A 57,232-nucleotide genomic window follows, 5' to 3' on the forward strand; every position below is an offset into this window, starting at 1 on the left:
CGGTACGAGCAGGGCGGCGATCGAGCCGTAACCGCGCTCGCGGCCCGCCAGCGCGTAGGCGATGCCGAAGACGGCGACGCACAGCAGCACGACGGTCGTCAGGGGGAGCGGGGCACGGGAGAGCAGCACGTGGGAAGCAGCGGACAGCGTCACGCACAGCGCTGTGAACAGCGCCGCGCGTACCGCTCGCAACCGTGCCGCCGATATGTCCATCGCCGGAGAGTGTGCCACGGCCGCGGATAAGTGGCGTGTCAAGATTCGGCATCTCCCCCTCCGGTCCCGCGCCGCCGCCGCTCAGCCCGCCGTGTGTGACTCATGTCACGTACGTGGGCTGTCCGGCCGGCCGCCCCACACGCGCGGCCGGCCGGGCCCGGGGGCGGGGTGGCGGCCGGGGAGGGGCCGCGTCCGGCCCGTGGGCTCAGAGCTGTTCGTCCACCGCCTTGGTGAACTCCGGGGCGGTCGTGGGCCTGTTCACGCCGTCCGTGGTCAGGTCCTGGCCGTTGAGCTTGATGGTCGGCGTCGACGGCACCCCGCTCGCGTCGAAGGCCGCGGACATCTTCTTCGCCCAGGCGTCGAAGGTGCCGGCGCGCACGTGGTCCTGGAACTCGGAGTTCGAGCCCAGCGCGGGGACCTGGCCGGCGACCTTGAGCAGGTAGGCGTCCGACGCGAAGGAGTCCGCGCCCTCCTGGGGGTGGTTGCGCTCGTCGTACAGGGCCCTCTTGTAGTCCAGGAACGCCTGCGGGCTGACGTCCAGCGCGGCGCCCAGCGCGCTGAGGGCGTTGTGGGAGCCGGAGCCGCCCATCGTGTTGTCGAGGAAGGTGCCCATCGTGAACCGCGCCCTGTACTTGCCGGCCTTGATGTCCTTGATGACGGTGTCGCCGATGGTCTGCTCGAACTGCGCGCACGGCGGGCAGCGCAGGTCCTCGTACAGCTCCAGGGTTCCGGTGGCCTTCGGCTCGCCGATCACGACCGTGGTGCCGTCCGGGCCGGCGCTGTGCGCGGGCTTGGTCAGCTCGCCGGTCGGCTGCCGCCCGCCGCCCGTGCCCCCGCTGGCACCCGTCGAGCCGGAGCCGCTGGTTCCACCCGTGGACTCGCCGGTGCCGCCGTCCGTGCCGCCGCTGGTGTCGCCGGCGCCACCGGTGGCGCCGTCCGCGCCCTGTCCGTCGCCGCCCCCGACGAAGCCGTCCTTGGCGACGGGGCCCGCGCCGTCCTTGGCGCCGTCGCCGCCCTTGCCGCCGAGCACGAGGACGCCGGTGACCGCCAGCGCGATCGCGGCCACCGAGGCCACGACCGTCAGCGTCGCGCGCCGCTTCGCGTCACCGACAGCCGGTCGCGGCGCCTCGGGCGGGCCCCACGCGCCGCCGACGGGGCCGGCCGGCGACCCCACGGACGGGAGTCCCGCGGCTGCGCCCGGCCGGTCCGGCTGGCCCGGCTGGGCGTACGGGTCCGGCTGCGGGGGCTGGGCGCCGGGCTGCGGCGGGTACGGGGCGTGGGGCGGCGGGCTGGAGGGCGGGCCCTGTGCGGGCTGCTCGCCCTCGGGCCGCTGCTGACCTGGCTGCATGGCCAGTCACATTAGCCGGGCCGGACAGGCGTTCGGCGGCGTGTGCGGCCCCGCCGCACTCCGGCCGGCGCCGGAGTGGGGGAGGTCACAGTCCGGGGATCGCTCCGTTGCGGAAGAGGTCCACGAAGATCTGGTGGTCGGCCCGCGCCCGGGCGCCGTAGGAGTGCGCGAAGTCCACCAGCAGTTCGGGGAAACCGTCCTCGTCGGCGGCGATGGCCGCGTCGATGGCCCGCTCGGTGGAGAACGGCACCAGCGAGTGGCCGCTCTCGTCGTCGGCCGCCGCGTGCATCGTCGCGGTGGCCCGGCCCAGGTCCGCGACGACCGCGGTGATCTCGTCCAGGTCGTCGATGTCGGACCAGTCCAGGTCCACGGCGTACGGCGAGACCTCGGCGACCAGTTGCCCCGCGCCGTTCAGCTCGGTCCAGCCCAGCCACGGGTCGGCGTGCGCCTGGAGCGCGCGCTGCGAGATGACCGTGCGGTGCCCCTCGTGCTGGAAGTAGTCGCGCACCCGCGCGTCGGTGATGTGCGAGGCGACGGCCGGGGTCTGCGCCTGCTTGAGGTAGATCACGACGTCGTTCTCCAGGGCGTCGCTGTTGCCTTCGAGCAGGATGTTGTACGAGGGCAGGCCAGCGCTGCCGATGCCGATCCCGCGACGGCCCACCACGTCCTTGACCCGGTAGGAGTCGGGCCGGTCCAGGCTGGACTCCGGCAGCGTCTCCAGGTAGCCGTCGAAGGCGGCGAGCACCTTGTAACGGGTCGCCGCGTCCAGCTCGATGGAGCCGCCGCCGGGGGCGAAGCGGCGCTCGAAGTCGCGGATCTCGGTCATCGAGTCGAGCAGCCCGAACCGGGTCAGCGAGCGGGCCACCCGCAGCGCGTCGAGCAGCGGCCCGTCGGCGGTGTCCAGCGTGAAGGGCGGCACCTCCTCGTCCTTGGCGCCGGCGGCCAGGGCCGCGACGCGCTCGCGGTAGGCGCCCGCGTACGTGCGCACCAGGGAGGTGATCGCCTCGTCGCTGAGGGCCTTGGTGTAGCCGATCAGCGCGACGGAGGCCGCGAAGCGCTTGAGGTCCCAGGTGAAGGGGCCCACGTACGCCTCGTCGAAGTCGTTGACGTTGAAGACCAGGCGGCCGTTGGCGTCCATGTAGGTGCCGAAGTTCTCGGCGTGCAGGTCGCCGTGGATCCACACCCGGCTGGTGCGCTCGTCCAGGTAGGGCCCGCCCTCGCGGTCGGCCTCCAGGTCGCCGTAGAACAGCGAGGCCGTGCCCCGGTAGAAGGCGAACGCCGAGGCGGCCATCTTCCGGAACTTGACCCGGAAGGCCGCCGGGTCCGCGGCGAGCAGCTCGCCGAAGGCGGTGTCGAAGACGGCGAGGATCTGCTCGCCGCGCTGTGCGGCCTGGCCGTGCTCGGTCGCCATCGCTGGGTCCTCCTGGGATGCGTCGCGTGGAACAGTCGTTCCGGCCGGTCCAACGCGCGGCGCCCGCCGCGAGTGCCCGCCCGCTGTCAGTAGCCCGAAGTAGACTTCGGAGCCATCTTTCCCTCCTGGCTCACCCCGCGGGGAGGAGGGGACCGCATCCGTCACCCACTGTTCGCCGGAGGTCTTCCACCGTGGCCAAGCCGCCCTTCACGCATCTGCACGTGCACACTCAGTATTCGCTGCTCGATGGTGCGGCGCGGCTCAAGGACATGTTCGAGGCGTGCTCCAAGATGGGCATGTCGCACATCGCCATGACCGACCACGGAAACCTGCACGGCGCCTACGACTTCTACCAGCAGGCGACGAAGGCGGGCATCACGCCGATCATCGGTATCGAGGCGTACGTGGCCCCCGAGTCGCGGCGGAACAAGCGGCGTATCCAGTGGGGCCAGCCGCACCAGAAGCGCGACGACGTCTCGGGTTCCGGTGGTTACACGCACAAGACGATCTGGGCGGCCAGCAAGACGGGTCTGCACAACCTCTTCCGGCTCTCGTCGGACGCGTACAAGGAGGGGTGGCTGACGAAGTGGCCCCGTATGGACAAGGAAGTGATCGCCGAGCACGCGGAGGGGCTGATCGCCTCGACCGGGTGCCCCTCCGGCGAGGTGCAGACCCGGTTGCGGCTCGGCCATTTCGACGAGGCGCTCAAGGCGGCGGCCGAATACCAGGAGATCTTCGGTAAGGGCCGGTATTTCCTGGAGCTGATGGACCACGGCCTCGACATCGAGAAGCGGGTCCGCGACGGTCTTCTGGAGATCGGCAAGAAGCTGGGCATCCCGCCGCTGGTGACCAACGACTCGCACTACACGTACGCGCACGAGGCGTCGGCGCACGACGCACTGCTGTGCATCCAGACCGGAAAGAACATCTCGGACCCGGACCGGTTCCGTTTCGACGGCACCGGCTACTACGTCAAGTCCACCGAGGAGATGTACGCGGTGGACTCCTCCGACGCCTGGCAGCAGGGGTGCGCCAACACCCTTCTGGTGGCGGAGCAGATCGACACGACGGGCTGGTTCGAGAAGCGCGACCTGATGCCCCGGTTCGACGTGCCCGAGGGGTACAGCGAGGTCACCTGGTTCCAGGAGGAAGTCAAGCGCGGCATGGGCCGTCGCTATCCCGGTGGCGTTCCGGAGGACCGGCAGAAGCTCGTCGAGTACGAGATGGACATCATCATCCAGATGGGGTTCCCGGGCTACTTCCTCGTGGTGGCCGACTTCATCATGTGGGCCAAGAACAACGGGATCGCGGTGGGCCCGGGCCGTGGCTCGGCGGCCGGCTCGATCGTGTCGTACGCGCTGGGCATCACCGACCTCGACCCGGTGGAACACGGGCTGATCTTCGAGCGGTTCCTCAACCCCGAGCGCGTGTCCATGCCCGATGTCGACATCGACTTCGACGAGCGTCGGCGCTCCGAGGTGATCCGGTACGTGACGGAGAAGTACGGCGCCGACAAGGTCGCGATGATCGGCACGTACGGCACGATCAAGGCGAAGAACGCCATCAAGGACTCCTCCCGCGTGCTCGGCTACCCGTACGCGATGGGCGACCGCATCACCAAGGCCATGCCGGCCGACGTGCTCGGCAAGGGCATCAACCTCGACGGCATCACCAACCCCAAGCACCCCCGCTACAGCGAGGCGGGCGAGGTGCGGGCGATGTACGAGAACGAGCCCGACGTCAAGAAGGTGATCGACACCGCGAAGGGCGTCGAGGGCCTGGTGCGGCAGATGGGCGTGCACGCCGCCGGCGTGATCATGTCCAGCGAGACGATCACCGACCACGTGCCGGTGTGGGTGCGGCACACCGACGGCGTGACGATCACCCAGTGGGACTACCCCACCTGCGAAGACCTCGGTCTCCTCAAGATGGACTTCCTGGGTCTGCGCAACCTGACGATCATGGATGACGCGGTCAAGCTCATCAAGCGCAACAAGGGCATCGACATCGAGCTGCTCTCGCTGCCGCTGGACGACCCGAAGACCTACGAACTGCTGTGCCGAGGCGACACGCTCGGCGTCTTCCAGTTCGACGGCGGGCCCATGCGCTCCCTGCTGCGCCTGATGAAGCCCGACAACTTCGAGGACATCTCCGCCGTCTCGGCCCTGTACCGGCCGGGCCCGATGGGCATGAACTCGCACACCAACTACGCCCTGCGCAAGAACGGCCAGCAGGAGATCACCCCGATCCACCCGGAGCTGGAGGAGCCCCTCAAGGAGGTCCTCGGCATCACCTACGGCCTCATCGTGTACCAGGAGCAGGTGCAGAAGGCCGCCCAGGTGCTCGCCGGCTACTCGCTCGGCCAGGCCGACCTGCTGCGCCGGGCCATGGGCAAGAAGAAGCAGGAGGTCCTCGACAAGGAGTTCATCCCCTTCCAGAAGGGCATGCGGGAGCGCGACTACTCCGACGAGGCCATCCAGGCCGTGTGGGACGTGCTGGTCCCGTTCGCCGGCTACGCCTTCAACAAGGCGCACTCGTCCGCGTACGGCCTGGTCACCTACTGGACCGCCTACCTCAAGGCCAACTACCCGGCCGAGTACATGTCGGCGCTGCTCACCTCGGTGCGCGACGACAAGGACAAGTCGGCGATCTACCTCAACGAGTGCCGCCGCATGGGCATCCGGGTGCTGCCGCCGAACGTCAACGAGTCGGAGGCGAACTTCGCCGCCCAGGGCGACGACGTGATCCTCTTCGGCCTGACCGCCGTGCGCAACGTCGGCCAGAACGTGGTCGACTCGATCATCCGCAGCCGCAAGGCGAAGGGGAAGTTCGCCTCCTTCCCCGACTACCTCGACAAGGTCGAGGCGGTCTGCTGCAACAAGCGCACCACCGAGTCGCTGATCAAGGCCGGCGCCTTCGACGAGATGGGCCACACCCGCAAGGGCCTGACGGCGCACTACGAGACCATGATCGACAACGTGGTCGCGGTGAAGCGCAAGGAGGCCGAGGGGCAGTTCGACCTCTTCGGCGGCATGGGCGACGACAGCGCCGACGACACCCCGGGCTTCGGGCTCGACGTCGAGTTCTCCGACATCGAGTGGGACAAGGCGTACCTCCTCGCCCAGGAGCGGGAGATGCTCGGCCTCTACGTCTCCGACCACCCGCTGTTCGGCATCGAGCACGTGCTGAACGACAAGGCGGACGCGGCCATCGCGCAGCTCACCGGCGGCGAGCACGCGGACGGCGCGATCGTCACCATCGGCGGCATCATCTCCGGCCTCCAGCGCAAGATGACCAAGCAGGGCAACGCCTGGGCCATCGCGACGGTCGAGGACCTGGCGGGCTCGATCGACTGCATGTTCTTCCCCGCGACCTACCAGCTCGTCTCCACCCAACTGGTCGAGGACACGGTCGTCTTCGTCAAGGGCCGGCTCGACAAGCGCGAGGACGTGCCCCGGCTGGTCGCCATGGAGATGATGGTTCCCGACCTGTCCGAGGCGTCCGTCGACGCGCCGGTCACCATCACCATCCCCACCGTCAAGGTCACCCCGCCGCTGGTGGAGAAGCTCGGCGAGGTGCTCACGCACCACCGCGGCTCCACCGAGGTGCGGATCAAGCTCCAGGGCGCCCGCAAGACCACCGTGCTGCGCCTCGACCGGCACCGCGTCACGGCCGACCCGGCGCTCTTCGGCGACCTGAAGGTGCTGCTCGGCCCGTCCTGCCTGGGCGCGTAGGCGACTCCCGCCTGGGCGCGTAGCGACGCACGCGGCGGGCGGGGCCGCGCGGGACGGCGGAGCGGCGGGCGGAAAGAGCGGCGAGTGCGACGATAAAGGGGCGCGTCCCACGCGGGACGCGCCCCTTTTGTGCGTTCGCCGCTTCTCTGGCGTGAATTCCGCACCGTTGGAGTTCTTTTGGGTCTGCTGTGCTTACCGCGCTTCTTGTGTGCGCTGTGCCTGTATCGGTTTGCTGTGGCTACTGTTTCGGCTGAACGTTCGGATTGCCCAGAGGTGTTCGTACGGCGGCGTGACGGCCGCCGCGGGCGCGGTTCCGCTTCCGGTCGTGGGCCCGGCGCTCGGCGGTGCCAGGTGCCCGGGCGGGCGTACGCCGAGGGGCCGCGGGGCCGGGGCGTCGGTGCCGGTGAGGGGCGCGTCAGTTGTGGCCGAAGCGGCGCTGGTGCTTGCGGGCCACGTCGGTCGGGCTGCCCTGGGCCTGGCCCTGGTGTTGGTTCTGTGCCTGGATGGCGGTCTTCTGCGCCTCCTGCTGGCCGCGCTCCGCGTCGCTGGCCTTCTGCCGCTGATTCCGGTCGCGCTTGTGCTTGCCCATCGTCGTGCCTCCAGTGCGAGGGTTTCCCCCGGAAAACACCCTGGCACGACTATGGGGAGCCTGCATGTCGGGCAATTACCCCGCGTAAAGGGCGGGATGGGCTGGGCCGTTCCGTATCCGCCACGCCGATGATCGAGTTCCGGCTGATAACCCTCGTACGGTCGGGCAGACTCAATGGAAAGCCAAAGCAAAAAGCCGGGGCAGTACCGCGTCGGGCTGCCGCGCATGGACCATGAGGAAAGAGGGTGGAACGTGGACCGCTGCGTCGTCCTGGTGGACGCCGGGTACCTGCTGGGCGCCGCCGCGAGCCTGCTCGCCGGCGAGCCCGCCCGCTCCCGCATCACCGTCGACCACACCGCCCTCATCAAGGGGTTGCGCGACCGCGCCGAGGCCGACACGCAACAGCCGCTGTTGCGCATCTACTGGTTCGACGGCGCCCCCGACCGAGTGCCGCAGCCCGAGCACCGCAGGCTGCGGGTGATGCCCCGGGTCACCGTCCGGCTCGGTGCCCTGACCCGCAGCGACGGGCGCTGGGCACAGAAGGGCGTGGACGCCGCGATGCACGCGGAGCTCACCGAACTCGCCCGCAACCGGGCCTGCTCCGACATCGTCCTCGTCACCGGGGACGGCGACCTGCTGCCCGGGCTGATGTCCGCCAAGGAGCACGGGGTCGCGGTCCACCTGTGGGCCGTCCAGGCCGCCGACGGCGACTACAACCAGTCCGAGGACCTGGTGGCCGAGGCCGACGAGCGGCGGGTACTGGACCGGGCCTGGATCACCCAGGCGGTACGGGCCAAGGAACTGTCGGGACCCTGCGTGCCCAGCTCCGTGCCCCGCCCCGAGATCGCCGCCATCCTCTCCGCGCCGCTGCCCGAGACGGCCGCCGCCGCGGCTGCCGCCGGCGCCCAACCCAGCCGCCCCGCCGCGCACAACGGCACGGCGCGCACCGCGCCCGCCGCCGAGGAGCCGGCCGCCCAACGGGAGGCCGATGAGCGCCCCGCGGCGGCCACCGGCGAGGGCGGCGCGGGCAACGGCACCAGGACCGTCCCCACGCCCAAGGACCTGGCCGGCCTCGGACGGCCCGGCGTCGTGGCGGCCCAGGCGTCGGTGGCCCCGGCGGCCGTGGCCACCGCGACGCTGCGCTGGTCGTCCGACAAGGGCTGGGTGGAGCGGGGCCCGGCCCCCGCCACCGGCGAACCCCCTGAAACCGCGTCGCTGCCCATGCTGGCCCAGCTCACGACGGCGGAGCAGCGCTGGGCCGACCGCGAGGAGGACATCACCGCCGTCAGCGGCGACCCCTTCGAGGTGGGCCAGGTCTTCGCCCGGCGCTGGATCGCGCGCCTGTCCGACCCCGCGCACGTGCAGCAGCTCTCCACGGAGTACCCGCGCATCCCGCACCGCATCGACGGCGAGCTGCTGCGGTACGCGGCCCGCTTCGGCCTCCTCGCGCACAAGGACGACCAGATCGACGAGCACGACCGGTACGCCATCCGCGCCGGCTTCTGGCGCGAAATCGACACCCGGATGGCGGCCGACCACGCCCCCGCGCGGGACTAGTGGCCCATTCGTCCGACCTGGCGCCCGCCGCGCGGAGCCGACCACGGCCGATTCGGGCCACCGCACGGGCGTCCCGCGAGGCCGGGGAAGCCGCCCCGGAGCAGGGCGGCGGGGGCGGGGCGCGTACCCTCGTAGCTCGTGAGGACGGGCGCGAAGCAGCCGGAGCGCGACTCCGGGACCAAGGGGGCGGGCGGCGGCGCGGTGTGCGTGGTCCGCGGCCTCGTCAAGACGTACCCCGGCGCCCGGGCCCGACGCGGTGCCCCGCAGGGGCCCGCGATCCGCGCCAGTGACGGCATCGACCTGGACGTGCGGCGCGGCGAGATCTTCGGACTGCTCGGGCCCAACGGCGCCGGCAAGTCCACCCTGGTCCGCCAGCTCACCGGGCTGCTGCGGCCCGACGAGGGCAGCGTCGACCTGCTCGGCCACGACTTGGTGCGCCACCCCGACCGGGCCTCGCGCCTCGTCGGCTACCTGGGGCAGGAGTCCACCGCCCTGGACGATCTGACCGTCGCGCTCGCCGCCGAGACCACGGGGCGGCTGCGCGGCCTGGACGCGCGCCGGGCGCGCGCCGAGCGGGACGCGGTACTGGACGAACTCGGCCTGGCCCCCATCGCGGGCCGGGCCATCACGAAGCTCTCCGGCGGCCAGCGCCGGCTGGCGTGCGTGGCCGCCGCGCTGGTCGGCGAGCGCCCCATGCTGGTGCTCGACGAGCCGACCACCGGCATGGACCCCATCGCGCGGCGCGCCGTGTGGGCGGCCATCGACCGCCGGCGGGCCGCGAGCGGCACCACCGTGCTGCTGGTCACGCACAACGTCATCGAGGCCGAGACGGTCCTGGACCGGGTGGCGGTGATGGACAACGGCCGGGTCATCGCCTGCGACACGCCGTCGGGCCTCAAGGCGCTCGTCGCCGGCGACGTGCGGGTCGACCTGGTGTGGCGCGACCAGCCGCCGTTGGACGTGCCCGAGGTCGCGGCCCTCAAGGACGTGGCCCGCCCGACCGGGCGGCGCTGGACGCTGCGGCTGGCGCCCGACGAGGCGCGCGCGGTGATCGCCGCGGTGACCGGTGGCCCGGCCTTCGCCGCCCTCGACGACTTCACCCTGGCCACGCCCAGCCTGGAGGACGTGTACCTGGCCCTGGGCGGGCGGGCCGAGGGCCCCGACGGGCTGGTGAAGGCGTGAGCCGCGCACCGAGCTTCCGGCGCCCGGCGGGCCCGCGCGCCCGCCCGGGCCGCGCCGGCGCCGGCCGGCCCCGGCGCGGCGGCGACGCGCGGGCGGTTACCCGGCCCGCGCGGGCGCCTCGTACGCTGGTGGGCCGGGCGGCCGGAACCGACGCGGACGCCGGCCCTTCGGTCGGAGGCCGCGACCGCGCGCCGGGCGCCGGTGCCGGCTCGGGTCCGCGCCGGCGGAGCGCGGGCGCGCGACCGGGAGCGCGGCCCACCCGCCGCGGGGCACGACCCGCCGGGGCACGGCACGGCGGGACAGGGAACGAACGGGGCCGGGCGGCGGACCGGGAGGCAGGTCGCATGACATGTTGCGGGGGACGCCGCAGCGATCGGGGCCGCGGGGCCGCGCGTGGCGCCGTGGCAGGTCAGCTCGTACGGAAGAGGAGCAGCACAACGTGAGTGCCGTGTCCGCGGCGGCCGTGCCCGCCCGTGCCGCCGCCGTGCCGAGCGAGGGTGCGCGCGACGGCCAGAACGCCCAGAACATCGAGGACGCGGTCGGCGTCCGGGAGCCGGCCCCGCTCGCGGCGCGGGCGCGGCTGCTGCCCTCGCTGGCCGCCGTGTACCGGGCCCAGCTCTCGCGGGCCCGGGTGGCGCGCATTCCGCTGCTGTTCGTGGCCACCTTCCAGTCCATCGGCATCATGATCCTGATGCGCGGCGTCGTGGACGGCGGGAGCGAGGCGCGCGCCGTGGTCTCCGGGGCCAGCGTCCTGGTCGTCGCCTTCGTCGCGCTCAACCTGCTCGCCCAGTACTTCGGAGCGCTGCGCGCCAGCGGCGGCCTCGACCACTACGCGACGCTGCCGGTGCCACCGGCGGCCGTGGTGCTCGGCGCGGCCGGCGCGTACGCCTCCTTCACCGTGCCCGGCACCATCGTCACGGCCGTCGCCGGCAGCGTGCTGTTCGGGCTGCCGATGACCCATTTGTGGGTGCTGCTCGCGGTGATCCCGCTGGCCGGCGCCGCGCTCGCCGGCCTCGGCGCGGTCCTCGGGCTGCTCGCGCCGCGCCCCGAGCTGGCCACGCTGTGCGGACAGCTCGGCATGTCCGCGGCCCTGCTGCTCGGCGTGCTGCCGGCCGAGCGGATGCCCGCGCTGGTGGCGTACGCGCGCGACCTCCTGCCCTCCACCTACGGCGTGGAGGCGCTGACCCGCTCCTTCGACGCGCACCCCGACTGGCTGGCCGTCGGGGTGAACCTCGGCGTGTGCGCGGCGGTCGGGGTCATCTCGCTGGCCGCCGCCACCTGGGCCTACCGCAGGGCCGCGGTGCGGTGACACGGGCCCAGCACGCCGCCTGCCGCCGCACACCCCCCGCCCACCTGGCACGATGACGGAGTGACCGCACCGTTGACACCCTCAGACCAACCATCTGAACCCCCCGCGTCGGGCTCCGGCGCACAGCCCCACCCGGCGTACCCGACCCCCGCCCCCACCGCGCACGGTGCCGGGCGGCACGGCGCGGGGCCCGGACTGCGCGCGGAGCTGCGGGACGCGGCCGTGATCACCGGTGCCCTCACCGCCGCCGGGGCGCTGCTCGGGGTGTTGTGGGTGTGGCTGGCGCCGCGCGTGCAGATGGTCCTCATCGGCAACGCGGTCTACCCGAAGAACTCCGAGAGCGAGGAGGCGATCGGCGCCGACGGCACCTTCGTGCTGATCGGCCTGGGCGCGGGCCTGGTGACGGCGGCGGTCGTCTTCTGCTTCCGCCGCGCGGCCGGCGTGCCGGTGGTGCTCGCCCTCGCCCTCGGCGGCCTGCTCGGCTCGTGGCTCGGCTGGCGGTTCGGGGTCTTCCTCGGCCCCGACACGGACATCGCCGCCAGCGCGCGCGAGGCCGGCGAGCGGGTGACCTTCGACGGCCCGCTGGAACTGGGCGCCAAGGGCGCGCTGTTGGCCTGGCCGGTGGCCGCGATGGTCACGCAGCTCATCCTCACCGGCCTGTTCGGCCCCCGCGACCCCGAGCCCGACGACCTGCCGTACGCCACGAGCCAGCCCGCCGCCGCCCCGCACCAGGCCGACGAGAACCCGCCAGGACCGGCCGCGGGCCGGGGGCTCGACAAGGGGCAGGGACAGCCGCAGGGACAGCCCGAGCCCGGCCACGGCGCGTCCACCCGGCAACCGCCCGGCACGTCGGGCCCGCCCGCGGAGGGCCGGTAGCCGACCGGCGCGCGGGTCACGTCGTACGACCCCGTGCGAGGACCCCGTACGGGCACGCGTGCGAGGGCGGCGTACGGGCGGGGGCCGCGTGGCCGCAACGTTGAGCGGACTGAGAGGGCGGGGCGGAACCGGCGGGCCGGTCCCGCCCTCGTGCGTGGTGCGGTCGGGCCGGGCGGCGGCCGTGGTTCGCCCTGGTCTTCCGTAGCCGCCAGCGGCGCTTGCGGGTGCGCTTGGACATGAGCGACTCCCGGGCGCGGGGCGCGCGAACGGCGGCCCGCACCGCCTGTCGTAGCGCGGGGACCGGCCGCCGTCCAGAGGTCGGCCGCCGCCGGGGCTCAGGCGCGGGCGATCGGGGCCAGCACCGCGTCGGTGAGGGTCGCGAGGTCGGTGGGGGACAGCTCGACCTCAAGGCCGCGTCGGCCCGCCGACACGCACACCGTGGCGTGCTCGGCGGCCGAGGCGTCGATGACCGTCCGAAGCCGCCTGCGCTGGCCCAGCGGCGAGATGCCGCCCCGCACGTACCCGGTGGCCCGCTCGGCGGCGGCCGGGTCGGCCATCGCGGCCCGCTTGCCGCCCACCGCGGCGGCCAGCGCCTTGAGGTCAAGCGAGCCCGAGACCGGCACGACGGCCACGGTCAGCGCCCCGTCCACGTCCGCCACCAGCGTCTTGAAGACCTGTTCCGGCGCGACTCCGAGGGCCCGGGCCGCCTCTTCGCCGTACGAGGTGTAGGCGGGGTCGTTCGGGTCGTGTACGTACGAGTGCAGCGTGAACTCGACACCGGCGTCGGCGAGGGCGACGGTGGCCGGGGTGCCACCGGACGGCTGCTTCCCGGCCTTCGCCGCCTTCGTGCCGGTTTGCGACTTCTTTCCCACGAGGGCGCTCTCCCGCTGGGTCGGGGCGTTCGGTCGCCCTACGGGCCCCCCGGCGGCCCGTGCTACCGCGTGGGTCAGTTGGGGCTGGTGGGGCGCCGGGTCAGGTCGACCATGGGCAGGGAGGGGAGCTTACCGATCACCGCGGCCTCGGCGCGCAGCAGTTTCAGCTCCTCCGCCAGCCGGCTGGCCGTGTCCGGGGCCTGCAGCAGCCGCTGCTTGGCCGGCACGTCGAGCACCGCGGCGGCGGCCACCAGGTAGGAGAGCACCGACGGCTCGTCCGGCAGGTCCTGGGAGGTGGCGACCGAGCGCTCACGCGCCCCGGCGAGCCGCTTCTGGTACGTGCGGAACGCCCGGATGACCCCGGAGGCCAGCGCGCCGGCGCCGTCGCCCGCGCTCTCCTCCAGCGGCTCGACCTCGGCCGTCAGGTAGGGGCCCGAGGCGTCGACGGACAGCAGCTTGAAGCGGGTGGTGCCGGTGGCGACCGCCTCGTACGTGCCGTCCTCCTGCTCGCGGATGGTGGCCGCGTCCGCGATACAGCCCACCGTGTGCAGGGCGCGCATCGGGTCGTCACCGAACCCGGCCGCGGCCCCCAGCTCCGGCTCGGCGGTCGGGTCGGGCAGGCCGGGGGCCGTCGGCGCGACCTCGCGACCGTCGCGGATGGCGACGACGGCGAAGTTGCGCGGCTCGTCCGACGGCAGGGCCGCGAGGTCGCGCATCAGGGCGCGGTAGCGCTGCTCGAAGATGTTGAGCGGCAGCACGAGCCCGGGAAACAACACGGTGTTCAGCGGGAAGAGCGGCAGGCGGGCGGCAGTCACGACGGGTAAGCCTAATGGCCCGCCCCGGCTGTGCCGATCGCGGCGTGACACGGCGGGCCCGAACGCCGCCGGGCGGGGACCACCACAGGGGGCGCGCACCGCCCCGCGCCGGGCCGCCGGGACCCGGTCGCGCGGCCGGTCAGTTGCGGCGCAGCAGGCGCGAGGCGCCGGCCGCGACCGTCGTGGCCAGCACCCAGCCGAGGAGGACGAGCACGGCCGTCACCCACTGGGCCGTCCCGTTCGGCGTCCAGAAGTTGGCCTGGCCGAGGTCGATCACGGGTAACAACACGTCCAGCGTGTACAGCGCCGCGTTCCACTCCGGGCCCTCGCCCTCCTTGATCGGCTCGGGCCGGTGGCGGGTGAAGAAGACCGCGCCGACCGCCCACAGCAGCGCGATCCACACCGCCGCCCGGCCCGGCCGGTAGCCGTAGGCCACCATCCAGTCCTGCAGAAAGCCCCACGCCTTGCCGGCCAGCGGCAGCGTCTCGCGGCGGCGGCGCTGCTTGGCGAGCAGCACCTCGCGGGCGGACTCCTCCTCGCCGCTGCCCCGCAACGCGGTGGCCAGCATCTCGTACGGCTCCGGCGCGTACTCCGGGGTGGCCGCCGCCACCCATTCGAGGCGCCGGGCGAGCGGGAAGTGGCCGCGCGGGATCAGCGAGTCGTAACCGAACCCCGCCATCGCCAGGCCGCCGGGCCCCGGCCAGCTCGTGGACTTGTCGACCAGGTTGACCACCTTCGCGCCGGACAGCACGACCCGCCCGCTCTGCTGCCGCTCGCACAGGAACCGCAGCTCCGGCGTCTGCACCCGGCGCATCGACAGCTCCTGGTCGCTGGCCATGACGAAACGCGCCTGGTCGAGGTCGACCGCGTCACCGAACCGGCCGTCGTCCAGGCGCACCCCGCCCTCGCACTCGAAGCGCTGCGTGCGCGGGCCCCCGGCCGGCAGCGTCGTGCCGTACGGCGGGGTGGTGCCGGTCGAGAACGGGGAGCCGGTGTCCCCCGCGGGCGTCAGGTACAGCGTGCGCTCCACGCTGAGCTGCGGGGCGTTGAGCGCGCGGCGGCCGTACGGGTTGCGCAGCTTGCTGCCGCGCAGGCTGAGCGAGACGCCGATGTGCGCTCCGCGCATGGTCAACTCGCCGTAGGACTCGATCAGTTCGGCCTGGAAGTCCTGGGCGACGCTGAGCCCGTCCGCGGTGATCGACCTGCCGAACCGGTCCTTGCGCACCACGAGCTGGTTGAGCAGCAGGTCCGTGCCTATCTGCGCGTCGGTCAGCCGGATGCCGCGGTCCACCGTGCAGCGCGGCAGGTGCAGGTCGCCCTCGGTGTGCAGCCGGGCGGCCTCGATGCGCGGGATGGCGCAGCCGACCAGGCGGAGCGTGGTGAACCGGCTCTCCGGCAGCAGGATCTCCTGCTCGAAGCGGCAGTTGCTCAGTTCGACGAAGGGGGCGATGGTGCCGCCGGCCAGCCCCAGGGTGCCGGTGACGTACGCGCCGTCGAGCTTGAGCGCGGCGACCCGGCCCGGCTGCGCCGGGGGCGGCTCGAGCAGCAGCATCGCCAGCACCCGGGCCCGCACGCTGCGCTCGGGGCCCCAGGCGTGCGGGCCGGTCGGGTCGTTGCGGTGCTGGTTGGGGGAGCGCAGGTCGAAGGTGCTGCCGGTGCGGAACGCCTGCCACATGCCCCACTCGGCGGGAGTCAGGTCCAGCCCGTCGGGCGGGTCCCCCTCATGTGGTTCCGTCACCGCTGCCGCTCCTTCCGCGCCCGTACGTCTGTACGGGTCCCATGCCCGTTCCGTGACCGGTTGAACACCACAGGTCAGGGCCAACCTGGGAGGCGTGTATCAGCGTTTGGTACGCCGCGACGGCGCTCGGGACACGTCTGAGACAATTGACCGCGTGATCTCCCGAATCGATCTGCGCGGCGCCGCCCTCCCCGAGGGCGCCGCCCTGCGCGCGTTGCTGCCCCGAGCCGACTTCGACGTGTCGGCCGCCCTGGAGAAGGTGCGGCCCCTGTGCGAAGACGTGCGTCATCGCGGTGACGCGGCGCTGATCGAGCTGGCCCAGCGCTTCGACGGCGTGCGCCTTGAGCGGGTGCGGGTGCCCGACGAGGCGCTCGACCAGGCCCTGGCCGACCTCGACCCTCAGGTGCGCGCGGCCCTGGAGGAGTCCATCCGGCGGGCCCGCCTCGTCCACCGCGAACAGCGTCGCGACCCGCACCGCGTCCAGGTCGTGCCCGGCGGCAGCGTCACCGAGAAGTGGGTGCCGGTCGAGCGGGTCGGGCTGTACGCGCCCGGTGGCCGCTCCGTCTACCCGTCCTCCGTGATCATGAACGCGGTCCCGGCGCAGGAGGCCGGCGTCGCCTCCATCGCGCTGGCCTCGCCGCCCCAGGCGGAGTTCGGCGGCCTGCCGCACCCGACGATCCTCGCCGCCTGCGCGCTGCTCGGCGTGCGCGAGGTGTACGCGGCCGGCGGTGCCCAGGCCGTCGCCATGTTCGCCTACGGCACGCGGTCCTGCGCCCCCGCGAACATGGTCACCGGGCCCGGCAACATCTGGGTCGCCGCCGCCAAGCGCTACTTCACCGGCCGGATCGGCATCGACACCGAGGCCGGCCCGACCGAGATCGCCATCCTCGCGGACGACAGCGCCGACGCCGAGCACGTCGCCGCCGACCTGATCAGCCAGGCCGAGCACGACCCGCTCGCCGCCGCCGTGCTGGTCACCGACTCCGCCCGGCTGGCCGACGCGGTCGAGAAGGAACTGGCCACCCAGGTCGCGGCCAGCAAGCACGTCGAGGACCGGATCGCGCCCGCGCTGGCCGGCCGGCAGTCCGCGCTCGTCCTGGTGGACGGCGTCGAGGAGGGGCTGCGGGTCGTCGACGCGTACGGCGCCGAGCACCTGGAGATCCAGACCCGGGACGCCGCCGCCCTCGCCGAGCGGGTGCGCAACGCCGGGGCGATCTTCGTCGGCCCGTACGCGCCCGTCTCGCTCGGCGACTACTGCGCCGGCTCCAACCACGTGCTGCCCACCGGCGGCTGCGCCTGCCACTCGTCGGGCCTGTCCGTCCAGTCCTTCCTGCGCGGCATCCACATCGTGGACTACACGCGGGACGCGCTCGCCGACGTCGCCCGCCACGTGGTGACCCTCGCCGAGGCGGAGGACCTGCCGGCGCACGGCGCGGCGATCAAGGCCAGGTTCGGCTGGAAGGTACCGGAGACCACCACGTGAGCGGCATCGACGACCTGCCCGTCCGGGACGAACTGCGCGGCAAGAGCCCCTACGGGGCGCCGCAGCTCGACGTCCCGGTGCGGCTGAACACCAACGAGAACCCCTACCCGCTGCCCGACGAGCTGGTGGCCGACATCGCCCGGCGCGTCGCCGAGGCCGCCCGGAACCTCAACCGCTACCCCGACCGGGACGCGGTCGAGCTGCGCACCGCCCTCGCCGCCTACCTGACCCGCACCGCGGGCCACCGGGTGGAGACGGCCGGCGTGTGGGCGGCCAACGGCTCCAACGAGATCCTCCAGCAGCTCCTGCAGACCTTCGGCGGCCCGGGCCGCACCGCGATCGGCTTCGACCCCTCGTACTCGATGCACGCCCTGATCGCCCGCGGCACCGGCACCGGCTGGGTCTCCGGGCCCCGGCGCGCGGACTTCACCATCGACGTGGCCGCCGCCACCGCCGAGATCGCCCGGCTGCGCCCGCACGTGGTCTTCGTCTGCTCGCCGAACAACCCGACCGGCACCGCCGTGGCCGCGGACACCGTGCTCGCCCTGTACGAGGCGGCGCAGGCCGCGCGCGAGCGGGGCGCCCTGGTGGTGATCGACGAGGCGTACGGCGAGTTCAGCCATCAGCCCTCGCTGCTGCCGCTGATCGCCGGCCGGCCACGGCTGGTGCTCAGCCGCACCATGTCGAAGGCGTTCGGCGCGGCCGGGCTGCGCCTGGGCTACCTGGCCGCCGACCCGGCCGTGGTGGACGCCGTGCAGTTGGTGCGGCTGCCCTACCACCTGTCCGCCGTCACCCAGGCCACCGCGCTGGCCGCCCTCGACCACACCGATACGCTGCTCGGGTACGTCGAGCAGCTCAAGGCCGAGCGGGACCGGCTGGTGACCGAGCTGCGCGCCATCGGCTGCCCGGTCACGGACTCGGACGCCAACTTCGTGCAGTTCGGCATCCCCACGGCCCTCACCGGCCGCTGGGGCGACCCGGCCGCCGACTCGCACGGCATGTGGCGGGCGATCCTCGACCACGGCGTGCTGGTCCGCGACAACGGCGTGCCGGGCTGGCTGCGGGTGAGCGCCGGGACACCGGCGGAGAACGACGCGTTCCTGGACGCGGTCCGGGCGGTACTGAAGGAGAACGAGTGATGACCCGCGTAGGACGCGTGGAGCGCGCCACCAAGGAGACCTCCGTCCTGGTCGAGATCGACCTCGACGGCACCGGGCGGACCGAGATCTCCACCGGCGTCGGCTTCTACGACCACATGCTCGACCAGCTCGGCCGGCACGGCCTCTTCGACCTCACCGTCAGGACCGAGGGCGACCTGCACATCGACACGCACCACACGATCGAGGACACCGCCCTCGCGCTGGGTGCCGCGTTCCGGCAGGCGCTCGGCGACAAGGTCGGCATCTACCGGTTCGGCAACTGCACGGTCCCGCTGGACGAGTCGCTGGCCCAGGTCACCGTGGACCTGTCGGGCCGCCCGTACCTGGTGCACACCGAGCCCGAGAACATCGCCCCGATGATCGGCAGCTACGACACGACGATGACCCGGCACATCCTGGAGTCCTTCGTCGCGCAGGCCCAGATCGCGCTGCACGTGCACGTGCCGTACGGGCGCAACGCGCACCACATCGTCGAGTGCCAGTTCAAGGCGCTGGCCCGGGCGCTGCGGTACGCGAGCGAGCGCGACCCGCGCGCGGCCGGCATCCTGCCCTCCACCAAGGGCGCGCTGTGAGGCGCCGCACGGCCGCCCCGTACCCGGCGACGCCCGCCGCGCGCCCCGCGGCCCGGCCCGCGCCGACCATCCCCGGAAGGAACCTGTGAACGGCCTCTCCACCGTCCTCATCGTCGTCGGGCTCTTCCTGCTCGGCGGCGTCATCTCCTTCGCCAAGCAGGGGATGCCCAGGGGCGTGATCGTGCTGCTCGGCATCAGCGCCGCGTTGTGCCTGGTCGCCGGCGTCCTGCGGATTGATGGGTTGTACTGATGAGTGGACGCAAGCCCTCGGTGGTCGTCTTCGACTACGGCTTCGGCAACGTGCGCTCCGCCGAGCGCGCGCTGGCCCACGTCGGGGCCGACGTGGAGATCACCAGCGACTACGAGCGGGCCATGACGGCCGACGGCCTGCTGGTCCCCGGCGTCGGCGCGTTCGCCGCCTGCATGCGGGGACTGCGGGCCGCGCGCGGCGACTGGATCGTCGGCCGCCGGCTCGCCGGCTCCCGGCCCGTGCTCGGCATCTGCGTCGGCATGCAGATCCTCTTCGAGCGCGGCATCGAGCACGGCGTGGAGACGGAGGGCCTGGACGAGTGGCCGGGCACGGTGGAGCCGCTGAAGGCGCCCGTCGTACCGCACATGGGCTGGAACACGGTCACCCCCGCCGAGGACTCCGCGCTCTTCGCCGGCCTGGACGCGGACGCCCGGTTCTACTTCGTGCACTCCTACGCGGTACGCGAGTGGTCGCTCGAGGTCGCCAACCCGGCGATGCGCGCGCCCCAGGTCACCTGGACCACGCACGGCGAACCGTTCGTCGCCGCGGTCGAGAACGGCCCGCTGCGCGCCACCCAGTTCCACCCCGAGAAGTCCGGCGACGCCGGAGCACACCTGCTGACCAACTGGCTCGACACCCTCTAGGCACCGCCCGGCGGCCCCCTCGGGGAGCCGCCGGCGGACGCCTCCCACGACCTTGTCTGTGCACGTCCCTGACCCGAAAGACTGACACCAGATGAGCAAGCTCGAACTCCTCCCCGCCGTCGACGTACGCGACGGTCAGGCCGTCCGCCTCGTGCACGGGGAGTCCGGCTCCGAGACCTCCTACGGCGACCCGCTGGCCGCCGCGCTGACCTGGCAGCGGGCGGGGGCCGAGTGGCTGCATCTGGTCGACCTCGACGCGGCGTTCGGCACCGGCGACAACCGGGAGCAGATCGCCGAGGTCGCCCGGGCCATGGAGCTGAAGGTCGAACTGTCCGGCGGCATCCGTGACGACGCCTCGCTGGCCGCCGCGCTGGCCACCGGCTGCACCCGGGTCAACCTCGGCACCGCGGCCCTGGAGTCTCCCGAGTGGGTCGCCAAGGTCATCGCCGAGCACGGCGACCGCGTCGCCGTCGGCCTCGATGTCCGCGGCACCACGCTGCGCGGCCGGGGCTGGACCCGCGACGGCGGCGACCTGTTCACCACCCTGGCCCGGCTGGACGCCGAGGGCTGCGCCCGCTACGTCGTCACCGACATCGCCAAGGACGGCACGCTCCAGGGCCCGAACCTGCAACTCCTGCGGGACGTGTGCGCCGCCACCGACCGGCCCGTCGTCGCCTCCGGCGGCGTCTCCTCCCTTGACGACCTGCGCGCGCTGGCCAGTCTGGTACCGGAGGGCGTCGAGGGTGCCATCGTCGGCAAGGCGCTCTACGCCAAGGCGTTCACCTTGGAAGAAGCGTTGGAGGCCGTATCCGTATGACCACTCCCGAGCCCGCCCGGCACCAGGGCACGATCGAACGGCGCCAGAGCGAGAGCCCCTGGGAAGAGACGATCGGCTTCGCGCGTGCCGTGGCGGCCGGGGACCGGGTCCTCGTCGCCGGGACGATGCCGCTGGTGGACGGCGTGCTCCAGGGCGAGGGCGACCCGTACGAGCAGACCCGGGCGGCCCTGCGGCACGCGCTGGCCGCGCTGGCCGACTTCGGCCTGGACGCCACGTCCGTCGTACGCACCCGCCTCTACCTCACCCACGCCCGCGACGTGGACGCCGTCAGCCGCGCCCACAAGGAGTTCTTCGACGCCGCGCGCCCGGCCACCACCCTGGTCGTGGTCTCGGGCTTCGTGGACTCGCGGGTGCTGGTCGAGGTGGAACTCGAGGCGTTCCGCCCCACCGCGACGCCCCCGGTCGGCCCCGAAGGCCCGGCCAGCACCACGCGAGCCAGCACCACGCACGCCAGCACCACCGAAGGACGAACCCCATGACCCTCGCGGTCCGAGTCATCCCCTGCCTCGACGTGGACAACGGCCGCGTCGTCAAGGGCGTCAACTTCCAGAACCTGCGGGACGCGGGCGACCCGGTCGAACTGGCCAGGCTCTACGGCGAGCAGGGCGCCGACGAACTCACGTTCCTGGACATCACGGCGTCCTCCGGCAACCGCGAGACCACCTACGACGTGGTCCGCCGCACCGCCGAACAGGTCTTCATCCCGCTCACCGTCGGCGGCGGCGTCCGCGCCCCCGACGACGTGGACAAGCTGCTGCGCGCGGGCGCCGACAAGGTCGGCGTCAACACCGCGGCCATCGCCCGCCCGGAGCTGATCCGCGAGATCGCCGAGCGGTTCGGGCGCCAGGTCCTGGTCCTGTCCGTGGACGCGCGCCGCTGCCCGGAGGGCACCGAGACCGACTCCGGCTACGAGGTCACCACCCACGGCGGACGCCGCGGCACCGGCCTGGACGCCGTCGCCTGGGCCCACCAGGCGGCCGAACTCGGCGCCGGCGAGATCCTGTTGAACTCGATGGACGCCGACGGCACGAAGGACGGCTACGACACGGCGATGATCAAGGCCGTCCGCGCGGCGGTCAGTGTCCCCGTCATCGCGAGCGGCGGCGCCGGCAAGCTCGCCGACTTCCCCCCGGCCATCACGGCCGGCGCGGACGCGGTCCTGGCCGCCTCCGTCTTCCACTTCGGCGACCTGTCCATCGGCGAGGTGAAGGGGACGCTGCGCGAGGCGGGCCACCCGGTGCGGTAGCGCGCCGGGGGCGCGCGGGCGGGCCCGACCTCGCGAGGTCGGGCAGCTCGCGTACGCGGTCAGGCGTCGAAGTCGTACTCGAGGATGTACGAACTCGCGTCCAGTGTCATCTCGTTGACCTCCACGGCCCGGCCCTCGGCGGTGAAGGCGGTGCGGCAGACGAGGACGACGGGCGTGCCGCTGGAGAGCTGGAGCTGCTTGGCCTCGGCCGTCGTCGGCATGCGGCAGCGGATCTCCTCCCGGAAGTGGGCAGGCGCCTGTCCGAGTTCGGCGAGCCGCGCGTAGATCCCACCGGGTCCGCTGTCCTCCTCGGCGATGGCCGTTCCGGCGACCAGGGACGCCGGGAGGTGGGAGACGGAGAGCAGGACGGGTTTGCCGTCCAGTACGAAGCGCCGGCCGCGCACGCAGACCGGGTCGCCGGGCTCCAGGCCGAGCACGCTCGCCACACCCTCCGTCGTCGGTTCCTGGCGCACCACGACGCTGTCCACGACCAGTTCTCGCCCTGCGCCCACGTCGGCTTCCCACACGGACTGGCCCGTGCCCCACCCGTCGCGCGCCAGGCGCTGGATGCCGTGCCGCCGAATGGGGCGGAAGGTCCGGACGAACACGCCGGCGCCCTTCCGGGCTTCCGCGATGCCCTCGCTGCGCAGTACGCCGAGTGCTTGGCGCGCAGTCATGCGGGCGACCTGGTACGTGGCCATCAGCTCGTTCTCGCCGGGAAGGCGGTCGCCCGGCCCGTACTCGCCTGACGCGATCGCCGCTCTGAGTGCATCGGCGATGCGCTGGTACTTGAGCTGTCCGTCACCCTGGGCTGCTGTCAACGCTCGTCCTCCGTCCTCTCTAGAGACACCCTAGGCCGCTTCGTGCTGCGGTGATCGGTTGGGGTGATCCCGCGCCCGATTGACTTCTCTAGAGAGATTCCGCTTCACTGGCTGCGCCTAGATCTCTCTAGAGAAGTCTCTTGTGGGGGTTGCTCGATGGAGCCTGAACGGCGAGTGCGGCAGAGCGACGGTGATCTGCGATGGATCGGCGCCATAGTGCTGCGCCCGGAGCCCGCGTCTGTCGGGCGGGCTCGGCGCTGGTTCCGTACGCTCGCCGCGCACGAGCGGTTGCGGTGCCGGCTGCCTGACTGCGAACTGATGCTCTCGGAACTGGTCACCAACGCCGTCAAGTACGGCAGCGCGGAAGGCGAGTGGCGCATCCGGGTGGACTGGTACCGAGTGGGCGGGACCCTGCGCGTCGCGGTGCGCAATCCAGGGGCTTCCGCCGCGCCCCTGCCCGGCAAGGCCAGCCCCGAAGACGTAGGCGGTCGCGGGCTGATGATCGTGCGTGCGCTCGCCGATGACTGGTGGTCCGAGCCTGACGGACACGATGGCGTGCTTGTTGTCTTCGACGTGGACAAGGCATGGGTGTCGTCGGATGAAACGTGAGATGCGCACGGGTGAGGCCGCGCCCGAGGAATCGCTCGATGCCGGGCAAGAAGCGGCGACCTCTCCGCGGCCTCGGCGGTTCGTCGGCAGGGCTGACTTCGTGGCGGCGCCGGCAAGCTCGCCGACTTTCCCCCGGCCATCACGGCCGGCGCGGACGCGGTCCTGGCCGCCTCCGTCTTCCACTTCGGCGACCTGTCCATCGGCGAGGTGAAGGGGACGCTGCGCGAGGCGGGCCACCCGGTGCGGTAGGCGCGCCGGGGGCGCGGGGCGGGACGCGGACGCCTCGACGGTACAGGGGTGCTACCGCGTAGCACCGGGTGCTGCGCCTTACGCTGGTTGACATGACAGCGCGACCGGAGATCACGTAACGCGACCTGCGGAACCGGTCCAAAGAGATCATGGACGCTGTTCAGCACGGCCAGTCCTTCACTGTTACCCGGGACGGGCACCAGGTCGGAGAGCTGGTGCCCCTGCGGCGGCGCAGGAGGTGCGTTCCTCGGGAGAAGTTCGCGGGCATGTCCCGCACCGCGTCGCGGATCTCGCTGGACGCGTTCCGAGCGGACCAGGAAGTCGCGGTGGAGCAGGAGACGGACGATCCGTATGCCCGCTGAGTTTCCACAGGAGCTGCTCGACACGAACGTCGTCAGTCTGCGTGACTGGATCGATCCCGAGGAACTGCCGGCGGAAGTGGCGATCAGTGCCGTCACGTTGGCCGAACTGTCCGCGGGGCCGCACGAGGTGCGACGCGACGGAGAGCAGGACGCCTACAACGAGCACATGGAGCGCGCCCGCCGCCTCGGCATTCTGCAACGCACTGAGAACGAGTTCGACCCGCTTCCGTTCGATGCGGAAGCCGCTCGTTTGTACGGCATCGTGTGCGCGGCCGTCGTCAGCGTTGGTCGAAAGCCGAGGCGACGACTGGCGGACCTCATGATCGCTGCCACGGCCATGGCCCATGACCTGCCGTTGTTCACCACCAACCCGGACGACTACCGGGGGCTGGGCGGCCTCCTCGACATCGTCCCCGTCACCCGGCCCGTGGTTCCGCGCGACCGGTAGACCGCGTGCCCTTCGTGCGTACGCCTGGGAACGGCGCACGGCGCCTTGGCTCAACCCGCCATCTGATCATCGACGCCCGAGCGCTGCGCCGCGCGGCGTACGGGGCGGCTGCCTGCCAGGTCACAGCCCCAGCGACGCCTCCCGGGCGCGGGCCACCGCGTCCGCGTCGCCCTCCGTGGTCACGCGGGCCACCTGCTGGCGGCCGTAGAGGAAGAGCAGCGCCTCGCCGGGGTCGGCGGTGACGGTGACGACCGGGGTGCCCTTGCGGGCGACGACCGTGCGGCCGTCGGGGGTGCGCACGACGAGGCCGACCGGGCTCTTGCGGGCCAGCGCCCGCGCCGAGCGCTCGACGCGGCTCCACAGGGCGTCGGAGAAGACCGGGTCGAGCGAGCGCGGGGTCCAGTCGGGCTGGGCCCGGCGGACGTCCTCGGCGTGCACGTAGAACTCGACGACGTTGGCGGCCTCGTCCACCTGCTTGAGGGCGAACGGCGAGAGTCGGGGCGGGCCGGTGCGGATGAGCTGGAGCAACTCCTCGTACGGCTTCGCCGCGAACTCGTCCTGCACCCGTGCGAGCCGGGCCGCCAGGGGCTTGAGCACGATGCCCGCCGCGGCGTCACCGCGTCGCTCGCGCACCACCAGGTGGGCCGCCAGGTCGCGGGTGGTCCAGCCCTCGCAGAGGGTGGGGGCCTGCGGACCCGCCGCCTCCAACAGGTCGGCGAGCAGCAGTCGTTCACGCTTCGCGTACGTAGACATACCGCCAGCCTACGGCCGGTGGCCACACCCTGCCACGACTGGCGGGCCGAGTGGCGTGGCCGCGCCGCCGCTCGCGCGCGGCGCGGCCGTGCCACCGTCGGTCACTGCGGCGCGGGCCCCTCCGCCGGCCCGCGGTGTGCTACTTCGGCAGCTTCTCCGTCAGCTTCGGGCCGTCCGGAGTAGAGCTGAGCGTCAGGGAGCAGGAGACCTGGTCCTGGCCGCGAATGCTGTACGTCGGCTGCGACGGGTACAGCGCGTAGTAGTAGTACGTCTTGGTGGCCGGGATGGTCTTCATCCGGCTCTTGGCGGCGCTCTCGCACAGCGACAGGGCCTTGGTCTGGATCTCCTTCTCGGTGCTGAAGGTGCCCGTGAGCGTCGCGTTGGAGATCACCTCGCCGTCGTGCGGGCCGCTGCACGAGCGCTTCTCGACCTTCTTCACGCTGGTGTCGAGCCCCGGGTGGTCGAAGCAGGTTCCCGGGCTGAGCACGACGTAGGGGACCAGGTCGGAGGGGGTTTCCGAGGCGTCGGCTGACGGGCTGCTGCTGGGCGTGTCGGTGCCGCCCCCGACCGGGGCGCCCTGGCCCGGAGAGCCGGACGGCTTCGGGATCTCGATCGACGGCATGCCGCTCGGGACCCGCGGGGCGGAGGCGCTCGGCTGCCCCTCGGTTGGCTTGTTCTTGGCCTTGTCGTCCTTGCTGTCGTCACCGCCGGTCGCGGCGACCACGATGCCCGCGACGACGGCGACCGCGAGCACCGAGACCACGGCTATGACCGCGGTCTTCGTGTTGTTGCGCCGAGGCGGCGGGGGCGGGGGCGGTGGGTACGCGCCGTACCCACCGGGCGGCATCTGCCCGCCGGGCGGCATGGGGGGCCCGCCCATGTGCGGCGGGCCTCCGTGCTGGGCGGGTGGCCCGAAACCCTGCTGCGGCGGGCCGAAGCCGCCGTGGTTTCCTGGCTGATGAGGGTCGTTCGGCGGCGGAAACGTCATAGCGAAAGCATGCCGCATGCGCCACCGCGCATCGCCATCGGGCCGGCCCGAGCGGCAGGCGGGGCCCAGGCTACGCCCAGAGTGGCACGCAGCGGGGCAACTCACCCCGGGGGCGGCGGGGGAGGGGAGGACGCTGCGGGGCAACTGGGGCACAGGTGGCCGGAAGTCGACCGTCCGGTGGGGGCGCGGCCGGGGCTGATGTGGCTGAAATGTGGCCGTCTGCGGAGGGAAGTGTGTGTGCCGGGGCGCGGGTGCGAGGAGGCGGCGACGCGGGGGGTTCGCGCGCGGGGGTTGACGGGGATCGGGGAGCCCGGGCCGCGCGGCTGTCCACGATGTGAGCGGTCGCGCGACCCCACGGGGCCCTGCGGCCCCGCGCGCGCCCCGGGCCGGTGAAACGGGCCCGTCCGGGCCCCGTCCGCTGGGCATAATGGGCCCATGCCCAGCCCCGATTCCCCTCCCGGCGCCCCGGCCGACCGTGCCGGCGGCAGCGCCCCGGCCGACCGTGCCGGCGGCAGCGCCCCGGCCGACCGTGCCGGCGGCAGCGCCCCGGCCGACCGTGCCGGCGACGGCGCCCCGGCCGACCGTGCCGGCGACGGCGCCCCGGCCGACCGTGCCGGCGACGGCGCCCCGGCCGACCGTGCCGGCGGCCTCGATCCCGCCATCGCGGGCCGGCTCAAGCGCAGTGCCGACGGCCTCGTGCCCGCCATCGCCCAGCAGTACGACACCGGCGAGGTGTTGATGCTCGGCTGGATGGACGACGAGGCCCTCCACCGCACGTTGACCACGGGCCGCTGCACCTACTGGAGCCGTAGCCGTCGGGAGTACTGGGTCAAGGGCGACACCTCGGGGCACGTCCAGCACGTCAAGTCCGTGGCCCTGGACTGTGATGCCGACACCCTGCTGGTCAAGGTGGACCAGGTCGGCGCGGCCTGCCACACCGGCGACCGCACCTGCTTCGACGCGGGCGGCCTGCCGCTCGGGCAGTAGGCTCCGCTGCCGAAGCGACCACCGGCTTCCCGCGCGGACGCCGAACGCCGGAGGCCGAACGGGGCGCGGCCATCGACCGGGGCCTCGGCCGCGGCGCCGGGGGCGAGGCCCGGTGGCGGCCCCACCCCCATGCGAGAGCGAGGCCGGCTCGGGCCAGACCCGGGGCCGGCCGCTGACCACCACGACAGTTGATGCGTACGACACGACGGGCGATGCGGGTATGACGGACGCGACGGGCACCATGGACCGCGAGACCTTCCGGAAGCTGGCGGCGGACCGCCGCGTCATCCCCGTCAGCCGCAGGCTGCTGGCGGACGGCGACACTCCGGTCGGCCTCTACCGCAAGCTGGCGGGCTCCCCCGACGAGGCCACCAGCGGCCCCGCCGGCGGGGCGGGCGGCGCCGACGAGGCGAGCTGGGTCGGCCGGCCCGGCACCTTCCTCCTGGAGTCCGCGGAGAACGGCCGCTCCTGGTCCCGCTACTCCTTCATCGGCGTGCGCAGCGCCGCCACCCTCACCGAGCGCGACGGCCAAGCGCACTGGCTCGGCGCCCCGCCGGTCGGCGTCCCCGTCGACGGCGACCCGCTCACCGCCCTGCGCGCCACCGTCGAGGCCCTGCACACCCCCCGCGACCTGGGCGGGCTCATCCACCTCCCGCCGTTCACCGGCGGCATGGTCGGCTACCTCGGCTACGACATCGTGCGCCGGTTGGAGAAGATCGGCGACACCGGCCGGGACGACCTGCGCCTGCCCGAGCTGACGATGCTGCTCACCTCGGACCTCGCCGTGCTCGACCACTGGGACGGCACGGTCCTCCTGATCGCCAACGCGATCAACCACAACGACCTGGCCACCGGCGTCGACGAGGCGTACGACGACGCCATCGCCCGGCTCGACGCGATGACCGCCGACCTGGCCCGCTCGGTGCCCACCAGCCCCACCGTGCTGCCGGCCGCCGAACTGCCGGAGTTCACCGCGCTGTGGGGTGGCGAGGCGTACATGGACGTGGTGCGCGACATCAAGGAGCGCATCCACGCCGGCGAGGCGTTCCAGGTGGTGCCCTCGCAGCGGTTCGAGACGCCCTGCCAGGCCAGCGCGCTCGACGTGTACCGGGTGCTGCGGGCCACCAACCCGAGCCCGTACATGTACCTCTTCCGCTTCCCCGACGCGAACGGCACCGGTGCCTTCGACGTCGTGGGCTCCAGCCCGGAGGCGCTGGTCAAGGTCGAGGACGGGTACGCGATGCTGCACCCGATCGCCGGCACCCGGCCGCGCGGGGCGACGCCGCAGGAGGACGCCGCGCTCGCCGAGGAACTGCTGGCCGACCCCAAGGAGCGGGCCGAGCACCTGATGCTCGTCGACCTCGGGCGCAACGACCTGGGCCGGGTGTGCGAGCCGGGCAGCGTGGAGGTCGTGGACTTCATGTCGATCGAGCGCTACAGCCACGTCATGCACATCGTCTCCACCGTCACCGGAACCCTGGCCCCCGGCCGCACCGCCTTCGACGTGCTCACCGCCTGCTTCCCCGCCGGCACCCTCTCCGGCGCGCCCAAGCCACGGGCCATGCAGATCATCGAGGAACTCGAACCCACCCGGCGCGGCCTGTACGGCGGGTGCGTCGGCTACCTCGACTTCGCCGGCGACTCGGACACCGCCATCGCCATCCGGACCGCCCTGCTCCGCGACGGCCGGGCGTACGTGCAGGCGGGCGCGGGCGTCGTCGCCGACTCCGATCCGGCGGCCGAGAACACCGAGTGCCGCAACAAGGCGGCGGCCGTGCTGCGCGCCGTCAGCACGGCGGGCCGGCTGCGGCGGGCGTAGATCGGGCCGGCCACCCCGTCGCCCGCGCGGCCGACGCGGCGGCGCCGGCCCAGGTGAGCGGGCCGGCCACCCCCGCGCGACCTGCCGCACCACCCGGTGAGGGATAGTGGTAGGCGTGAGTACAGCCGCCGTACCCCAGCCCCGTAGCCAGGCCGAGGCCGCCGCACGCGCCGGACGCGGCGCCGCCGCGGGCAGGCTAACCAAGCTCAGCCTCGCCGCCGGGCTGCTGTTCGCCGCGCTCGGCGCCGCCCTGGTGCTCCTCGCGTCCGGCCGCACCTGGGCCGAGGGGAACGCCGCCTTCGCCCAGGGCGACCTGCGCCGCACGGTCGACGGACAGGACATCACCGGCCTGCCCGGGGCGCTGGCGATCGTGGGCCTGGCCGCCCTGGTCGCGGTGTTCGCGGTGCGCGGGCTCGGCCGGTACGCGGTCGCCGGCATCCTCGCCCTGTGCGGCGTCGGCACCGCCGTCGGCTCGCTGCTGGCCCTGGACGACACCGCCGCCCTGGAGGCCAAGGCCGCCGAGACCACCGGCATCACCGACACCGCCATCCACGGCGTCACCTACACGCCCTGGCCCTGGGCGGCGTTCGCCGGCGGCGTGCTGATCTTCCTGGCCGGCCTCCTCGCGCTGGGCTACGGCCGCGCCTGGCCCGCCATGTCGGGCCGGTACGAGCGCGCCGGCGGCGACCGCCCGCGCCCGCGCCGCGGCCGGCCCGCGCCCGACCCCGACCGGCCCGAGGAACTGTGGAAGGCCCTGGACCGGGGCGAGGACCCCACCGGCCGCGAGAGCTGAGCCCGCGCCGGCGACGCCGGCCCGCACCCGGGCCGAGCCGCCCCGGCATCCCGCCGCGTCGGACGCCGGCGACCCTGCGTAGCCCCGGCCGCCGCCAGGGTGAGCGGGGCCGCGGGCCCCGGCCCGTACGCCGGCCTCCCACTCGGCCCACCCCAGGCTGATCTCGCGGCGACGCGTCAGCGACAATGGACGCACGAGCCCCATGCCCCGATCCCGGGGGCATCTCCCCGTCAACCCCGCTCAGGCGGCCTCTGGTCGCCCGGCGCGGTCGGGGGGAGCGACACAACGAACGAGGAGAACTCATGGCGGGTACCAGTCACGGACACACCCCGGCCGCCTGGACCGGCGTCACCATCGCCTTCATCGGCTTCTGCATCTCCGGTGCGTTCACCGTGATGGCCAAGCCGGTGGGCTTCTGGGCGGGGCTCGGTGTGGTCGTGCTCGGCGGCATCGTGGGCATGGGCATGTCGGCCGCCGGCATGGGACAGCCGAAGCGGAAGCAGCCGCACGTGGTGCAGCACGGCTCGCAGTCGTAACCGGTACCGCACCCGAGCGCGCCGCGCGCGCCGGCGTGCGGCCCACGGGCCCGGGGCGCCGCCCCGGGCCCGACCCGTTCCCAACGCGCCTGTTCCCGGCGTTCCCAGCGCCTTCCAGGAGACCCCGTCATGCCCGCGCGCACCGTCCTGATCCTCCAGCACGTCGAGGTCGAGAAGCCCGGCCTGATCCTCGACGCCCTGCGCGGGAGCGATCTCGACGTGGACGTACGGAACCTGGTCGAGACGCCCGGCGCCGCGGCGGACGACCTGCCCCCGGTGGCGGAGCTGGCCGGGCTCGTCGTCATGGGCGGCCCCATGAACGCCGACGACCTGGCGGGCCACCCGGCGTTGAAGCTGGAGCGGGGCCTGCTGGCGGACGCGCTGCGCGCCGGCGTGCCGACGCTGGGCGTGTGCCTGGGCGCCCAGCTTCTGGCCCGCGCCCAGGGCATCCCCGTACGGACCGGTGCCGAACTCGGCCGGGAGAGCGAGATCGGCTGGGCTCCGCTGCGCGACGTGGACCGCGCGGACCCGGTCGTCGGCCCGCTGGTGGAGGCGCCCGCGGTGCTGCACTGGCACGGCGACCGCATCGAGCCCGGCCCGGGGACCCGCGTCCTGGCCAGCACCGACAGCACCCCGTGCCAGGCGTTCCGGGCCGGCCCGGCCGCCTGGGGCCTCCAGTTCCACCTGGAGGTCACCCCCGAGCTGCTCGACGACTGGCTCGCCGAGCCCTCCTTCGCCGCCGAGGCGGCGGGCGCCCTCGGCCCGGACGCCCCGGACCGGCTGCGCCGCGACGCCCGCGCCACGGCGTCGGCTCTGCGCCCGCTGGCCGAGCGGAGCCTGGCCCACCTGCGCGGCCTGTTCGAGGCCCGCGCCGCCGGCTGACCCGACGGGGCGCCCCCTGCGTAGGGCTGGCACCCCTCCGTTCGGCCGCGGCCGGCGCCGGCGGGGCTGCGCGCGGGCCCGCCCGGGCACAGACTCGAACCGTGTCCGAGCAACTCCGCCCCGTCAGCCACCGCGACCTCCGCGGCGCCGCGCCGCGCCGCCTGCTGGCCCCGCTCGCCGTGCTGGCGGGCGTGGTGACCGCCTTCGCGGGGGTGGCCACGGTCGACCCGTACGAGCCGGGGCACTACCCCGCCTGCCCGATGCTCCAGTACACCGGCCTGCTCTGCCCGGGCTGCGGCGGGCTGCGCAGCGCCCACTCCGTCGCCCACGGCGACCTCGCGGCGGCGCTCGGCGCCAACGCGCTCGCGGTGGCCGGATACGTCGCCTTCGCCACCGTGTGGACCTGCTGGTTCGTCCGCCGCGCGGCCCGGCCCCGGGCGGTCGGGCCGGGGCGCGGTGCGCGAGGCGCGCTCGGGGGGTTCCGGGGCGGGGCCGCGCGCCCCCGTGGGCGGCGGTACCTGTGGTGGGCGGTGGGGCTTGTGGTGCTCGCGTTCACCCTCGTCCGCAACCTGCCATTCGGGACGTCGCTGGCCCCCTGACCGCCCGTCCCGGGCCCGTCGGAGGGTCCGGATGGTGGCGCTGTCGTCAACCGGATGCGCGACCTCCCTCGCTCGGCAGATACCATCGCCCATGTCTGGTGATGCGATCGTCCGCCGCACCGGCGCCGACCACCAAGCTCCATCGGAAGGGGGCCGCTCGCGTGAGTGTGCTCGATGAGATCATCGACGGAGTCCGTGCCGACCTCGCCGAACGGCAGGCGCGAGTCAGCCTCGACGAGCTCAAGGAGCGCGCCGCGAAGGCACCGCGGGCCAAGGACGGCGTGGCCGCGCTCAAGGGCGACAGCGTCAAGGTGATCTGCGAGGTCAAGCGCTCCAGCCCCTCCAAGGGCGCGCTCGCCGCCATCGCGGACCCGGCCGGCCTCGCCGCCGACTACGAGGCGGGCGGCGCGGCGCTGATCAGCGTGCTGACCGAGCAGCGGCGCTTCGGCGGCTCGCTGGCCGACCTGGAGGCCGTGCGGGCCCGGGTGGACATCCCCGTGCTGCGCAAGGACTTCATCGTCACCTCGTACCAACTGTGGGAGGCGCGGGCGTACGGCGCCGACGTCGTCCTGCTGATCGTCGCCGCCCTCGACCAGGAGGCGCTGGTCTCGCTGATCGAGCGCGCCCAGTCGATCGGGCTCACCCCGCTCGTGGAGGTGCACGACGAGGACGAGACCGAGCGGGCCGTGGCCGCCGGCGCGAAGATCATCGGAGTCAACGCGCGCGACCTGAAGACGCTTGAGGTGGACCGGGGCAACTTCGCCCGGATCGCCCCCGAGATCCCCTCGCACATCGTGAAGGTCGCCGAGTCGGGCGTGCGCGGGCCGCACGACCTGATCGCCTACGCGAACGACGGCGCGGACGCCGTGCTCGTCGGCGAGTCGCTGGTCACCGGCCGCGACCCGAAGACCGCCGTGGCCGACCTGGTGGCCGCGGGCGCCCACCCCGCGCTGCGGCACGGCCGGAGCTGATCCCCGCCGTGTCCGTCGCCCCCGCCGAGCCCGACCGCCGCGCGTTGCCCCCCTGGCACCGCGGCTGCCGGGCGCCCGCGCGCCGGGTGCGGGGCCGTCGGGTGCGCTACCACATCGGCAGCGAGCCGGGCCAGATCAACGGCCGTCGATGGCCGGGGGCGCGCACCGGCCGCTGAGCCGCACCGCGCCCCGCCACCGCACGCACACGCCACCTACGCCCCGCCCTCCGGCGGCCACCGGCCCCGGGCGGCGCGCCCGTGGGCCGTGTCGCGCGCTGGCGCCACCGGTCGGCGCGGCGCCGGCGGGCCGTACGCCCCGGCACGCTCTCCCGCGCGCCACGGCACCGGCGTGCGACCCCCGCGACCTTTCGTGTCCCCACCCTTCCCGCCCCGCCGCCCGGCGAGCGGCGCGCCGCCCTCCCGCGATCCCGCGGCGAGGGTGGGCCGCCCGCGTGCCGTGCCGGCCGTGGCGTGACATCCACGGGGTGCCAGCCCCGTTCGAGGAGCACACCGAAATGACTTCCGAGTTCTTCATCCCCGCCCCCGAGGGTCAGATCCCGAGCGCCGACGGCTACTTCGGCGCCTACGGCGGCACGTTCATCCCCGAGGCGCTGGTCGCCGCGGTGGACGAGGTCGCCGCCGAGTACGAGAAGGCCAAGGGCGACCCCGCGTTCGCCGCCGAGCTGGGCGAGCTGATGGTCAACTACACGGGGCGGCCCAGCGCGCTGACCGAGGTGCCCCGCTTCGCCGAGCACGCGGGTGGGGCGCGGATCTTCCTCAAGCGGGAGGACCTCAACCACACCGGCTCGCACAAGATCAACAACGTGCTGGGGCAGGCGCTGCTCACCAGGCGCATGGGCAAGACCCGGGTCATCGCCGAGACCGGCGCCGGCCAGCACGGCGTGGCCACCGCCACCGCGTGCGCCCTCTTCGGCCTCGAGTGCACCATCTACATGGGCGAGGTCGACACCGAGCGCCAGGCGCTGAACGTGGCCCGGATGCGGATGCTCGGCGCCGACGTCGTCGCCGTGAAGTCCGGCAGCCGCACCCTCAAGGACGCCATCAACGAGGCGTTCCGCGACTGGGTGGCCAACGTGGACCGCACCCACTACCTGTTCGGCACCGTCGCCGGGCCGCACCCCTTCCCGGCGCTGGTCCGCGACTTCCACCGGGTCATCGGCGTCGAGGCCCGGCGCCAGCTCCTGGAGCGCACCGGGCGGCTGCCGGACGCCGCCGTGGCCTGCGTCGGCGGGGGCTCGAACGCGATCGGCCTCTTCCACGCGTTCCTCCCGGACGAGGGCGTGCGCCTGGTGGGCGTGGAGCCCGCGGGGCACGGCATCGACAGCGGCGAGCACGCCGCCACGCTGAGCGTCGGCGACCCCGGCATCCTGCACGGCTCCCGCTCCTACGTCCTCCAGGACGACGACGGGCAGATCACCGAGCCGTACTCGATCTCCGCCGGGCTCGACTACCCGGGCGTCGGGCCCGAGCACGCCTACCTCAAGGACGCGGGGCGGGCCGAGTACCGCTCCGCCACCGACGACGCGGCGATGCAGGCGCTGCGGCTGCTGTCGCAGACCGAGGGCATCATCCCCGCCATCGAGAGTGCCCACGCGCTGGCCGGCGCGCTGGACCTGGGCCGCGAACTCGGCACCGAGGGGCTGCTGTTGGTCAACCTCTCCGGGCGCGGCGACAAGGACATGGACACCGCGGCCCGCTACTTCGGGCTGTACGACGAGCAGGCCGACCAGCGGTCCGACGCGGCCACCCACGAGGGGGACAAGTGAGCGGCAACATCACCCTGCTGAGCGACGTGCTCGCGCGGGCCAAGGCCGAGAACCGGGCCGCGCTGGTCGGCTACCTGCCGGCCGGCTTCCCCACCGTGGACGACGGCGTGCGCGCCATCTCCGCGATGGTCGAGGGCGGCTGCGACCTGGTGGAGGTGGGCCTGCCGCACAGCGATCCGGTCCTGGACGGCCCGGTCATCCAGACCGCCGACGACATCGCGCTGCGCGCCGGCGTCAGAATCGTCGACGTGATCCGCACGGTCCGCGAGGTGCACGCGGCCACCGGCGCGCCGGTGCTGTGCATGACGTACTGGAACCCGGTGGACCGCTACGGCGTCGAGCGGTTCGCCGCCGAGCTCGCCGAGGCGGGCGGCGCCGGCTGCATCCTGCCCGACCTGCCGGTGCAGGAGTCCGGGGTGTGGCGGGAGGCGGCCGAGCGGCACGGTCTTGCCACCGTCTTCGTCGTCGCGCCCAGCAGCCGGGACGAGCGGCTGGCCAAGATCACGGCGGCCGGCAGCGGCTTCGTGTACGCGGCCTCGCTCATGGGCGTCACCGGAACCCGCGAGTCGGTCGGCCGCGAGGCGCAGGAGCTGGTGGAGCGCACTCGGGCCAGCACCGAGCTGCCGGTGTGCGTGGGCCTCGGCGTCTCCAACGCGGAACAGGCCGCCGAGGTGGCCCAGTTCGCGGACGGCGTGATCGTCGGGTCGGCGTTCGTCAAGGAGCTGCTCCAGGCGCCCGATGTCGAGACGGGCCTGGCCGGCGTGCGCGCGCTCGCGGCCGACCTGGCCAAGGGCGTGCGCCAGCGCGCCTGACGCCACCGGCGCACGGCCGATCCCACCCGCACCCCGGGCAGCCCCGCTGCCCGGGGTGCGGTCGTTCCGGAGCGGGTCGGGGCGGGGCCCGGTCGCCGCCCGGCGGTGTGGTGCGCGCGCCCGCCGTGTCAACCATGGTTGACATGCGTCGAGTGTCAACGTAGGTTGACGTCATGACTGAGGCAACCGATCTCGCCCAGCAGGCGGGCGACCGTGACCCGCGGGTCGGGCTGCGCGCGGTGGCCGCGCTGCGACGGCTGGTGGAGCAGTTGGAGGCCGTCCAGGTGCGCAGTGCCCGGGCCCGGGGCTGGTCGTGGCAGGAGATCGCCAACGAACTCGGGGTCAGCCGGCAGGCCGTGCACAAGAAACACGGGAGGCATTGACGATGTTCGAGAAGTTCAGCCAGGACGCCCGCGCCGCGGTGGAGGGCGCCGTCGGCCACGCGGAGCGCGCCGACGCGCGCACCATCACCGAGGAGCACTTACTGCTCGCCCTGCTCGACCTCCTCGACCCGGGCGAGGCCCCCGGCGCCCGCGCCCTGCTCGCGCTCGGCGTCGACCAGCGGCGTACGGAGCTGACCACGGCGCTGCGCGAGGCCCGGCGGGCGGGTGGGCTCTCGCGCGCCGACATCGCGGCCCTCGCCCGGCTCGGCATCGACGTCGGCGAGGTCGTCGCCCGGGTCGAGGAGGCGCACGGGCCCGACGCGCTGGCCGCCGAGCGCGGCCCGCGACGGTGGTGGCCGCGCGGGCACCGACCGTTCTCGCGCGAGGCCAGGTCCGTGCTCGTCCGCGCGCTGCGCATCGCCCAGGGCCGCGGCGACCGCGCGATCGGCGACGAGCACCTGTTGCTCGGGCTCGCGTCGGGGCCCGGCGTGGTGGCGGACGTGATGGCCGAGCACGGGGCGTCGTGGGCCGACATCGAGCGCGCGCTCGCCGTGCCGTGGCCGGGACGCGCGGCGAGCTGACCCGGCCGCGCCACCGGGCGGGCGGCCCCCGTCGTGGGGCCGATCCCGCCGTGGCCCACGCCGTGAGATTCGCCCGCCCATCGCTCGATCGGGCGAATACCGGGCGCCGGAGCGCAGCCCCGCCCGGTCGTCTCGTTGTGCACGGGCGTGAGTCACAACCGTAAGGACAAGCGCAGCGCTCGCGAGCGACTGCAGGAACAGCGCGCGAAGGACGAGGCGCGACAGAAGCGGAAGCGCACCTACATCGCGGCCGGGGTCATCGTCGTGGTGCTCGGCGCGGTGGGCGGCATCGGCGCCCTGATCGCCAGCCAGAGCGACGACGACGAAGCGGACGCGCGGGGACCGGTGGTCGACCCCAAGGGCGCCACGGGCGAGAAGCGGGTGGCCATCCCGGCCGGCGCGGCCGACGCGCCCGCGACCCTCACCGTGTTCGAGGACTTCCGCTGCCCCGGCTGCGCCGGCTTCGAGAACGGCTTCCGCAAGACGATCACCGAACTGCGCGAGGCGGGCCAGCTCAGGATCGAGTACCACCTGGTCCGCCTGATCGACGGGAACCTGGGCGGCAGCGGCTCGCTGCGCGCGGCCAACGCCGCCGCCTGCGCCCAGGACGCCGGCAAGTTCTCCGCGTACCACGACCTGCTCTACCAGAACCAGCCACGCGAGCAGGACGACGCGTTCGCCGACCGGGGCTACCTGATCGAGCTGGCGGGGAAGGTGTCGGGCCTCGACACCCCGGCCTTCCGGGCCTGCGTGAACAAGGGGACCCACGACAGCTGGGTGCAGAAGGTGGACAAGGCGTTCGAGAAGTCGGGCCACGGGGCCACGCCGACGGTCCTGCTCAACGGTGAGAACGTCTACGGGGACCAGGACGACCCGCTGACCCCGGAGAAGCTGAAGAAGGAGGTGGCGGAGGCGGCCAAGGAGAAGGGCCGCTGACCGAGGTCGGACCGGGCCCCGCCCGTGGCCCGTTATGCAGCCGTTGTGCCGGGTGGGTTGCCGCGCTTCCCGCCCGGCAGGGTAGCGTCACCCCTGTCATGGACCTCGCTTACATCCCCAGCCCCTCATCCGGCGTGATCGACCTCGGGCCGATCCCGCTGCGCGGCTACGCGTTCTGCATCATCATCGGCGTCTTCGTCGCCGTCTGGTACGGCGGGCGGCGCTGGGTCGCCCGTGGTGGCCAGGTCGGCACGGTGGCCGACATCGCCGTCTGGGCCGTGCCCTTCGGCCTGGTCGGCGGCCGGTTGTACCACGTCATCACCGACTACCAGTTGTACTTCGGTGAGGGCGAGGACTGGGTCGACGCCTTCAAGATCTGGCAGGGCGGCCTCGGTATCTGGGGCGCCATCGCGCTCGGCGCGCTCGGCGCGTGGATCGGCTGTCGCCGCCGGGGCATCCCGATGCCGGCGTACGCGGACGCGCTCGCCCCGGGCATCGCCTTCGCCCAGGCGATCGGCCGCTGGGGCAACTGGTTCAACCAGGAACTCTTCGGCAAGGCGACCGACCTCCCGTGGGCGCTGAAGATCGACGCGGACACCGACACCGGCACCGTGGCGGGCACCTACCACCCGACGTTCCTGTACGAGTCGCTGTGGTGCGTGGGCGTGGCGCTGCTGGTGATCTGGGCGGACCGGCGCTTCACCCTCGGCCACGGCCGGGCCTTCGCGCTGTACGTCGCGGCGTACACGGTGGGCCGGTTCTGGATCGAGTACCTGCGCGTGGACGACGCGCACGAGGTGCTCGGCCTACGGCTGAACAACTGGACCTCGATCGTCGTCTTCCTGGCGGCGGTGGCCTACATGGTGCTCTCGGCGCGGCACAGCCCGGGCCGCGAGGCGGTGGTCGAGCCGGCCGCGGTCGGCGACGGCGGCGCGTCGGACGGCGAGCCCGCCGCCGCGAAGGCGGCACCGGCCGCGTCGTCTCCGGTCAGCACGGTGAAGGAGCCGCGGGGGGCGCGGGCGACGTCGGCGGACGAGGACGGGGCGACCGGCGGGGCCGGGGACGCCGCGCCGTCGAAGAAGGGCTGAGCCCCGGGCGGGAGCGCCCGCGGCGAGCGACACGGAGGCCGTCGGACCGAGGGGTCCGGCGGCCTCGCGCGTGTGCCGTGCCCCCGCGACGGGCTCCCCGCGCCGCTCACCCCCGCGTGACGGGGCGCGCATCCGTGCAGGTCAGCGAGGTAAGTTCGGCCTTCCTTGCTGGCGGCGGCGGGGAATTCGAGCGTACCTTCGAGGCGTTGGCGGCGGATGAGTCCTCCGTCGCCGTGTGAAGGGAGAGCTCTACCCCATGTCCGTCATCGCCGCCGCGGAACCGCCCCACGTCGCCCACCGTGACAACCACACCCACCGCGACGTCAACGGCGGCTGGCTGCGGCCAGCGGTCTTCGGCGCCATGGACGGCCTCGTCTCCAACCTGGCCCTGATGACCGGTGTCGCGGGCGGCGCCGTCACCCAGCAGACGATCGTGATCACCGGTCTCGCCGGGCTCGCGGCCGGCGCGTTCTCGATGGCCGCGGGGGAGTACACGTCGGTGGCCTCGCAGCGCGAACTCGTGCTGGCCGAGTTGGAGGTCGAGCGCCGCGAGCTGCGCAAGCACCCGGGCGACGAGATGCTGGAGCTGGCGGCCCTGTACGAGTCGCGCGGGGTCGAGCCGGTGCTCGCCCGCGAGGTGGCCAGGCAGCTCTCGGCGGACCCGGAGCGGGCGCTTGAGGTGCACGCCCGCGAGGAGCTGGGCGTGGACCCGGACGACCTGCCCTCGCCGCTGACGGCGGCGCTCTCCTCGTTCGGCGCCTTCGCGCTGGGCGCCCTGCTGCCCCTGCTGCCCTACCTACTCGGCGCTTCGTCCCTGTGGCCCGCCGTCCTGCTGGCGCTGGTCGGGCTGTTCGGGTGCGGCGCCGTCGTGGCGCGGGTGACGGCCCGGACGTGGTGGTTCAGTGGCCTGCGGCAACTGGCGCTCGGCGGGGCCGCGGCCGGCGTGACGTACGCCCTCGGCGCCCTGTTCGGGACGGCCGTCGGGTGATCTCGGAGGCGGCCTCTGCCGGTGAATCATGCAGGCTTGCGCATAATATGCGGATTACCGCGCGGTTTCGGCTCGCTCGCGAACGGGCATACAGCCCGAGCGTCGCGGGCAACGTCGCTCGCTCCGCGAACCCAGCGGGCGCGCCCCGTTCAGCCCCTCGCCCCGCTCCACCACGCTCTTGCGGTGTCCGCATGCTGGAATGAAGTATCCGCTTCTTGGGCAGCGGGCCATCATGTAGCCTGCACCAAATTCACAGAGGGCCAACGTCGTCCCTCGGTATCAGCACTTGCCACCGACGACGACGGGAGAGCCGATGCGTTCCGCGCACCCCCGGCCCGTGCCTTCCGTGACCGGCAGCGGCGCCACTGCCGCCTGGTCACCGCTGCAGGGGCGCCCCGCCCGCCAGGGCCTGTACGACCCCCGTAACGAGCACGACGCCTGTGGCGTCGGCTTCGTCGCAACCCTCACCGGCGAGCCCAGCCACGAGCTGGTCGAACAAGCCCTCACCGTCCTGCGCAACCTGGAGCACCGCGGCGCCACCGGCTCCGACCCGGACTCGGGCGACGGCGCCGGCATCCTGCTCCAGGTGCCGGACGCCTTCCTGCGCGAGAGCGTCGCCTTCCCGCTGCCCGAGCCCGGCGCGTACGCCGTCGGCATCGCCTTCCTGCCCGGCGACGGTTCGGAGGCCGCGGCGGCCGTCACCCGGACCGAGGCCATCGCCGCCGAGGAGGGGCTCGCCGTCCTCGGCTGGCGAGTCGTGCCCGTCGCCCCCGAACTGCTCGGCAGCACCGCCCGGGCCACCATGCCCGCGTTCTCACAACTCTTCGTCGCCGACGCCGAGGGCTCCCTCAGCGGCATCGAGCTGGACCGCAGGGCGTTCGTGCTGCGCAAGCGCGCCGAGCGGGAGGCCGGGGTCTACTTCCCCTCCCTGTCCGCGCGCACCCTGGTCTACAAGGGCATGCTCACCACCGGGCAGTTGGAGCCGTTCTTCCCCGACCTGTCCGACCGCAGGTTCGCCACCGCCATCGCGCTGGTGCACTCGCGCTTCTCCACCAACACCTTCCCGTCCTGGCCGCTGGCGCACCCGTACCGGTTCGTCGCGCACAACGGCGAGATCAACACCGTGCAGGGCAACCGGAACTGGATGCGGGCGCGCGAGTCGCAGTTGGCCAGCGAGCTGCTGGCCGGCGACGGCCGCTCGATCGACCGCCTCTTCCCCGTCTGCACCCCCGGCGCCTCCGACTCCGCCTCCTTCGACGAGGTCCTCGAACTGCTGCACCTGGGCGGGCGGTCGCTGCCGCACAGCGTGCTGATGATGATCCCCGAGGCGTGGGAGAACAGCGCCTCGATGGACGCCCAGCGGCGCGCGTTCTACCAGTACCACTCCACGATGATGGAGCCCTGGGACGGCCCGGCCTGCGTCACCTTCACCGACGGCACCCAGGTCGGCGCCGTCCTGGACCGCAACGGGCTGCGCCCGGGCCGCTACTGGGTCACCGACGAGGGCCTGGTCGTGCTCTCCTCGGAGGTCGGCGTCCTGGAGATCGACCCGGCCCGCGTCGTACGCAAGGGCCGGCTCCAGCCCGGCAGGATGTTCCTGGTCGACACCGCCGAGCACCGCATCGTCGAGGACGACGAGATCAAGAGCGCGCTCGCCGCCGAAGCGCCCTACCAGGAGTGGCTGGAGGCCGGCGAGATCGAGCTGGAGGACCTGCCCGAGCGCGAGCACATCGTGCACACCCACGCCTCGGTCACCCGCCGCCAGCAGACCTTCGGCTACACCGAGGAGGAGCTGCGGCTCATCCTCGCGCCGATGGCGGCCAACGGCGCGGAGCCGATCGGCTCGATGGGCACCGACTCGCCCATCGCCGCCCTCTCCGACCGGCCCCGCCTCCTCTTCGACTACTTCACCCAGCTCTTCGCACAGGTCACCAACCCGCCGCTGGACGCCATCCGCGAGGAGTTGGTCACCTCGCTGATCTCCTCGCTCGGCCCGCAGGGCAATCTCCTGGAGCCGACCGCGGCCTCCTGCCGCAGCGTCACCCTGCCCTTCCCGGTGATCGACAACGACGAGCTGGCCAAGCTCATCCACATCAACGCCGACGGCGACCGGGACGGGCTCGGCGCCGCCACCCTCTCCGGCCTGTACCGGGTCGGCGGCGGGGGACCGGCGCTGGCCGCGCGGATCGCCGAGATCTGCGCCGAGGCCGACTCGGCCATCGCCGACGGGGCCCGCCTCATCGTCCTCTCCGACCGGCACTCCGACGCCGAGCACGCCCCCATCCCCTCGCTGCTGCTCACCTCGGCCGTCCACCACCACCTCATCCGCACCAAGCAGCGCACCCAGGTGGGGCTGCTCGTGGAGGCCGGCGACGTGCGCGAGGTGCACCACGTCGCGCTGCTCATCGGCTACGGCGCGGCGGCCGTCAACCCGTACCTGGCCATGGAGTCCGTCGAGGACCTGGTGCGCGCGGGGACCTTCCTGTCCGACGTCGAGCCCGAGGCGGCGATCCGCAACCTCATCAGGGCGCTCGGCAAGGGCGTGCTCAAGGTGATGTCCAAGATGGGCATCTCCACCGTCGCCTCCTACCGCGGCGCGCAGGTCTTCGAGGCCGTCGGGCTCGACCAGGCGTTCGTGGACACGTACTTCCACGGCACCGCCACCAAGATCGGCGGCGCGGGCCTGGACGTGGTGGCCACCGAGGTCGCGGCCCGGCACGCCAAGGCGTACCCGGCCAGCGGCGTGCCCTCCGCGCACCGCGCCCTGGACATCGGCGGCGAGTACCAGTGGCGCCGCGAGGGCGAGCCGCACCTGTTCGACCCGGACACCGTCTTCCGGCTCCAGCACTCCACCCGCGCCCGCCGGTACGACATCTTCAAGCAGTACACGGAGCGGGTGAACGAGCAGTCCGAGCGGCTGATGACGCTGCGCGGTCTGTTCGGCCTCAGGTCCGAGCGGCCGTCGATCCCGCTGGAGGAGGTCGAGCCCGTCTCCGAGATCGTCAAGCGCTTCTCGACCGGCGCCATGTCGTACGGCTCCATCTCGCGCGAGGCGCACGAGACGCTGGCCATCGCCATGAACCAGCTCGGGGCCAAGTCCAACACCGGCGAGGGCGGCGAGGACCCGGAGCGGTTGTACGACCCGCAGCGGCGCTCGGCCATCAAGCAGGTGGCCTCCGGCCGGTTCGGCGTCACCAGCGAGTACCTGGTCAACTCCGACGACATCCAGATCAAGATGGCCCAGGGCGCCAAGCCCGGCGAGGGCGGCCAGCTGCCCGGCCACAAGGTCTACCCGTGGGTGGCCAGGACCCGGCACTCCACGCCCGGCGTCGGCCTCATCTCGCCGCCGCCGCACCACGACATCTACTCCATCGAGGACCTCGCCCAGCTCATCCACGACCTGAAGAACGCCAACCCGCGGGCCCGCATCCACGTCAAGCTGGTCAGCGAGGTCGGCGTCGGCACGGTCGCGGCGGGCGTCTCCAAGGCGCACGCGGACGTCGTGCTGATCTCAGGCCACGACGGCGGCACCGGCGCCTCCCCGCTGACCTCGCTCAAGCACGCCGGCGGTCCCTGGGAGCTGGGCCTGGCCGAGACGCAGCAGACGCTGCTGCTCAACGGGTTGCGCGACCGCATCGTCGTGCAGACCGACGGCCAGCTCAAGACCGGCCGCGACGTGGTCATCGCGGCGCTGCTCGGCGCCGAGGAGTTCGGGTTCGCGACCGCGCCGCTGGTGGTCTCGGGCTGCGTGATGATGCGCGTGTGCCACCTGGACACCTGCCCGGTCGGCATCGCCACCCAGAACCCGGTGCTGCGCGAGCGGTTCACCGGCAAGGCCGAGCACATCGTCAACTTCTTCCAGTTCATCGCCGAGGAGGTCCGCGAACTCCTGGCCGAGCTGGGGTTCCGCACCCTGGAGGAGGCAGTCGGGCACGCCGAACTCCTGGACACCTCGCGGGCCGTGGAGCACTGGAAGGCCAGCGGCCTGGACCTGGCGCCGCTGCTGCACGTACCGGACCTGCCGGCCGGCGCCGTCCGCCACCAGATCGCCGAGCAGGACCACGGCCTGGCGAAGGCGCTGGACAACGAGCTGATCAAGCTGGCCGCTGACGCGCTGGCCGCGCCGGACGCCGCCGCCGCGCAGCCGGTGCGCGCCCAGGTCGCCATCCGCAACATCAACCGGACCGTGGGCACCATGCTCGGTCACGAGGTGACGAAGAAGTTCGGCGGCGCGGGCCTGCCCGACGACACCATCGACATCACCTTCACCGGCTCGGCCGGCCAGTCCTTCGGCGCCTTCGTGCCGCGCGGCATCACGCTGCGCCTGGAGGGCGACGCCAACGACTACGTCGGCAAGGGCCTGTCCGGCGGCCGGATCGTCGTCCGCCCCGACCGCGGGGCCGACCACCTGGCCGAGTTCTCCACCATCGCGGGCAACACCCTCGCGTACGGGGCCACCGGCGGCGAGATGTTCCTGCGCGGCCGGGTCGGCGAGCGGTTCTGCGTGCGCAACTCGGGCGCGACCGTCGTCTCCGAGGGCGTGGGCGACCACGGCTGCGAGTACATGACCGGCGGCCGGGCCGTGGTGCTCGGCGAGACCGGGCGCAACTTCGCCGCCGGCATGTCCGGTGGCGTCGCGTACGTCATCGACCTCGACCCGGCCCAGGTCAACCGCGAGCTGGCCGCGGCTGTCGAGCCGCTGGACGAGGCCGACACGCGGTGGCTGCACGACGTGGTGCGCCGCCATCAGGAGGAGACCGGCTCGACCGTGGCCGCGGCCCTCCTCGCCGACTGGGAAGCCGCGGCACGCCGCTTCAGCAAGGTCTTCCCGCCCACCTACAAGGCCGTGCTCGCCGCCAAGGACGCCGCCGAGCGAGCCGGACTCTCCGAGTCCGAGACCACCGAGAAGATGATGGAGGCGGCGACGCATGGCTGACCCCAAGGGCTTTCTGACCACGGACCGCGAGGTCGCCGCGACCCGCCCCGTCGGCGAGCGCGTCAAGGACTGGAACGAGGTCTACGTCCCCGGCTCGCTGCTGCCGATCATCAGCAAGCAGGCGAGCCGCTGCATGGACTGCGGCATCCCGTTCTGCCACAACGGCTGCCCGCTCGGGAACCTCATCCCCGAGTGGAACGACTACGCCTACCGCGAGGACTGGAGCGAGGCCAGCGAGCGGCTGCACGCGACGAACAACTTCCCGGAGTTCACCGGGCGGCTGTGCCCGGCGCCGTGCGAGGCCGCCTGCGTGCTCGGCATCAACCAGGCGCCGGTGACCATCAAGAACGTCGAGGTCACCATCATCGACAAGGCGTGGGAGTCGGGCGACGTCACCCCGCAGCCGCCCGAGCGGCTGTCCGGCAAGACCGTCGCCGTCATCGGCTCGGGCCCGGCCGGCCTCGCCGCGGCCCAGCAGCTCACCCGCGCCGGCCACACCGTCGCCGTCTTCGAGCGGGCCGACCGCATCGGCGGGCTGCTGCGCTACGGCATCCCCGAGTTCAAGATGGAGAAGCGGCACATCAACCGCCGCATCGAGCAGATGCGCGCGGAGGGCACCAAGTTCCGTACCGAGGTGGAGATCGGCCGCGACATCGACGCCGCCGACCTGCGTCGCCGCTACGACGCGGTGGTCATCGCCGCGGGCGCCACCGTCTCCCGCGACCTGCCGGTGCCCGGCCGCGAGCTGAACGGCATCCACGCCGCGATGGAGTACCTGCCGCTGGCCAACAAGGTCCAGGAGGGCGACTTCGTGGCGCCGCCCATCACCGCCGAGGGCAAGCACGTGGTCGTCATCGGCGGCGGCGACACCGGCGCCGACTGCGTGGGCACCGCCCACCGCCAGGGCGCGGCCTCCGTCACCCAGCTTGAGATCATGCCGCGGCCGAGCGAGGAGCGCCCGGGCCACCAGCCCTGGCCCACCTTCCCGATGCTCTACAAGGTCACCTCGGCCCACGAGGAGGGCGGCGAGCGGGTCTACTCCGTCTCCACCACCCACTTCGAGGGCGACGCGGACGGGAACGTGAAGTACCTGCACCTGGTCGAGGTCGAGTTCAGGGACGGCGGGTTCGAGCAGAAGCCGGGCACCGAGCGCAGGATCCCGGCCGAGCTGGTCACCCTCGCGATGGGCTTCACCGGCATCGACCAGAGCAACGGTCTGGTCGAGCAGTTTGGCCTGGACCTGGATGGACGGGGTAACGTCGCCCGGGACGCGAACTTCGCCACGAACGTGGACGGGGTCTACGTCGCCGGTGACGCGGGCCGAGGCCAGTCGCTCATCGTCTGGGCCATCGCCGAGGGCCGCTCGGCGGCCCGCGCGGTGGACGCCTACCTGACCGGCGCCAGCGCCCTGCCCGCACCGATCCGCCCCACGGACCGGGCCCTGACCGTCTGACCCACGGCCCGCCCGGCCCCCGCACTACCGGCCTGTGCCGGAGGTGTCCCGTACAGCGCCGTGCGGAACACGCGGCGCCTGCCCGTCCCCGACCGGATGGCAGGCGCCGCTTTTTCGTCTCCGCGACGCGGTGAGCACGGCCTGCGCCCGCGGCGTCCTCGCGCGGGGTGACCGGGCGGCCACGGGTGGCGGTACGGTGGTCGCGGCATCGTGCCGTGCCCGAACATCGCCTGCGGAGCGAGGAGTTGAGGACGGGTGGCCGAACGGAGTCCGCACACGCGCCGAGACACGGTGGGCCAGCTCACCGACCTCGGGACCGAGGACACGAACCCCGCCCGGCGCCGGCTCCTCGCCGCCAGCCTGTACTCCGCGACGCTCGCCGTGCCGGCGTTCGCCGGTCCCGCCCGGGCCGAGGGGGGCGAGGGGCGGGCGCGCTCCGCCGGGCGGATCGGGCCGGGCGAGGTGGCCACGGTGCGCACGATGACGGACCGGATCGCGGCCATCCTGGACGAGCTGGGCGGCGGTCACGCCCGCCCGATGGCGGCGGCCTTCCTGGTCAACACGGTGGCGCCGTACCTGCGGGCCCAGGCCAGCGAACCGGTCCGCCAGGGCATGCTCTCCGCCGCCTCCGACCTCACCTACCTGACCGGCTGGATGGCGATGTACGAACGCCGGCAGGGCCTCGGCCAGCGGTACTACGTCACCGCCCTGGACCTGGCCCGGGAGGCCGGCGACCACCTCACCTACTGCCGGACGCTGCGCGGCATGAGCCTCCAGGCGTCCCACCTCGGCCACGGGCGGCGGGCCCGGGACCTGGCGGACGCGGCGGCCGAGGCCGCGCCGCGGGCCGGGCCGCGCCTCGTCGCGTTCCTGCGCGGCCAGCAGGCACACGCCGCCGCCATGGTCGGCGACCGGCGGCGGGCGCGGGCCCGGCTGCGGGAGGCGGAGTCGGCGCTGTCCAGGGCGGACGCGCGGCGCGACGCGGTGGGCGGTTACGACCGGGCCGCGTACGAGTTCCACGTGGCCCACGTCCTCGCCGAGGGCGGCGACCTGCCGGGCTCCGTCGCCGCGCTCCAGGCGTCCCTGCGGGCCCAGCCGGAGCGGCAGCGGCAGGGCCGGCTGCACGCGCACGCCGTGCTGGCCAAGCGGCAGTTCGCCCTGGGGCACCTGGACGCCGGCTGCGCCACCTGGTCGGCGTTCCTCGATGACTACCAGACGCTGTCCACGGCGCGCGGCGACGAGCACTTCGCCACCCTGCGCGGCCATCTGCGCGCCCACTCGCGGGTGCGCGCGGTGCGCCAGTTGGCGGGCCGGGCCCGTGAGGTCGCGGCGCTCAAGGGGTCGACGGTGCGCTGACCCAGCCCCCAGTCGCACGTCGTGGGCTGCGTGGAGCCGTCACTCCTGCCCCACGTGCGTGATCCGGTCGTCGCCGAGCCGCCGCTGCACATCGCTGAGCAGCAGGCGCAGCAGTTCCGTCAGCTCCCGCTGTTGCGCGTCGGTCAGGCCCGTCAGCAGGTCGGCCTCCCGGGTCAGGACCTGGTCCACCGTGGATTCGACCAGCGCGTGGCCGGCCTCGGTCAGGGTGACCTGGACCGTGCGGGGGCGGCCGGCGCCGGGGGCGCGGGTGACCAGGCCCTCGCGCTCGGCCCGGGCCACCCGCTGGGAGACGGCGCCGGCCGTGACCAGGGAGCGTTGGCCGAGTTCGCGGGTGCTCAGGGTGTACGGCGGGCCCTGCCGGCGCAGCACGCTCAGCAGGTCCAGCGTCGCGGCGTCGATCCCCGCCCGGGCCAGGACCCGCCGGCGGTCGTCGCCGAGCAGCTTCGCCAGCCGCCAGATCGGGGTGACGATCCCGATCGAGGAGACCGGCGTGCCGGGCCGCTCGCGCTCCCAGGCGGCGGCGATGGCGGCGACCGGGTCGGCGGGGGCCGCCTGTGGCGCGGGGTCCACGGGGCGGGCGGAACGGTCCGGTGGCTGGTCGGCCGCGGTCATGGTTGTCCTCCGGCGTCGAATGCGTTTAGATCTAAACGTAGTCTGCGTTTAGAGCTTAACGAAAGCTTGTGGAGGTCACTCTATGCCCCGCACCATCCTGGTCACCGGCGCCGGCACGGGCATCGGCCGGGCCGTCGCCCGGCACTTCGCCGCCGCGGGTGGCGCCGTCTTCCTCACCGGCCGCCGGCGCGACCCGCTGGCCGCCACCGCCGACGCGGTCGGCGGCACGCCACTGGTGTGCGACCACACCGACCCGGCCCAACTCGCCGCGCTGCTCGACGCGTTGCCGGACCGCGTCGACGTGCTGGTCAACAACGCGGGCGGGAACACCGACTTCGGCGCCGACGGGGAGCCCGGCGGCGCCGACCCGTCCGCCGCGCTGCGCGCCTTCGCCGCCCGCTTCCGGGCCAACCTCGACGCCAACCTGGTCAGCGCCGCGCTGACCACCCACGCCGTCTCCGACCGGCTGGCCGGCGGCGGGGCCGTGGTGCACATCGGCTCGATCGCGGCCGACCAGGGCGCCGGCTCGTACGGCGCCGCCAAGGCCGGCCTGGCCGCCTGGAACCTCGACCTCGCGGCGGAGCTGGGCGCCCGGGACATCACGGCCAACGTCGTCTCGCCCGGCTATATCGCCGAGACCGAGTTCTTCGGCGACGTGCTGACCGCCGAGCGGCGGGCCCAGCTCGTGGCCGCCACCGCCGTGGGTCGCGCCGGGGTGCCGGACGACGTGGCGGGCGCGGTGGCCTACCTGTGCTCGCCGGCCGCCCGGCACGTCACGGGCCAGGTCCTGAACGTCAACGGCGGTGCGCGGATGACGCGTTGAGGTCGCCCCGCGCGGGGACGCCCGACCGGTAGGACGCCGTCGGCCGACGGCGCGCGACGCCCGCCCCACCCGGGGCCGGCGTCGCGCGCCGTCGGCGTTTCTTGACAGGGTGCCGTTCGCACTCCACCATCATTCCACTAACGGATTAGTGAAAGGGTGATGCGGGTGATCGAGTACCGCATCGACCGGCGTGCCGGCGTCGCCACGTATCTGCAGATCGTCCAGCAGACGAAGCAGGCGCTGCGCCTTGGTCTGTTGCAGCCGGGGGACCGGTTGCCCACGGCCAAGGAGGTCGTCGCGGCCACCGCGATCAACCCGAACACCGTCCTCAAGGCGTACCGCGAGCTGGAACGGGAGGGCCTGGTCGAACCCCGGCCGGGCCTCGGCACCTTCGTGCGGCGCTCCCTCGCCCGGCCCGAGTCCGCCGCCGGGTCGCCGCTGCGCGCGGAGTTGGCGGCGTGGATGGACCGGGCGCGCGAGGCCGGGCTCGACCGGGAGGACGTGGCGGCGCTGTTCGCCTCGGTCCTCGACGAACGCCTCGGCGACGCGCCGCCGACGCCGAACTGACCAGGGGAACGAAGATGACGAGTGGGGGCAACGGGTGACCAGCGAGTACGCGGGGGACCCGGGCGCGGCCATCGTGGCGCGCGGACTGGGCAAGAGGTACCGGCAGACCTGGGCGCTGCGCGAGGTCACGCTACGGCTCCCCGCCGGGCGGATCTGCGCCGTGATCGGCCCGAACGGCTCGGGCAAGAGCACGTTGCTGGCCATGGCCGCCGGGCTGCTGGCGCCGACGACCGGCAGCCTGAGCCTGTTCGGCGAGGCGCGCTCGACGTCCGCCACCCGGCGCCGGGTGGCCTACGTGGCACAGGACAAGCCGTTGTTTCCCCGGCTGACCGTCGCGGAGACGCTGCGGTTCGGCCGCGAGCTGAACCCCGGCTGGGACCAGGCCGTGGCGGAGCGGGTCCTGCGGGATGTCGACATACCGACGGGGGCGCGGATATCGACCCTCTCCGGCGGCCAGCGCACCTGTGTCGCGCTGGCCCTGGCGCTCGGCAAGCGCGCCGACCTGTTGCTGTTGGACGAGCCGATGGCCGATCAGGACCCGCTGCGGCGCAGCCGCATGATGGGCGCCCTGATGGCCGAGGCCGCCGAGCACGGCACCACCGTGGTCATCGCCACGCACGTGCTCGCCGAGTTGGACGGCGTCAGCGACCACCTCTGGCTCTTCGGCGCGGGTCGACTCCGACTCGCGGGCGACACGGAGGCCATCCAGTCCGCGCACGCCCTGGTGACCGGGGCGCGCCGGGACGGCGAACGGGCCGGGGATCGGGCGAGCAACCCCGGGCTGCCGCCCGAACTCGCCGCCCACGCCGTCGTCGAGGCCCGCGCCACCGGCCGCCAACTCACCGTGCTGGTACGGCCCGGCGGCACCGAGCTGGAGGGCGAGTGGATCACCCGCGAGCCCTCCGTCGAGGAGATCCTGCTCGGCTACCTCCGCAACCCCACCGCGCCGCCGCTGCTGCTCGACGGCGGCCCCACCGATGCCCCGGAGGTCGCCGCGTGAAGGGCCTGACCTGGGTGGTCTGGCGCCAGCACCGAGCCACGGCCTGGACGGTGCTGGCACTGACCGCGATGGCCGCCTGCTGCGTCGGCTACTGGTTCCACCAGCAGTACGCCTTCCAGCAGGATCACGGCATCGCGGGTTGCGACATCCTGCTCCCCACTTGTCACGGCCAGCGGCTCACGGACGGCTCCCTGGCTGACGTGGTCAGAGTGCTCGACACCGACTACCGCGACGTGCTCGTTCGCGCGGGCTACGCGATGCTGGCCCTCCCCCCGCTGCTCGCCGTGTTCCTCGGCGCACCCCTGTTCGCACGGGACTTCGAGAGCGGCAGCCACCGGTTGGCGCTGACCCAGTCGGTCAGCCCGCGCCGTTGGATGGCCGCCAAGCTCGCCTTCGCCGTGTCCCTCACCCTGGTGGTCAGCCTCGTCCTCACGGCGCTGTACGGCTGGTGGTGGCACTCGACCTGGCGCGACTTCGGCGACCTGGTCTGGGACACCCCCACACCGTTCCTGACCGCGGGACCGGCCGGGGTGGCTCTGGCCATGTTGGCGGTGGTGGTCGCCGCCGCCGTCGGCCTGGTCCTCCGCAGGACCCTTCCCGCCATGGTCATCTCCCTCGCGATCAGCGGCGGAATGCTGTACCTGCTGCGAGCGTGGCGCCCGGCCGAGCACTTGTGGCCGCTGAGCACCGCGCGGTCCACTCCCACGCACTATCCCGACCTACCCCGCTACACGCTGCACGAGCGTCTGCGCTACGAGACGTCCTCGGGCGAGCGCATCTCCGACCGGGTCTGCCCGGACCTGAGCGTGGAGGCGAACCTGGCTCGCTGTCTGCGCGAGCACGACGTGGTCAGTTCCCTCGTCGAGTACCACCCCGCCAGCGCCTACTGGCCCACGCAGTGGGTGCTGGCCGGCATCTGCCTGACCGTCGCCGCCGCCCTCGTCGCCGGCTGCCTGTGGTGGGTCGGTCGCCGGACGGCCTGACCGTCGACGCCCCCGTGGCCCCTTCGACAACGGAGTTCCGCCGACCCATGGCCCTGACCCCGCCGCGCGCCCGCGCCGCCGTCCCGACCACCGCCGCTACCACCACGACCACGGCAGCCGAGCCCGCCGAGCCGCGCCCAACCGACACCCGAACCGCCCGCCCCGCCGGCGCCTTCGCCAGGCGGCTGCGGACACGACTGCCGCGCCGGGCCCGCCCGTACGCGCTCGTCCTCCTCCCGGCCGTGCTCACGCTCGCCACCGGGTTATGGGGGCTCGAACGCGAGCACAGCATGTGGCGCGACGAGTCCACCACGTACCAGGTGGCCCACCGCGACCTCGGCGCGATGCTGCGGACGCTCGGCACCGTCGACGTCGTGCACGGCCTCTACTACCTGCTCATGTACGCCGTGTTCGCCTGCTGGGACGGCGGCCTCTGGGCGCTGCGGCTGCCGTCGGTCCTCGCGATGGCCGGCGCCGCCGCCGGCGTGGCGCTCATCGGCCGCCGACTGGCCGGCCCCGGCGCCGGGTTGGCGGCCGGGCTGGTCTTCGCGCTGCTGCCGCCGGTGCAGCGGTACGCGCAGGAGGGCCGCTCCTACGCGCTGGTCTGCGCCTGCGTCGTGTGGGGCACGTACCTGCTGCTGCGGGCGGTCGCCGGGCGCACCCGGCGGGCGTGGTGGGGGTACGCGGCGACGATGGCGCTGGCCTGTCTGCTGCACGAGTTCGCGGTGCTCGCGCTCCTCGCGCACGGCCTCACGCTGCGCTGCGCGCGGGTGCGCGGCGACACGTTCTGGTCCTGGGCGCGGGCCGCGGCGGGCGCCGCCGTGCCGCTCGCGCCGCTGGTCGTGGTCAGCCAGCAGCAGGCGCAGCAGGTCGCGTGGATCTCCGCGCCGGACGTCGGTCAGGTCGCCGCCTTCCTCGGGCTCGCGCTCGCCGCCGGCGCGCTGGCCCGGGTGGTCGGGGAGCGGCACGGGCGGATCGGGCTGCCGGCGCTGGCGCTGCCGTTGTTCGTCGTGCCCACGGCGCTGCTGATGGCCGCCTCCGCCCTGCACCCGATCTACGTCGACCGGTACGTGCTCTACGGCTGGCTCGGGTTCGCCCTGCTGCTCGGTGCCGCGCTCGACCGAGGGGTGCGCGCCGCCCGGGCCCGTGGTCCGGCCACCGTCGGCGTGCTGTGCGGCGTGGTCGCGGCGCTGCTCGTCGCGCAGGTGCCGTACGCGCTGACGCTGCGCACGCCGGACAGCCGGCTCGACGACACCGTGGCCGCCGCGCGCGCAGTCGGCGAACTCTCCGAGCCCGGGGACGGGCTGCTGTTCCTGCCGTTCCACCGCCGCGAGCCGCTGATGTCCGCCCCGGGCGAGTTCCACGGGCTGCGTGACCTGGCGCTGGCCCAGGACGCGTCCTCCACGGGCACGCTGTGGGGCACGGAGTTGCCGCCTTCGGCCATCCGGGCGGGCATGCTGCGCGTGGACCGCGTCACCGTCATCACCGACCCGCGCCCGTCCGCTCGCCCCAGTCCGCAGGAGGCGGTCGAACGCGCCGTACTGCGGGACCACTTCACGGTCTGCGAGCGGCGCCCGGTGCGGGGCATGCGCGTCGTGCGCTACGCCCGACCGGGCACCTGCTGAAACCCGGCGGACCGGGGCGGCGACGGCGCGGGCCGCGCCGTGTCCCGGATCGTAGACAGTCGCGGCGGGGGGCCTGTCGCGTGACGGTAAGTTGAGGCGGCTACGGTTCCGCGGACGACCGCCGGCCGCGCTGGTCCCCGTCGCGCCAGGCCATCGGCCCAGCGCGGTGGGGTGGCGCGGCCCGGGGGCGACGCATCCGGAGCGGACGAGACCGACGGGGGTGTGGGATGCGACATCACCGTGCGTACGGACGGGAGAGGCACCATCATGCGGCTGCACACGCGGGAGTGGGGCGCGGGGGATCGGATCGCGCTGCTCATCCACGGGATCATGTCGGACCACCGCACCTGGCGGCGGGTCGGCCCGGCGCTGGCCGAGAACGGGTACCGGGTCATCGCGGTCGACCTGCGCGGGCACGGGGCGAGTGAGCGCGCCGCCGAGTACAGCATTCCGCTGTTCGCCGCCGACCTGGAGGAGAACCTGCCGGTCGGCGCCGACCTGGCCATCGGGCACTCGCTCGGCGGCCTCTCGCTCTCCTTCGCGGTGGAGCACCTGCGCCCCAAGCGGGCCGTCTACAGCGACCCGGCCTGGGCCCTGGAGACCGGCGAGCGGCCCACCAACCCGGAGACGCTGCGGGCCCTGCGCAAGGCCACCCGCAGCATGATCGCCAACTTCAACCCGCACTGGGACGAGGGCGACGTGGACGCGGAGGTCGCCGGCATCGCGGCCTGGGACCCGGCGACGGCGGACGCGGTGGGCGGCGAGCACGCCATCGACTACATACCCGAGCGGCCCGTCGTGCCCTCCCTGGTACAGGCCGCCGACCCGAGCCACGTCGTCTCCGAGGCGCACAAGGAACAACTCCGCGCGGCCGGCTTCACCGTGCACACGGTCAAGAACACGGGCCACTCGATCCACCGCGACGACCTGGACGGCTTCATGCGCTCCGTCCTCGGCTGGGTGCGCGGCGAGGAGCCGGTCGGGCTCGTGTGAGCCGGCTCCCGCCACGGGCGGCCGGTCGCGAGCGCCTGCCGCGACCGGCCGCCCGACGCGGCGCGGGCCGCGCCGAGCGCTACGTGTCGCACTCCAGGACCGTCCCGCACAGCCCGCACCGGGCCCGCAACCTGCCCCGGACCGGCACCCGGATGCGCTGGTGGCACACCGGGCAGGGGAAGCGCACCTGGAGCGGGGCCCGCCCCTCGAAGGCGTAGCCGGCGCCCGGCTCGACGCTGGGGCGCGCGCCCCCCGCGCGCGGGTGCTCCCGCGCATGCCGTCGGTCCTTGGCGTACCGGCGGCGGCTGGCCCAACCGCTGCCGGCCAAGGGGGGTTGCCGCTCGTCGCGGCGCGCCCGCGCCAGGCCGTCGGCGTACGCGTCGTACCCCTGCGGGCTGGTGAACCACGGCGCGATGTCCTCGCCGAACACCTGGCCCCGCTTGGCGAGTACGTAGCCGAACTCCTCCGGCGTGAGGTAGCCGAGCTTCTGCCGGGAGACCGAACTCTCCCGGTAGGCGTCGAGCAGCAGCCAGCCCGCGCCGAGGTAGGCGGCGGCGGTGTCGGTGAGGATCTCGTTGTCCCGGGTGCCGGGGAAGGAGAGGTCGAGCCGGTGCAGGTAGACGTGCATGACCTCGTGCGCGAGGGCGGCTCCGATGTCGCGCCGGTGGGTCTTGAACCGGGCGTTCAGCTCGATGAAGTACTCGGGGCCCGCGGTCAGTTCGACGTTCCCCGCGTGCTCCATGTCCCGGAAGCTGATGATCATGCGTGCGTCGGGCAGGCGCAGGTGGCGCACCATGACGCGGGCGATGCGCTGCACGCCGAGGTAGAGGTCGTCGTCGTCCGGGAAGGCGACGTCGGCGGGGGGCACGCTCAACGCGAAGGTGCGCACGGTGTCGTGGGACAGGCGCCGGTAGAGCGCGGTGATGGCCGCGCGCACCGTCTCCACGTGCGGATATCCGTGCTGGATCTCGCCGCCCGTCGTCGCCACGTCCCACCCCCGCGCCGTCAACCCCGCTGACCTGGCTCAACCTTACGGATGGCGCCGGGTGGCGTCAGCGCATCGGGCCGGGCCGCGCGGATCGCGCCCTCAGCTGGCCGGTAGGAAGCCCTTGTCACGCGGATCACTCTCTACACATAATCACAGGGCGCTTTGCGGGCTCACCCCACGGGGTCCGGACGCTTTACGGCTCAACGCCTGGTCTGCACCAAGTTTCTTTGGTGGATCACGGGCGAGGGGCGCCGGATTTCTTGTGTGGACGGGTCCGCCAAACGCGGTCAACCCCCCACGAAAGGAACCCCGTTGTCCCTCCTCAAGAACGTGAAGAGAGGCGCCGCGTTCGGCGCCGTCGCCCTCGCCGCCTTCAGCCTCACCCCCGGCACCGCCTTCGCGCAGGCCACCTCGGACGCCTCCGAGGGCCCGCGCACCCGGATCGTCGGCGGCACCCCGGCCGAACAGGGTGAATTCCCCTTCATGGTCCGGCTGTCGATGGGCTGTGGCGGCGCCCTGTACGCCCAGGACATCGTGCTGACCGCCGCGCACTGCGTGGACGGCAGCGGCCCGAACACCGACATCGGCGTCACCGGTGGCGTCGTGGACCTGGACGACCCGGCCGCGCAGAAGGCCACGTCCACCGAGGTCCTCCAGGCCCCCGGCTACGACGGCACGGGCAAGGACTGGGCCCTGATCAAGCTGGACAAGCCGGTCGACCAGCCGACGCTGAAGATCGCCGACACGGACGCGTACGACAACGGCGAGTTCGACATAGCCGGTTGGGGCGCCGACCGCGAGGGCGGCAGCCAGCAGCAGAAGCTGCTCAAGGCCAAGGTGCCCTTCATCGACGACGCCACCTGCAAGGCCGCGGGCGGCTCGTACAGCGGCCTGGTCGACGCCGAGGAGATCTGCGCCGGCATCGAGGCGGGCGGCGTCGACAGTTGCCAGGGCGACTCCGGTGGCCCGATGTTCCGCAAGGACGACGCGGGCGAGTTCATCCAGGTCGGCATCGTGAGCTGGGGTGAGGGCTGCGCGCGCGCCGGCAAGCCCGGTGTCTACACGCAGGTGAGCCACTTCGCCCAGGACATCAAGAGCGCTGCCGACCAGCTCGGTAGCTGATCCCGGCCGCCACCGGACCCGCCGACGCGCGGGCCCGGTGGCGGTGTCGCGGGTGTGAGTGCTCGTACGGGGCGGCGCCATGTCGCCCCGTACGGCGTGCCCGCCCTGGCGCTGTCGGGTGCCCGCCGTGCGGTGCGGGGCGCCCGTCCGCTGCCCGTTTCATTCCGCGTGCGCGCACCGGGCGGACGCGGAATTCCGCATGCCCGGAAACAGGTCGGGAGGTTTTTACCGGCGCCCCGCCCGAGACCGTGTTTCGCGCCCACCGCATTTCCGATACGGCCCCGCCGCGACCCGCCGCCACATTGCGGGAAAGCGCCTTTACGCGTCGCGTTGTCGCGTCCGCGGAGGATGGGTGCTCCGGCCCGGGTGAGGTGTCAGTGCCCGCGGCGCGGTCGCTCCCGCTCCTCGATGTCAAGGCCCTGAGCTGCGCCGTTCGCGCGGAACGCGGTTATCCGGTCGGCTGGGCCGGCCTCGCGCTGGCGCGGCGAATGGCGTGCGGTGCGAGCGCGCGTCCGTTTATCGGAATTCCCGGTGGCGCCGATCGATGGGCATGCCCCGCAATCCGTGGGAATCACGCACGCCCTCTCGGAACTGTCCGGAAGATCTTCTGCGGTGTCCGGAACTCAGCCCTTGCCACCGTGTCTCAAAGCTCCACATAATTCGAGCGGCACTTTCACGGTCTCACTCCATTGAGTCCGGATGTTGTGCGGTCCGCTGCTCTGTCTCAACGGATGTTCTATGGCAGCGGTGTCCGGATTCTGGTTGTCATGATTCTGCCAATTGTGCGCTAACCACCCACGAGAGGACATCCGTTGAAGATCTTCAAGCACGTCAAGAGATGCATCGCCGCGGGCGCCGTCGCCCTCGCCGCCATCAGCATGAGCCCCAGCACCGCGATAGCCCAGAGCGACCCGAGCGGCCCGAGCACCCGGGTCGTGGGCGGCACCCGCGCGGCCCAGGGCGAGTTCCCGTTCATGGTCCGCCTGTCGATGGGCTGTGGCGGCTCCCTGTACGCCAAGGACATCGTCCTGACCGCCGCCCACTGCGTGGACGGCAGCGGCCCCAACACCAGCATCACCGCCACCGCGGGCTCGGTCGACCTGCAGAGCACCAGCGCCATCAAGGTCAGGTCCACCCACGTGCTCCAGGCCCCCGGCTACAACGGCAACGGCAAGGACTGGGCCCTCATCAAGCTGGCCAAGCCGATCAACCTGCCGACGCTGAACATCGCCACCACCACGGCGTACGACAACGGCACCTTCGACATCGCGGGTTGGGGCGCCAACCGTGAGGGCGGCGCGCAGCAGCGCTACCTGCTCAAGGCCAAGGTGCCCTTCATCAGCGACGCCACCTGCAAGGCCGCCGGTGGCTCCTACAGCGGCCTGATCGCCGCCGAGGAGATCTGCGCCGGCCTCCAGCAGGGCGGCGTGGACACCTGCCAGGGTGACTCCGGTGGCCCGATGTTCCGCAAGGACGGCGCCGGTGCCTGGGTCCAGGTCGGCATCGTGAGCTGGGGCGAGGGCTG

Annotated in this window: 53 protein-coding genes and 2 pseudogenes (2 of these 55 cut by a window edge); 43 read left to right on the top strand and 12 right to left on the bottom strand. The window is 73.4% G+C overall.

The features are described 5' to 3' along the window. The 3 genes from H7H31_RS27165 to H7H31_RS27175 all read right to left on the bottom strand — a co-directional run. Positions 1-213, bottom strand: the beginning of a protein-coding gene (locus tag H7H31_RS27165) for a hypothetical protein (protein WP_176161131.1). It extends 468 nt beyond the left edge of the window; only the first 213 of its 681 coding nucleotides appear in the window; its start codon is at positions 211-213; its stop codon lies beyond the left edge, outside the window. Positions 214-418: 205 nt separating this feature from the next. Beyond that, positions 419-1,561, bottom strand: coding sequence for a thioredoxin domain-containing protein (locus H7H31_RS34670; RefSeq protein ID WP_187118111.1), 1,143 nt, complete (start codon positions 1,559-1,561; stop codon positions 419-421). Between the two features lie 85 nt (positions 1,562-1,646). Next, the gene (locus tag H7H31_RS27175) at positions 1,647-2,972 is read right to left on the bottom strand and encodes a DUF2252 domain-containing protein (RefSeq protein WP_187065011.1); all 1,326 of its coding nucleotides are present in this window, start codon (positions 2,970-2,972) and stop codon (positions 1,647-1,649) included. A gap of 191 nt (positions 2,973-3,163) precedes the next feature. On the opposite strand from H7H31_RS27175, the gene dnaE reads away from it, so the two are divergent. Continuing rightward, positions 3,164-6,706 carry a DNA polymerase III subunit alpha gene (gene dnaE / locus H7H31_RS27180; protein ID WP_187065012.1) on the top strand — a complete coding sequence of 1,181 codons (3,543 nt, stop codon included), beginning with the start codon at positions 3,164-3,166 and terminating at the stop codon, positions 6,704-6,706. A 415-nt stretch (positions 6,707-7,121) separates the two neighbouring features. On the opposite strand, the gene H7H31_RS27185 is transcribed toward dnaE, so the two are convergent. After that, positions 7,122-7,295: a hypothetical protein gene (locus tag H7H31_RS27185; RefSeq protein WP_187065013.1), complete on the bottom strand. Its 174-nt coding sequence runs from the start codon at positions 7,293-7,295 to the stop codon at positions 7,122-7,124. A 252-nt stretch (positions 7,296-7,547) separates the two neighbouring features. On the opposite strand from H7H31_RS27185, the gene H7H31_RS27190 reads away from it, so the two are divergent. The 4 genes from H7H31_RS27190 (at position 7,548) to H7H31_RS27205 (ending at position 12,219) form a co-directional block, all read left to right on the top strand. Further along, positions 7,548-8,852: an NYN domain-containing protein gene (locus H7H31_RS27190; RefSeq protein ID WP_187065031.1), complete on the top strand. Its 1,305-nt coding sequence runs from the start codon at positions 7,548-7,550 to the stop codon at positions 8,850-8,852. Between the two features lie 201 nt (positions 8,853-9,053). Next, positions 9,054-10,034 (top strand): ABC transporter ATP-binding protein, encoded by a 981-nt coding sequence (locus tag H7H31_RS27195; protein WP_187065032.1) that lies wholly within the window; start codon positions 9,054-9,056, stop codon positions 10,032-10,034. 439 nt (positions 10,035-10,473) lie between these two features. Continuing rightward, a complete protein-coding gene (locus tag H7H31_RS27200) occupies positions 10,474-11,343 on the top strand; it encodes an ABC transporter permease (RefSeq protein ID WP_372455000.1) in 870 nt (289 codons plus the stop codon). 60 nt (positions 11,344-11,403) lie between these two features. Further along, positions 11,404-12,219, top strand: a complete 816-nt coding sequence (locus H7H31_RS27205) for a hypothetical protein (protein ID WP_187065014.1) — start codon at positions 11,404-11,406, stop codon at positions 12,217-12,219. Positions 12,220-12,554: 335 nt separating this feature from the next. On the opposite strand, the gene ybaK is transcribed toward H7H31_RS27205, so the two are convergent. The 3 genes from ybaK to H7H31_RS27220 form a co-directional block, all read right to left on the bottom strand. Next, positions 12,555-13,091 (bottom strand): Cys-tRNA(Pro) deacylase, encoded by a 537-nt coding sequence (ybaK, locus tag H7H31_RS27210; RefSeq protein WP_187065015.1) that lies wholly within the window; start codon positions 13,089-13,091, stop codon positions 12,555-12,557. Positions 13,092-13,165: 74 nt separating this feature from the next. Further along, complete coding sequence (locus tag H7H31_RS27215; RefSeq protein WP_176161125.1) at positions 13,166-13,906, bottom strand: LON peptidase substrate-binding domain-containing protein; 741 nt, start codon at positions 13,904-13,906, stop codon at positions 13,166-13,168. Between the two features lie 139 nt (positions 13,907-14,045). After that, positions 14,046-15,644 carry an oxidoreductase gene (locus H7H31_RS27220; protein WP_187065016.1) on the bottom strand — a complete coding sequence of 533 codons (1,599 nt, stop codon included), beginning with the start codon at positions 15,642-15,644 and terminating at the stop codon, positions 14,046-14,048. Between the two features lie 154 nt (positions 15,645-15,798). On the opposite strand from H7H31_RS27220, the gene hisD reads away from it, so the two are divergent. The 8 genes and pseudogenes from hisD to hisF all read left to right on the top strand — a co-directional run bounded on the left by hisD (position 15,799) and on the right by hisF (position 21,837). Next, positions 15,799-17,127, top strand: coding sequence for a histidinol dehydrogenase (gene hisD / locus H7H31_RS27225; protein ID WP_187065017.1), 1,329 nt, complete (start codon positions 15,799-15,801; stop codon positions 17,125-17,127). Then, entirely contained in the window at positions 17,124-18,266 is a 1,143-nt protein-coding gene (locus H7H31_RS27230) for a histidinol-phosphate transaminase (protein ID WP_187065018.1), read from the top strand. The genes hisD and H7H31_RS27230 overlap by 4 nt, the downstream gene beginning before the upstream one ends. Continuing rightward, the gene (gene hisB / locus H7H31_RS27235) at positions 18,266-18,859 is read left to right on the top strand and encodes an imidazoleglycerol-phosphate dehydratase HisB (RefSeq protein WP_187065019.1); all 594 of its coding nucleotides are present in this window, start codon (positions 18,266-18,268) and stop codon (positions 18,857-18,859) included. Before H7H31_RS27230 ends, hisB begins: the two co-directional genes overlap by 1 nt. Before the next feature lie 85 nt (positions 18,860-18,944). Beyond that, a complete protein-coding gene (locus tag H7H31_RS27240) occupies positions 18,945-19,109 on the top strand; it encodes a hypothetical protein (protein ID WP_187065020.1) in 165 nt (54 codons plus the stop codon). Next, a complete protein-coding gene (hisH, locus tag H7H31_RS27245; RefSeq protein WP_187065021.1) occupies positions 19,109-19,753 on the top strand; it encodes an imidazole glycerol phosphate synthase subunit HisH in 645 nt (214 codons plus the stop codon). The genes H7H31_RS27240 and hisH overlap by 1 nt, the downstream gene beginning before the upstream one ends. 91 nt (positions 19,754-19,844) lie before the next feature. Beyond that, entirely contained in the window at positions 19,845-20,570 is a 726-nt protein-coding gene (gene priA / locus H7H31_RS27250) for a bifunctional 1-(5-phosphoribosyl)-5-((5-phosphoribosylamino)methylideneamino)imidazole-4-carboxamide isomerase/phosphoribosylanthranilate isomerase PriA (RefSeq protein ID WP_187065022.1), read from the top strand. Then, positions 20,567-20,974 (top strand): annotated as a pseudogene (locus tag H7H31_RS27255) (Rid family hydrolase); the annotation flags it as partial. The gene priA and the pseudogene H7H31_RS27255, both read left to right, overlap by 4 nt. Before the next feature lie 92 nt (positions 20,975-21,066). After that, positions 21,067-21,837, top strand: coding sequence for an imidazole glycerol phosphate synthase subunit HisF (gene hisF, locus H7H31_RS27260; protein WP_187065024.1), 771 nt, complete (start codon positions 21,067-21,069; stop codon positions 21,835-21,837). Between the two features lie 59 nt (positions 21,838-21,896). Here the strand turns inward: hisF and H7H31_RS27265 are convergent, their stop codons facing one another. Beyond that, a complete protein-coding gene (locus H7H31_RS27265) occupies positions 21,897-22,658 on the bottom strand; it encodes a GntR family transcriptional regulator (RefSeq protein ID WP_187065025.1) in 762 nt (253 codons plus the stop codon). 174 nt (positions 22,659-22,832) lie between these two features. On the opposite strand from H7H31_RS27265, the gene H7H31_RS27270 reads away from it, so the two are divergent. From H7H31_RS27270 to H7H31_RS27285, 4 genes and pseudogenes are all read left to right on the top strand, one after another. Next, entirely contained in the window at positions 22,833-23,267 is a 435-nt protein-coding gene (locus H7H31_RS27270) for an ATP-binding protein (protein ID WP_232110108.1), read from the top strand. Between the two features lie 102 nt (positions 23,268-23,369). Next, positions 23,370-23,516, top strand: a pseudogene (locus H7H31_RS27275) (imidazole glycerol phosphate synthase subunit HisF); the annotation flags it as partial. A gap of 125 nt (positions 23,517-23,641) precedes the next feature. Further along, positions 23,642-23,878: a prevent-host-death protein gene (locus H7H31_RS27280; RefSeq protein WP_261905658.1), complete on the top strand. Its 237-nt coding sequence runs from the start codon at positions 23,642-23,644 to the stop codon at positions 23,876-23,878. Then, positions 23,868-24,326 carry a type II toxin-antitoxin system VapC family toxin gene (locus H7H31_RS27285; protein ID WP_187059735.1) on the top strand — a complete coding sequence of 153 codons (459 nt, stop codon included), beginning with the start codon at positions 23,868-23,870 and terminating at the stop codon, positions 24,324-24,326. Before H7H31_RS27280 ends, H7H31_RS27285 begins: the two co-directional genes overlap by 11 nt. A gap of 120 nt (positions 24,327-24,446) precedes the next feature. Here H7H31_RS27285 and H7H31_RS27290 read toward each other — a convergent pair whose 3' ends face one another. Together H7H31_RS27290 and H7H31_RS27295 are read right to left on the bottom strand one after the other, a co-directional pair. Next, positions 24,447-25,079, bottom strand: a complete 633-nt coding sequence (locus H7H31_RS27290; RefSeq protein WP_187059736.1) for a TIGR03085 family metal-binding protein — start codon at positions 25,077-25,079, stop codon at positions 24,447-24,449. 139 nt (positions 25,080-25,218) lie between these two features. After that, a complete protein-coding gene (locus H7H31_RS27295; RefSeq protein ID WP_187086129.1) occupies positions 25,219-26,067 on the bottom strand; it encodes a hypothetical protein in 849 nt (282 codons plus the stop codon). 660 nt (positions 26,068-26,727) lie between these two features. Between H7H31_RS27295 and hisI the strand changes: the two genes are divergently transcribed. The 18 genes from hisI (at position 26,728) to H7H31_RS27380 (ending at position 46,973) form a co-directional block, all read left to right on the top strand. Then, the gene (gene hisI / locus H7H31_RS27300; protein WP_187060643.1) at positions 26,728-27,054 is read left to right on the top strand and encodes a phosphoribosyl-AMP cyclohydrolase; all 327 of its coding nucleotides are present in this window, start codon (positions 26,728-26,730) and stop codon (positions 27,052-27,054) included. A 241-nt stretch (positions 27,055-27,295) separates the two neighbouring features. Next, positions 27,296-28,873, top strand: coding sequence for an anthranilate synthase component I (locus tag H7H31_RS27305; RefSeq protein WP_187060644.1), 1,578 nt, complete (start codon positions 27,296-27,298; stop codon positions 28,871-28,873). Positions 28,874-28,979: 106 nt separating this feature from the next. Next, positions 28,980-29,666, top strand: a complete 687-nt coding sequence (locus H7H31_RS27310; protein WP_187060639.1) for a TIGR02234 family membrane protein — start codon at positions 28,980-28,982, stop codon at positions 29,664-29,666. Between the two features lie 302 nt (positions 29,667-29,968). Further along, the gene (locus H7H31_RS27315; RefSeq protein ID WP_176161110.1) at positions 29,969-30,202 is read left to right on the top strand and encodes an HGxxPAAW family protein; all 234 of its coding nucleotides are present in this window, start codon (positions 29,969-29,971) and stop codon (positions 30,200-30,202) included. A 129-nt stretch (positions 30,203-30,331) separates the two neighbouring features. Then, complete coding sequence (locus H7H31_RS27320) at positions 30,332-31,084, top strand: type 1 glutamine amidotransferase (protein WP_187060640.1); 753 nt, start codon at positions 30,332-30,334, stop codon at positions 31,082-31,084. 101 nt (positions 31,085-31,185) lie between these two features. Further along, a complete protein-coding gene (locus tag H7H31_RS27325; protein WP_187060641.1) occupies positions 31,186-31,683 on the top strand; it encodes a DUF2752 domain-containing protein in 498 nt (165 codons plus the stop codon). Between the two features lie 161 nt (positions 31,684-31,844). Further along, positions 31,845-32,654 carry an indole-3-glycerol phosphate synthase TrpC gene (gene trpC / locus H7H31_RS27330; RefSeq protein WP_187060642.1) on the top strand — a complete coding sequence of 270 codons (810 nt, stop codon included), beginning with the start codon at positions 31,845-31,847 and terminating at the stop codon, positions 32,652-32,654. Positions 32,655-32,662: 8 nt separating this feature from the next. Further along, complete coding sequence (gene trpM / locus H7H31_RS35085; RefSeq protein WP_372454660.1) at positions 32,663-32,830, top strand: tryptophan biosynthesis modulator TrpM; 168 nt, start codon at positions 32,663-32,665, stop codon at positions 32,828-32,830. A 338-nt stretch (positions 32,831-33,168) separates the two neighbouring features. Then, on the top strand, positions 33,169-34,440 hold the full coding sequence (gene trpB, locus H7H31_RS27335) for a tryptophan synthase subunit beta (RefSeq protein ID WP_187064546.1): 1,272 nt from the start codon (positions 33,169-33,171) through the stop codon (positions 34,438-34,440). Further along, complete coding sequence (gene trpA, locus H7H31_RS27340; protein ID WP_187064547.1) at positions 34,437-35,252, top strand: tryptophan synthase subunit alpha; 816 nt, start codon at positions 34,437-34,439, stop codon at positions 35,250-35,252. The genes trpB and trpA overlap by 4 nt, the downstream gene beginning before the upstream one ends. 173 nt (positions 35,253-35,425) lie before the next feature. Next, positions 35,426-35,635 carry an HTH domain-containing protein gene (locus tag H7H31_RS27345; RefSeq protein ID WP_187064548.1) on the top strand — a complete coding sequence of 70 codons (210 nt, stop codon included), beginning with the start codon at positions 35,426-35,428 and terminating at the stop codon, positions 35,633-35,635. Positions 35,636-35,637: 2 nt separating this feature from the next. After that, positions 35,638-36,216, top strand: coding sequence for a Clp protease N-terminal domain-containing protein (locus H7H31_RS27350; protein WP_187064549.1), 579 nt, complete (start codon positions 35,638-35,640; stop codon positions 36,214-36,216). A 147-nt stretch (positions 36,217-36,363) separates the two neighbouring features. Beyond that, positions 36,364-37,152 (top strand): DsbA family protein, encoded by a 789-nt coding sequence (locus H7H31_RS27355; protein WP_187064550.1) that lies wholly within the window; start codon positions 36,364-36,366, stop codon positions 37,150-37,152. Positions 37,153-37,250: 98 nt separating this feature from the next. Next, entirely contained in the window at positions 37,251-38,240 is a 990-nt protein-coding gene (gene lgt, locus H7H31_RS27360) for a prolipoprotein diacylglyceryl transferase (protein ID WP_187064551.1), read from the top strand. Between the two features lie 256 nt (positions 38,241-38,496). Further along, positions 38,497-39,228 (top strand): VIT1/CCC1 transporter family protein, encoded by a 732-nt coding sequence (locus H7H31_RS27365; RefSeq protein ID WP_187064552.1) that lies wholly within the window; start codon positions 38,497-38,499, stop codon positions 39,226-39,228. A 313-nt stretch (positions 39,229-39,541) separates the two neighbouring features. Then, the gene (gene gltB, locus H7H31_RS27370) at positions 39,542-44,164 is read left to right on the top strand and encodes a glutamate synthase large subunit (protein WP_187064553.1); all 4,623 of its coding nucleotides are present in this window, start codon (positions 39,542-39,544) and stop codon (positions 44,162-44,164) included. Next, the gene (locus H7H31_RS27375; RefSeq protein WP_187064554.1) at positions 44,157-45,617 is read left to right on the top strand and encodes a glutamate synthase subunit beta; all 1,461 of its coding nucleotides are present in this window, start codon (positions 44,157-44,159) and stop codon (positions 45,615-45,617) included. The genes gltB and H7H31_RS27375 overlap by 8 nt, the downstream gene beginning before the upstream one ends. Positions 45,618-45,872: 255 nt before the next feature. Then, positions 45,873-46,973: a hypothetical protein gene (locus H7H31_RS27380; RefSeq protein WP_232110110.1), complete on the top strand. Its 1,101-nt coding sequence runs from the start codon at positions 45,873-45,875 to the stop codon at positions 46,971-46,973. Between the two features lie 39 nt (positions 46,974-47,012). Here the strand turns inward: H7H31_RS27380 and H7H31_RS27385 are convergent, their stop codons facing one another. Then, complete coding sequence (locus H7H31_RS27385) at positions 47,013-47,606, bottom strand: MarR family winged helix-turn-helix transcriptional regulator (protein WP_187064555.1); 594 nt, start codon at positions 47,604-47,606, stop codon at positions 47,013-47,015. Positions 47,607-47,688: 82 nt separating this feature from the next. Here H7H31_RS27385 and H7H31_RS27390 point away from each other — a divergent pair, with 82 nt between their 5' ends. From H7H31_RS27390 to H7H31_RS27415, 6 genes are all read left to right on the top strand, one after another. Then, positions 47,689-48,429: an SDR family NAD(P)-dependent oxidoreductase gene (locus tag H7H31_RS27390; protein WP_187064556.1), complete on the top strand. Its 741-nt coding sequence runs from the start codon at positions 47,689-47,691 to the stop codon at positions 48,427-48,429. A gap of 159 nt (positions 48,430-48,588) precedes the next feature. Further along, entirely contained in the window at positions 48,589-48,996 is a 408-nt protein-coding gene (locus tag H7H31_RS27395) for a GntR family transcriptional regulator (RefSeq protein WP_197995973.1), read from the top strand. A gap of 34 nt (positions 48,997-49,030) precedes the next feature. Then, positions 49,031-49,996, top strand: a complete 966-nt coding sequence (locus H7H31_RS27400; protein ID WP_187064557.1) for an ATP-binding cassette domain-containing protein — start codon at positions 49,031-49,033, stop codon at positions 49,994-49,996. Then, positions 49,993-50,979, top strand: coding sequence for an ABC transporter permease (locus H7H31_RS27405; RefSeq protein ID WP_187064558.1), 987 nt, complete (start codon positions 49,993-49,995; stop codon positions 50,977-50,979). Before H7H31_RS27400 ends, H7H31_RS27405 begins: the two co-directional genes overlap by 4 nt. Positions 50,980-51,026: 47 nt before the next feature. Then, a complete protein-coding gene (locus H7H31_RS27410; protein ID WP_232110111.1) occupies positions 51,027-52,604 on the top strand; it encodes a glycosyltransferase family 39 protein in 1,578 nt (525 codons plus the stop codon). A 267-nt stretch (positions 52,605-52,871) separates the two neighbouring features. After that, the gene (locus H7H31_RS27415; protein WP_176161090.1) at positions 52,872-53,597 is read left to right on the top strand and encodes an alpha/beta fold hydrolase; all 726 of its coding nucleotides are present in this window, start codon (positions 52,872-52,874) and stop codon (positions 53,595-53,597) included. Between the two features lie 79 nt (positions 53,598-53,676). On the opposite strand, the gene H7H31_RS27420 is transcribed toward H7H31_RS27415, so the two are convergent. Next, positions 53,677-54,585 carry a hypothetical protein gene (locus H7H31_RS27420; RefSeq protein WP_187064559.1) on the bottom strand — a complete coding sequence of 303 codons (909 nt, stop codon included), beginning with the start codon at positions 54,583-54,585 and terminating at the stop codon, positions 53,677-53,679. Between the two features lie 312 nt (positions 54,586-54,897). On the opposite strand from H7H31_RS27420, the gene H7H31_RS27425 reads away from it, so the two are divergent. Beyond that, complete coding sequence (locus H7H31_RS27425) at positions 54,898-55,707, top strand: S1 family peptidase (RefSeq protein ID WP_222625525.1); 810 nt, start codon at positions 54,898-54,900, stop codon at positions 55,705-55,707. An 878-nt stretch (positions 55,708-56,585) separates the two neighbouring features. Beyond that, positions 56,586-57,232, top strand: the 5' portion of a protein-coding gene (locus H7H31_RS27430; protein ID WP_197996018.1) for a S1 family peptidase. The gene runs 85 nt beyond the window's last position; only the first 647 of its 732 coding nucleotides appear in the window; its start codon is at positions 56,586-56,588; its stop codon lies off the right edge, out of view.

The sequence above is a fragment of the Streptomyces buecherae genome, from assembly GCF_014295035.1.
In the GTDB taxonomy this organism is placed as follows: Bacteria; Actinomycetota; Actinomycetes; order Streptomycetales; family Streptomycetaceae; genus Streptomyces; species Streptomyces youssoufiensis.

Excerpts from the sequence above, each read along its gene's own strand:
- H7H31_RS27315 (WP_176161110.1), top strand. The coding sequence starts at position 29,969 with ATGGCGGGTACCAGTCACGGACACACCCCGGCCGCCTGGACCGGCGTC.
- H7H31_RS27415 (WP_176161090.1), top strand. The coding sequence starts at position 52,872 with ATGCGGCTGCACACGCGGGAGTGGGGCGCGGGGGATCGGATCGCGCTG.
- gltB (WP_187064553.1), top strand. The coding sequence starts at position 39,542 with ATGCGTTCCGCGCACCCCCGGCCCGTGCCTTCCGTGACCGGCAGCGGC.
- H7H31_RS27285 (WP_187059735.1), top strand. The coding sequence starts at position 23,868 with ATGCCCGCTGAGTTTCCACAGGAGCTGCTCGACACGAACGTCGTCAGT.
- H7H31_RS27290 (WP_187059736.1), bottom strand. The coding sequence starts at position 25,079 with ATGTCTACGTACGCGAAGCGTGAACGACTGCTGCTCGCCGACCTGTTG.
- trpB (WP_187064546.1), top strand. The coding sequence starts at position 33,169 with ATGACTTCCGAGTTCTTCATCCCCGCCCCCGAGGGTCAGATCCCGAGC.
- hisB (WP_187065019.1), top strand. The coding sequence starts at position 18,266 with ATGACCCGCGTAGGACGCGTGGAGCGCGCCACCAAGGAGACCTCCGTC.
- H7H31_RS27305 (WP_187060644.1), top strand. The coding sequence starts at position 27,296 with ATGGACCGCGAGACCTTCCGGAAGCTGGCGGCGGACCGCCGCGTCATC.
- H7H31_RS27295 (WP_187086129.1), bottom strand. The coding sequence starts at position 26,067 with ATGACGTTTCCGCCGCCGAACGACCCTCATCAGCCAGGAAACCACGGC.
- H7H31_RS34670 (WP_187118111.1), bottom strand. The coding sequence starts at position 1,561 with ATGCAGCCAGGTCAGCAGCGGCCCGAGGGCGAGCAGCCCGCACAGGGC.
- H7H31_RS27185 (WP_187065013.1), bottom strand. The coding sequence starts at position 7,295 with ATGGGCAAGCACAAGCGCGACCGGAATCAGCGGCAGAAGGCCAGCGAC.
- hisF (WP_187065024.1), top strand. The coding sequence starts at position 21,067 with ATGACCCTCGCGGTCCGAGTCATCCCCTGCCTCGACGTGGACAACGGC.
- lgt (WP_187064551.1), top strand. The coding sequence starts at position 37,251 with ATGGACCTCGCTTACATCCCCAGCCCCTCATCCGGCGTGATCGACCTC.
- H7H31_RS27390 (WP_187064556.1), top strand. The coding sequence starts at position 47,689 with ATGCCCCGCACCATCCTGGTCACCGGCGCCGGCACGGGCATCGGCCGG.
- H7H31_RS27345 (WP_187064548.1), top strand. The coding sequence starts at position 35,426 with ATGACTGAGGCAACCGATCTCGCCCAGCAGGCGGGCGACCGTGACCCG.
- priA (WP_187065022.1), top strand. The coding sequence starts at position 19,845 with ATGAGCAAGCTCGAACTCCTCCCCGCCGTCGACGTACGCGACGGTCAG.
- H7H31_RS27320 (WP_187060640.1), top strand. The coding sequence starts at position 30,332 with ATGCCCGCGCGCACCGTCCTGATCCTCCAGCACGTCGAGGTCGAGAAG.
- hisH (WP_187065021.1), top strand. The coding sequence starts at position 19,109 with ATGAGTGGACGCAAGCCCTCGGTGGTCGTCTTCGACTACGGCTTCGGC.
- H7H31_RS27385 (WP_187064555.1), bottom strand. The coding sequence starts at position 47,606 with ATGACCGCGGCCGACCAGCCACCGGACCGTTCCGCCCGCCCCGTGGAC.
- H7H31_RS27350 (WP_187064549.1), top strand. The coding sequence starts at position 35,638 with ATGTTCGAGAAGTTCAGCCAGGACGCCCGCGCCGCGGTGGAGGGCGCC.
- H7H31_RS27375 (WP_187064554.1), top strand. The coding sequence starts at position 44,157 with ATGGCTGACCCCAAGGGCTTTCTGACCACGGACCGCGAGGTCGCCGCG.
- H7H31_RS27175 (WP_187065011.1), bottom strand. The coding sequence starts at position 2,972 with ATGGCGACCGAGCACGGCCAGGCCGCACAGCGCGGCGAGCAGATCCTC.
- H7H31_RS27410 (WP_232110111.1), top strand. The coding sequence starts at position 51,027 with ATGGCCCTGACCCCGCCGCGCGCCCGCGCCGCCGTCCCGACCACCGCC.
- H7H31_RS27365 (WP_187064552.1), top strand. The coding sequence starts at position 38,497 with ATGTCCGTCATCGCCGCCGCGGAACCGCCCCACGTCGCCCACCGTGAC.
- H7H31_RS27395 (WP_197995973.1), top strand. The coding sequence starts at position 48,589 with ATGCGGGTGATCGAGTACCGCATCGACCGGCGTGCCGGCGTCGCCACG.